The sequence below is a fragment of the Algoriphagus litoralis genome (genome assembly GCF_003259255.1).
Taxonomy (GTDB): Bacteria; Bacteroidota; Bacteroidia; order Cytophagales; family Cyclobacteriaceae; genus Algoriphagus; species Algoriphagus litoralis.
Map to the genome: position 1 here is coordinate 1 of NZ_QGOL01000020.1, position 57,671 is coordinate 57,671.

General features: G+C 43.8%; 37 protein-coding genes and 1 tRNA gene (1 of these 38 running past the window's edge). 14 read left to right on the forward strand and 24 right to left on the reverse strand.

Features of this window, described 5'->3' with window-relative positions; genetic code table 11:
• On the forward strand, positions 1–181 hold a 181-nt coding region (locus DK188_RS21745), incomplete at its 5' end, for a hypothetical protein (protein WP_232825777.1).
• Between the two features lie 143 nt (positions 182–324).
• Here the strand turns inward: DK188_RS21745 and DK188_RS19330 are convergent.
• Together DK188_RS19330 and DK188_RS19335 are read right to left on the reverse strand one after the other, a co-directional pair.
• On the reverse strand, positions 325–975 hold the full coding sequence (locus DK188_RS19330; protein ID WP_111672501.1) for a DUF6266 family protein: 651 nt from the start codon (positions 973–975) through the stop codon (positions 325–327).
• A gap of 188 nt (positions 976–1,163) precedes the next feature.
• Complete coding sequence (locus DK188_RS19335) at positions 1,164–1,388, reverse strand: hypothetical protein (protein ID WP_111672502.1); 225 nt, start codon at positions 1,386–1,388, stop codon at positions 1,164–1,166.
• Positions 1,389–1,851: 463 nt separating this feature from the next.
• Between DK188_RS19335 and DK188_RS19340 the strand changes: the two genes are divergently transcribed.
• Positions 1,852–2,253, forward strand: a complete 402-nt coding sequence (locus tag DK188_RS19340; protein WP_111672503.1) for a helix-turn-helix domain-containing protein — start codon at positions 1,852–1,854, stop codon at positions 2,251–2,253.
• A gap of 288 nt (positions 2,254–2,541) precedes the next feature.
• Here DK188_RS19340 and DK188_RS19345 read toward each other — a convergent pair whose 3' ends face one another.
• From DK188_RS19345 to DK188_RS19425, 14 genes are all read right to left on the reverse strand, one after another.
• Entirely contained in the window at positions 2,542–3,045 is a 504-nt protein-coding gene (locus DK188_RS19345; protein ID WP_111672504.1) for a helix-turn-helix domain-containing protein, read from the reverse strand.
• Between the two features lie 674 nt (positions 3,046–3,719).
• The gene (locus DK188_RS19355) at positions 3,720–6,764 is read right to left on the reverse strand and encodes a type I restriction endonuclease subunit R (protein WP_111672506.1); all 3,045 of its coding nucleotides are present in this window, start codon (positions 6,762–6,764) and stop codon (positions 3,720–3,722) included.
• 2 nt (positions 6,765–6,766) lie between these two features.
• Positions 6,767–8,734 carry a DUF262 domain-containing protein gene (locus DK188_RS19360; protein ID WP_111672507.1) on the reverse strand — a complete coding sequence of 656 codons (1,968 nt, stop codon included), beginning with the start codon at positions 8,732–8,734 and terminating at the stop codon, positions 6,767–6,769.
• Complete coding sequence (locus DK188_RS19365) at positions 8,722–10,155, reverse strand: DUF262 domain-containing protein (RefSeq protein WP_111672508.1); 1,434 nt, start codon at positions 10,153–10,155, stop codon at positions 8,722–8,724. Before DK188_RS19365 ends, DK188_RS19360 begins: the two co-directional genes overlap by 13 nt.
• A complete protein-coding gene (locus DK188_RS19370) occupies positions 10,152–11,558 on the reverse strand; it encodes a restriction endonuclease subunit S (RefSeq protein WP_111672509.1) in 1,407 nt (468 codons plus the stop codon). The genes DK188_RS19365 and DK188_RS19370 overlap by 4 nt, the downstream gene beginning before the upstream one ends.
• Positions 11,558–13,366: a type I restriction-modification system subunit M gene (locus DK188_RS19375; RefSeq protein WP_111672510.1), complete on the reverse strand. Its 1,809-nt coding sequence runs from the start codon at positions 13,364–13,366 to the stop codon at positions 11,558–11,560. Before DK188_RS19375 ends, DK188_RS19370 begins: the two co-directional genes overlap by 1 nt.
• Before the next feature lie 1,012 nt (positions 13,367–14,378).
• Positions 14,379–15,767 (reverse strand): efflux transporter outer membrane subunit, encoded by a 1,389-nt coding sequence (locus DK188_RS19385; protein ID WP_111672512.1) that lies wholly within the window; start codon positions 15,765–15,767, stop codon positions 14,379–14,381.
• Position 15,768: 1 nt separating this feature from the next.
• Positions 15,769–18,933 (reverse strand): efflux RND transporter permease subunit, encoded by a 3,165-nt coding sequence (locus DK188_RS19390; protein ID WP_111672513.1) that lies wholly within the window; start codon positions 18,931–18,933, stop codon positions 15,769–15,771.
• A gap of 36 nt (positions 18,934–18,969) precedes the next feature.
• On the reverse strand, positions 18,970–20,109 hold the full coding sequence (locus tag DK188_RS19395; protein WP_111672514.1) for an efflux RND transporter periplasmic adaptor subunit: 1,140 nt from the start codon (positions 20,107–20,109) through the stop codon (positions 18,970–18,972).
• A 633-nt stretch (positions 20,110–20,742) separates the two neighbouring features.
• Complete coding sequence (locus tag DK188_RS19400) at positions 20,743–21,609, reverse strand: cation diffusion facilitator family transporter (protein WP_111672515.1); 867 nt, start codon at positions 21,607–21,609, stop codon at positions 20,743–20,745.
• A 456-nt stretch (positions 21,610–22,065) separates the two neighbouring features.
• On the reverse strand, positions 22,066–23,373 hold the full coding sequence (locus tag DK188_RS19410) for an APC family permease (protein WP_232825778.1): 1,308 nt from the start codon (positions 23,371–23,373) through the stop codon (positions 22,066–22,068).
• A 352-nt stretch (positions 23,374–23,725) separates the two neighbouring features.
• A complete protein-coding gene (locus DK188_RS19415) occupies positions 23,726–24,103 on the reverse strand; it encodes a GxxExxY protein (RefSeq protein ID WP_111672516.1) in 378 nt (125 codons plus the stop codon).
• Positions 24,104–24,444: 341 nt separating this feature from the next.
• Complete coding sequence (locus DK188_RS19420; protein ID WP_111672517.1) at positions 24,445–27,009, reverse strand: cation-translocating P-type ATPase; 2,565 nt, start codon at positions 27,007–27,009, stop codon at positions 24,445–24,447.
• A gap of 183 nt (positions 27,010–27,192) precedes the next feature.
• Positions 27,193–27,732 (reverse strand): DUF4924 family protein, encoded by a 540-nt coding sequence (locus tag DK188_RS19425; protein WP_111672518.1) that lies wholly within the window; start codon positions 27,730–27,732, stop codon positions 27,193–27,195.
• A 312-nt stretch (positions 27,733–28,044) separates the two neighbouring features.
• Here DK188_RS19425 and lepA point away from each other — a divergent pair, with 312 nt between their 5' ends.
• The 6 genes from lepA (at position 28,045) to DK188_RS19455 (ending at position 34,767) form a co-directional block, all read left to right on the forward strand.
• Entirely contained in the window at positions 28,045–29,832 is a 1,788-nt protein-coding gene (gene lepA / locus DK188_RS19430) for a translation elongation factor 4 (RefSeq protein WP_198673051.1), read from the forward strand.
• A gap of 289 nt (positions 29,833–30,121) precedes the next feature.
• Positions 30,122–30,478 carry a four helix bundle protein gene (locus DK188_RS19435; RefSeq protein ID WP_111672520.1) on the forward strand — a complete coding sequence of 119 codons (357 nt, stop codon included), beginning with the start codon at positions 30,122–30,124 and terminating at the stop codon, positions 30,476–30,478.
• 70 nt (positions 30,479–30,548) lie between these two features.
• Positions 30,549–31,430, forward strand: a complete 882-nt coding sequence (locus DK188_RS19440) for a bifunctional 5,10-methylenetetrahydrofolate dehydrogenase/5,10-methenyltetrahydrofolate cyclohydrolase (RefSeq protein WP_111672521.1) — start codon at positions 30,549–30,551, stop codon at positions 31,428–31,430.
• Positions 31,431–31,508: 78 nt separating this feature from the next.
• Positions 31,509–31,592, forward strand: a tRNA-Leu gene (locus tag DK188_RS19445).
• An 88-nt stretch (positions 31,593–31,680) separates the two neighbouring features.
• Positions 31,681–32,223 carry a DsrE family protein gene (locus DK188_RS19450; RefSeq protein ID WP_111672522.1) on the forward strand — a complete coding sequence of 181 codons (543 nt, stop codon included), beginning with the start codon at positions 31,681–31,683 and terminating at the stop codon, positions 32,221–32,223.
• Positions 32,224–32,271: 48 nt separating this feature from the next.
• Complete coding sequence (locus DK188_RS19455) at positions 32,272–34,767, forward strand: ATP-binding protein (RefSeq protein ID WP_198673052.1); 2,496 nt, start codon at positions 32,272–32,274, stop codon at positions 34,765–34,767.
• Between the two features lies 1 nt (position 34,768).
• Here DK188_RS19455 and DK188_RS19460 read toward each other — a convergent pair whose 3' ends face one another.
• Both DK188_RS19460 and DK188_RS19465 read right to left on the reverse strand, forming a co-directional pair.
• The gene (locus DK188_RS19460) at positions 34,769–36,184 is read right to left on the reverse strand and encodes a sigma-54-dependent transcriptional regulator (RefSeq protein ID WP_111672524.1); all 1,416 of its coding nucleotides are present in this window, start codon (positions 36,182–36,184) and stop codon (positions 34,769–34,771) included.
• A gap of 81 nt (positions 36,185–36,265) precedes the next feature.
• Positions 36,266–36,580 carry a hypothetical protein gene (locus DK188_RS19465; RefSeq protein ID WP_111672525.1) on the reverse strand — a complete coding sequence of 105 codons (315 nt, stop codon included), beginning with the start codon at positions 36,578–36,580 and terminating at the stop codon, positions 36,266–36,268.
• 403 nt (positions 36,581–36,983) lie between these two features.
• On the opposite strand from DK188_RS19465, the gene DK188_RS19470 reads away from it, so the two are divergent.
• From DK188_RS19470 to DK188_RS19485, 4 genes are all read left to right on the forward strand, one after another.
• A complete protein-coding gene (locus tag DK188_RS19470) occupies positions 36,984–38,867 on the forward strand; it encodes an amidophosphoribosyltransferase (protein WP_111672526.1) in 1,884 nt (627 codons plus the stop codon).
• Positions 38,868–38,983: 116 nt separating this feature from the next.
• Entirely contained in the window at positions 38,984–40,036 is a 1,053-nt protein-coding gene (locus DK188_RS19475) for a M42 family metallopeptidase (protein ID WP_111672527.1), read from the forward strand.
• A 167-nt stretch (positions 40,037–40,203) separates the two neighbouring features.
• A complete protein-coding gene (locus tag DK188_RS19480) occupies positions 40,204–40,998 on the forward strand; it encodes a 3-keto-disaccharide hydrolase (RefSeq protein ID WP_111672528.1) in 795 nt (264 codons plus the stop codon).
• Positions 40,999–41,169: 171 nt separating this feature from the next.
• A complete protein-coding gene (locus DK188_RS19485) occupies positions 41,170–41,700 on the forward strand; it encodes a PRC-barrel domain-containing protein (RefSeq protein ID WP_111672529.1) in 531 nt (176 codons plus the stop codon).
• A 154-nt stretch (positions 41,701–41,854) separates the two neighbouring features.
• Here DK188_RS19485 and DK188_RS19490 read toward each other — a convergent pair whose 3' ends face one another.
• From DK188_RS19490 to DK188_RS19515, 6 genes are all read right to left on the reverse strand, one after another.
• The gene (locus DK188_RS19490) at positions 41,855–42,529 is read right to left on the reverse strand and encodes a hypothetical protein (RefSeq protein ID WP_111672530.1); all 675 of its coding nucleotides are present in this window, start codon (positions 42,527–42,529) and stop codon (positions 41,855–41,857) included.
• Positions 42,530–42,696: 167 nt separating this feature from the next.
• Complete coding sequence (locus DK188_RS19495) at positions 42,697–45,330, reverse strand: valine--tRNA ligase (RefSeq protein WP_111672552.1); 2,634 nt, start codon at positions 45,328–45,330, stop codon at positions 42,697–42,699.
• A 161-nt stretch (positions 45,331–45,491) separates the two neighbouring features.
• Positions 45,492–48,017, reverse strand: a complete 2,526-nt coding sequence (locus DK188_RS19500; RefSeq protein ID WP_111672531.1) for a hypothetical protein — start codon at positions 48,015–48,017, stop codon at positions 45,492–45,494.
• A gap of 112 nt (positions 48,018–48,129) precedes the next feature.
• Positions 48,130–49,509 carry a RagB/SusD family nutrient uptake outer membrane protein gene (locus tag DK188_RS19505; protein ID WP_111672532.1) on the reverse strand — a complete coding sequence of 460 codons (1,380 nt, stop codon included), beginning with the start codon at positions 49,507–49,509 and terminating at the stop codon, positions 48,130–48,132.
• Between the two features lie 12 nt (positions 49,510–49,521).
• Entirely contained in the window at positions 49,522–52,500 is a 2,979-nt protein-coding gene (locus DK188_RS19510) for a SusC/RagA family TonB-linked outer membrane protein (RefSeq protein ID WP_111672533.1), read from the reverse strand.
• Between the two features lie 202 nt (positions 52,501–52,702).
• Positions 52,703–54,589 carry a CocE/NonD family hydrolase gene (locus tag DK188_RS19515; protein WP_111672534.1) on the reverse strand — a complete coding sequence of 629 codons (1,887 nt, stop codon included), beginning with the start codon at positions 54,587–54,589 and terminating at the stop codon, positions 52,703–52,705.
• A 170-nt stretch (positions 54,590–54,759) separates the two neighbouring features.
• On the opposite strand from DK188_RS19515, the gene fahA reads away from it, so the two are divergent.
• Both fahA and DK188_RS19525 read left to right on the forward strand, forming a co-directional pair.
• Positions 54,760–56,028: a fumarylacetoacetase gene (gene fahA / locus DK188_RS19520; protein WP_198673053.1), complete on the forward strand. Its 1,269-nt coding sequence runs from the start codon at positions 54,760–54,762 to the stop codon at positions 56,026–56,028.
• A 270-nt stretch (positions 56,029–56,298) separates the two neighbouring features.
• Positions 56,299–57,671, forward strand: the 5' portion of a protein-coding gene (locus DK188_RS19525; RefSeq protein ID WP_111672535.1) for a hypothetical protein. The gene runs 133 nt beyond the window's last position; 1,373 of the gene's 1,506 nt are visible here — the first part of the coding sequence; it begins with the start codon at positions 56,299–56,301; the stop codon falls past the right edge of the window.

The window sequence follows — 57,671 nt, forward strand, 5'->3', positions numbered from 1 at the left end:
TCAGGATGTTAATTTCAAAAGAAAAGTTCATTCCAGCGCAATGGAAATGTGGTATCGGATTACAAATCCTAGGGTAGGACCTCGAAATTACAAATTTCGAGGAGCAGATGCCGATTGCTATCATGGATTGAGGAACCGGCAATCCATCAATAGCCCAGCCTTTCAAGGCTGGGTTAAATAAATAGCACGGATCACCAGCGCTGGAGCAGGATGTTGAATTGAAAAGAAAAGTTCATTCCAGCGCAATGGAAATATGGTGTCTGATTACAAAATCCTAGGGCAGGGCCTCGAAATTACAAATTTCGAAGAGCTGGATACCATTCTTCAAACCCTTCCCAAATACACCGAATCCGAGAGGATGTATTTCTTTTTCCTAAGATTGAGCTGGCTAAAGGCAAGATAGACATGCCAAGAAAGGGTGGAGTGCTGAGTGTCTAATTCGATCGCTCCCATACCGGTTTTCCGACGGAATTTTACCGAGGGCCAGATGTACTTTTTTTCCTCCGGGCAATAGAGGACAATAAAAGTTTCATCAGTAGCCTGGGCCTTTCCCTCTGTCGAGTTGTCAATCCAGGAAAACTCCAGAGAATTCCCATTTCTGGTAAGCTTTGCATTTTCCGGGCCGAGCAGATTACCCTTGCTGACGCGGAGATAAGAAGGATCGATTTTTTGCTCCCGGGTGTGGTTGTATCCCTTGGTATTGATATCGGCAAAGGCCCAATGAATCCCCTTTTTGCTATCGTTTACAAACTCTTGGTAGCCGAAGTTTAAGGCTTCCTTGATGGGTTTCAAAAATGCATTGATGGTTTTGAGTTTCTCCCGCTGAATAAGTTGAAGTGGACTCGGATTGTATTTGTTTTTAGGATTGGAGGCTGGCTTGCTGCGAACTACAGGTTTGCCATTGAGCTCATAGAAGACCAGATTCCCAACCGAACCCTTGGGTATGACTACGCTTGAATGGGATAAAGTTGCCATAGCTAGTGGATTAAAAGGTTAACTGATAGGGAGTTAAAATAAAAATAAGAACTAAAAAATCAAAGTAAATATGGATTTTTATCAGAGGATACCGCATAGTATAAGATTGGGTTAATATACCAATAGAAGGTAAAAAAATCCTATCCAAACCCTAAGGAAAGGGTAAATAAACCCTATAGAAACTACGCTTAAACTCCTTCATTTTTGGAGGTAGCAGTCAGGGTTATTTGCTCGGAAATCAGGTTCCAGAGCAGTTCAAAAAAGAACAGGCGCTCGGCAGGTTCCTCTCCCTCTTGATGCTCGCTTAGGTAGCACATCCAGCCTTTATGCATTTCCCAAAGGTATTTTTGGATGGTTTCGGGATCGTGTAATTCAAAAAGTTCTTTTCCTGGAATATTGGTCAACCGGTTCATAACTATTGGGATTTAGAGAAGAGAAAGAAATGCATTGGTTGCGTTTGATTGTTTCCGGAAAATTGGATGAATCCTGATTTCTATCCCATTCCTGAATCGAATGAAATAGAAAGTGAGGGGAATAATTTATCCTTCCTTTTAAGTGAATATCCCCGAAAATGCAGGTCAACTTCTATAGTAAAGCAATGTAGTTCAAAACGTGGCTACTCCCCCTTTTCCAAAGGGGGGTAGGGGGATTTTGTAAAGATTTTTATGTGTAAAATATTTCACGAGCGATAGTCCAAATACAAATTCTCCTAGGTCAAACTCTACTGCCGGTCATTCCTTAAACCCAAAACCTGTCATTTGCTGTCTCTGAAATTCAGTCAATTCCTAAAATCCCTTGTGGGTGTCCAAGAATTGGAATAATTTAGTTTGAAGGGTTTGGGAAGAAATCCTTATTTTTCTACATCAATTCCAGACTATGAACGAGAAAATCCACCACGGCAGAAATATCAAGCGATTCCGGGAGATGATGGGCATCAAGCAGGAGGCACTTGCCCACGAACTTGGGGCTGACTGGTCCCAAAAGAAAATCAGCCTGCTGGAGCAAAAGGAAGAAGTGGAGGAGGAGCTACTTCGTCAGGTGGGAGAGATTCTTCGGATTCCCGTAGAGGCTTTTCAAAATTTTGACGAAGAGCAGGCGATCACAGTTATCTCAAGTACTTTTAATGATAATTCTGCTGTTGTTAATAACAATCCCATTTTCCATCCCATCGACAAACTGATCCAACTCCACGAAGAAAAAATCGCGCTTTATGAGCGGATGCTGAAGGAAAAGGATGAGATGATGGAGCGTTTGGAGAGGTTGATTAAAGGGAAGTAGTTTTTGGGTTAATGATCGTAAGGTAGGGACTGGGAATTACAAATTGCGAGGAGCTGAGCACAAAGGGGATCAAGGAAATACGAGGTCTTTTCCATTTTTTAAATAGCCACTTCAGGTCTGAAGAATTCTGCAACTTTATCATCCCTCTGGGATGAGGAAGATACCTGAATGATGGGGAATAGATTTTTGCGAATTACAAATTCGTTTAGATAGTAAGGTGGAGTTACAAACTCCACCTAGCAACCCGAATGATTCTACTGCCAGTTGGGGTTGCAAACTCAGCATAGGCTAGGATTCTACTCCCAGTCGGGGCACAACATCAATATGGTGTCCTAAAACAAATGCCAACCTTGAAAGAATATCAAGTCCAACAGAATATTTGCCTTGCTCAATTCTACTGAGATTTGCAGCGTCAATGTTTGCTAACTTTGCTAAATCTTTTGCTTCTATTCCTTTTTCTTCCCGAATTTGTCGAATTCTTTTACCAATTCGAGTTCTTTCTCCTTGTCTGTCTCCGGAACTCATTCCAATAAATGACACACCATTTAGCGATAAATCACGCCAAATATTGTTAGACATTACTTCCTTGTCATCAGAGAAATTTTTGTCAAAAAAATACTCAACTAAGCGTAGTTGATGATTACGGGTTTCATCGTTCGTGTAAATCCCAATTTGAGCCATTATGGTAAAAATCTCTCCATCTGGTGCAATTACCTCGATCATTCTGCCGTCAGTAATTGTTGCTTTTGACCTAAATTCTGTCGCCGATTTTTTTTTAAGTTCGCTGTTCATTTTGTTGAATGCCGTATTTAGGGTGTTGCCGCCACTTTTATAAGTTATAAAGCAAACGTAAAAATATATTTCCTAATTGGCAAATATGCCAATTAGGAAATTTCATAATTTTTATGCTTCCCTTATTTTCGATCGTCATTAATCAATGAGCTTGATATGGGGATGCGTCTTTTGCTGACCGCCATTGGTTTGGCGCTTGCCGAAGTTGAGGGTTGAAAAGGAATTTTGAATTCAAGGGATAAAAAAGCGGAGTTCCAACCTAAGCTTAAAGAATTATTCTACTCCCAGTCGAGTAATTACAAGTTGCGATGAGCTAAGCACAAAGGGGATCTAGGAAGTACGAGGTCTCTTCCATTTTTTAAATTGTCACTTCAGGTCTGTAGAATTCTGCAACTCTATCATCCCTCTGGGATGAAGAAGATACCTTAATGATGGGGAATAGGTTTTTTCGAATTACAAATTCGTTTGGATAGTAAGGTGGAGTTACAAACTCCACCTAGTAAACCGAATGATTCTACTCCCAGTTGGGGAATTAAAGCCAATGCTGAATGAACTTTTGCCAAAACCATTAGGAGCAACTAGAAGATTGGGCTTGTTGGGTAATAAATCCAAAATGAAAGATTTGTTGCCAATGCCTTTTACATTTGTTATTTCAATCGTTTTGATTTTCATTTCTACTTCTGTGCGTTAATTCCTCTATTTATCAATTCTTTTACAACCCCAAACATCATTGCGGAAAAGTCCTCTTTGAATTCTTTATTGTCTGAATAGAGTTTATAAAGGTCAAAATTGGTGGTTATGTGTTTGAGCAATTCTTCTCCTACAACTTTGTCGCTGGTGATTCTTGCGTTTTGGTCGTCTGAATGTTGAATCGAGCTTATTAGTTCTTTGTTTTTAGCTACGTCATTGGCAATATTTTCAGCCATTTGACGCACTTTGTCGGCATCTTCAAATTGAGTTCCGTAACGGTCATTGAAGGTTTGCAGAATGTTTGAAAGCCTGTCAATTTCAGGTTCTGAACTTCCGCCTCTCATATCGGTTGGAATTGGCTTTAAATCTTCGCCTTGTTCCATTACAATATTCGTAGTGGCTTCCAACTGCAAACGGTAGCTGTCCATATCAATGTTGTCTAAAATCCCTTGTGCCAAATCAATAGGCGTATCGCCTCCTAACTTGTTTTGCAAGTGGTTTAGGAAAATGTACAGCCGTTCTAAATATGGATTTTCAAACGGCAGTATTTGAGAAAGGAAAATATAAAGACGGACATAAGTTTTTACTTTGGCTCTAAAGTCCGCTTGTTGTTCTTCGGCAAGGTCGTTTCTGAAAATTTCAGAAGATGTGTCTAACATTGCGTGTAATTGGTCAACTGGTACGTTTGCCAAAATCTTTTCCGAAAATTCAAAAACCTGTTCTTTGGTATAAACCTGAAAATTGTCCAAAGCATCTTGCAAGTCAAACAATTTGTTCGGGTCGGTTGCTTCGCCTAAAATGGTACTTTCAAAATAAGGTTTAAACGCTTTTTCAATGTCTTCAGCTGTGTTGGCAAAATCTAAAACAAAGGTATCTTTCTTTAATGGATGACTTCTATTAAGTCTTGAAAGGGTTTGCACGGCATTTACTCCGCCCAACTTTTTATCTACATACATTGTATGCAAAAGCGGTTGGTCAAAACCTGTTTGATATTTATTGGCTACCAATAAAAAGCGGTATTCATTTTTCTCAAACTCACTTGGAATATTAGCACTCGAAAATCCGTTTAAACTAGCTTCTGTTTGTCCGTCAATTTCTCCTGAAAATGCTACTACCGATAAAAATGGGCTATTGATTTTCAGCAAATAATCGTCAAATGCTTTTTTGTATTTAACGGCATTGGCTCTCGAACTTGTTACCAACATTGCTTTTGCAAAGCCTCCCATTCGCTTTTTACGGATTACATTTTCCATAAAATGCTCAATGATCAAAATCGCTTTCTTTTTAATAGCGTGTTCGTGGCTTTCTACATAATGTTTGAGTTTCTTTTGTGCTTTCAGTTTGTCGTATTCAGGGTCGTCCTCAATCTTTTTCAGTAAGGCATAGTAACTCTGATAAGTGGTGTAATTCTGCAACACGTCCAAAATAAAACCTTCTTCAATGGCCTGTTTCATTGAGTACAAATGAAATGCTCTGAATTTAGTTTTGTCGCCATCTTGAAACGGCACTCCAAAAAGTTCTAAGGTTTTGTTTTTGGGTGTAGCTGTAAATGCAAAGTAGCTGGCATTTGCAAGCAACTTTCTTGACTTTACCAAAACTCGGATTAAATCTTCGCCTGTGATAGTTTCTTCGGCATCTTCTACCTCTATCATACTTAAAATGTCTTCCAAATCTTCTTCCAGTTCGGCTTGTGTGGCTTGGTCAAGGTTGAGTTTTGAAAGTGTTTCGTTCAGTTTTCTTGCCATTTGTCCACTCAAACTGCTGTGGGCTTCATCTATGATGATGGCAAAATTATTCCCTGGCAAATCGCCAATATCTTCAACAATGTGTGGGAATTTCTGAATGGTGGTAATGATGATTTTTTTGCCTTCTTCGAGAGCTTGTTTCAATTGTTTACTGCCTTCGGTAATGGCTTCAACTACACCTTTTACTTGCTGATACTGTTTGATGTTCTCCCTGATTTGAGCATCTAACACCCTGCGGTCTGTTACTACAATTACCGTATCAAAAATGTTGTTTTGTCCTGATTTGTCGTGTAAACCAACCAACTGGTGAGCCAACCAAGAAATGGAGTTGGACTTGCCCGAACCTGCGGAATGTTGAATCAAATATTTTTGTCCTGAACCTTTTTCTTGTGCATCTGCCAATAAATTGCGAACAGCAACCAATTGGTGATAACGTGGGAAAATCAGTTTCTTTTCCTTTCGGGTTCTGACTTTGCCCTTTTCATCTAAGTACTCTTTTTCTTCGGTAATGAGTTGACAAAAATTTTGAATAATGTCTGTCAGACTACTTTTGGTCAAAATCTCTTTCCATAAATAGTCGGTTTTTATACCTCCATTTGGTGGATTACCTGCTCCATTGTTATAGCCTTTATTGAAAGGTAAAAAGTATGATTTCTCTTTTTTGAGTTGTGTACACATCCAAACTTCTTCTGTGTCCACTGCAAAATTCACCATTAACCTGCCTAAGCGAAACAGTTCTTCATTTGGGTCTCGGTCTGTTTTGTATTGTTTGATAGCGTGTTCTACATTTTGCTTGGTCAGTTCGTTTTTCAACTCAAAGGAAATAATCGGAATGCCATTAATAAAAACGACCAAGTCCAATGACTTTTTATTCAGTGGGGAAAAATAAACCTGACGCATCACTGAAAAGCGATTGGCTTGATACAAAGAATTGGCAGAAGCATTGTAATTAGAAACTGGCTTGTCGTAAAACAATTGCAGTTTGGTATCGGTAAAACCGTCTGTGATTCCTTTTCGCAGTACTTCAATTACACCTTTTGCTTGTATTTGGTCATTGATGCGTTTGATGATTTTTTGCTCGTACAGGTCTTTGTGGTAGGTTTTGAGTTTGGCAACTGATTTAGGTTGCGTAGCTTCTAAAAATTCAAACAATAAGACACTATCCAAACAAGCCACATTGTCGTAGGCGTGGTTTTCACGAAGTAAATAGCCGTTTGTATCAACCAAAAGATGGGCAATATGACTTTCTAATCCTTTCTCTGCTGTGTCTGTTTGTTTTGTCATTTCTATAATAATTTGTGTTCTTGAAAGTATGTGTTCAAAAGCTCCATCATTTCTTCAAAGTGCTTCTTTGCTATTTGATCATTCCAATCAGGGTGCACATAAATCAAATCGGATTTTAGGCTATCAATACTTCCTTTACTTTTTTTATCTAAGAACATACTCTTTTTAACTCCGAAAGCTTTATCACTGTATTCTGAATTGATACTTCTTGTTACTAATACCAAGTTACCCATAGTATCAAGCATTCCAGTACATACTTTATCTTGTGAAGATCTGGGATTTTGTGGTCCAATATGTTCAATTGAATTTCTTGCAGTCATCTTATAGTCCTTCCAAGCCTCAGCTTTTCCGAGTTTATTTCTGTAATACCATAAAATAAATTCAATTTTGTAAAACCAATAATGTGGAAATGCCGTCCCATCTTCATTCGGATTATCTACACTGCCGAAAATGGTTTCAGGCGCCGGTTTATAATTTAAGTATTCCTTCATTGATTGGATTGTTCTCTCAGGCAAGGGTATTTCTTCCTTATTTGAACTAAGCAAAGTATTATCTAGGTGTCTCAACCACAAAAAAGCATCATTGAAACTTGGATTCTCGTTAATCATCCAAAATAGAAAAGGTGTGAGCCAATATTGTGTGGTGTTTTGTTGGGAATGGTATAAAATACTTTGAAGTAAGGCTAGACCGTGAAAATCTTCTTTTTTTAGTCTTCTTAAATAAAAAGTTCTCCCACGATGCTTTTCGTTTTGCCTATAGATATCCTTGATGATGTGTTCTTCTTTTTGTTCACCTATCGTTACCCATTTTATTACATAACGGTCAAAGGCGTATCTAACCTTGAAAAGTGTTTCAAAAAAATCGGTAACAGATTTATCTTCTATGAAATGAGACTTAAAGAAGTGTTCGTCAAAGATTTCCAACATCTCCTTTTCGTTGATTCTCTGAATATCTTTTTCCTCTTTTTTAAACAGAAAAATCCTTAACGTATGAAGTAATAGTTGTGGAAAGCTTAATATGCTTCGTACAGGTTCAAATTCATCTTCAGAAGATTGTTTGTGATGGTCAAGCTCCTTTCTGAATGTATCAGATATAGTTGAATATTTTTCAGGTTTTTGAATTACTTCACTCAGCGACAATTCCTTATTCGACTCACGATAGTCAAAAAGGTCTAAGACGTTTTGTATAGAAAATCCATTATGGTATATAGCTGCAATATTTTGAGCAGAACCAATTTCTAAGGCAATCACTCTTTCAATGTAATTATCCATTACACTGCACGCCTGCCAAAGCTTGGCATATTTTTGTCTTTTATTTACATTTTTTATAAAACTTAGTAAACGAGCTTTCAAAATTTCATGATGCTCTAATTGTGCACCTCTGTTGTTTAGTGCTTCAAAAAGTTTGTTCAAATCATTAGAGGGTGGCACTGTGGTTTTCACCATTTTAACCTTTTCAAAAATGAAGTTAGAAAATGCTTGTTTTTCCGCCTCATCCACAAGATGCTTATCCATAAGCTGAATAATCAGATTTCTTGCTTTTCCAACCTGCATTAGATCTGAAAAATCATTACTTGCTTTGTTTACCTTATTTGATATTTGGTCGATGCTTGTGAAAAATTCAGATACATTTTCTCTGATTGAGAATTGCAACCTCAATTTTTTACCATTGTACGTAAAAGGGAGCAGGTCTCTTCGCAATTCATTTGACAATAGCCACAGCGTAGTAAACCGTTGTTGACCATCTACCAAATCATACAAATTTGGCTTTAATGAGTTCTTTACTGTAATAATTCCTCCAATGTAATAAAGGTCTTTTTTGGCTATGTAGGCAGTATGTAAATCTTCAAAAAGCGTTTTGACTTGTTGTTCTGTCCATACGAATAAACGCTGGTAAATAGGGATATTAAATTCCCAACCTTCTTCAACTATAGAAGCAATATTGATTAACTGAGATTTTACCTTATCCATTCCTTTCTGCTTTTAAATTGATTCAGATAGTCACTTTTCTGCGTAGCCACACCATAAAAATCACACACCCTTTTAATGTATCGTTCAATCACGGAGTTTTTTAAATTACCTTTATCGTTCAAAAACTTTTTATTCCAGTAAACGTCATCAATCGGTTTTGCTCCTTTAATGAAGCCAAAAATCTCATTGGGCAAATAGGCATTAATGATTAAATCAATAAGGTTCAGTTCTGCATGTTTTAAACTGTTCTTGATTGCTTCGTGTCTTACATAGTATTTTTCTAACCGCATACTTCCTAAGTAGTAATCAAAATACTGAATGGCTTCAAACAGTTTTTCTTCTCCAAAATTATCATAAAAGGCTACCAAACACATTTGCATGTAATACCGCAAATACTCAGACATGTCGCTTGTATAAATGGCATTGTAGAAATTTACTGAATCTTGTAAAGCCTTTGTTTTCTTGACACTTTCATTAAAGAACAAATCAAAAATAGAGTGGTATTTTTCGGTAAAATCAAAAAAGTTTTGCCCTTTATAAATCGGCTGTCTGATGGCGAAAGGATATTCAATGATGGAAATTGGCTTTTCTCTGGAGATAAAGTTTAGCCCATCATCGTTGACTTCTATTTCCTGAAATCGCATATTGTTTCTGTTGGGAAACAGTCGGAAGTTTTCATCATTGCCAGATTTGTAAGTATTTTTTTGGAACTCTCTTAACACATTTTTTTCATTGGGATATGGAAATGTAGTTTGACCCCTCCATTTTCTCACTTTAAAAAGAATCTCATTAAACAAATGCTTTAAATCGAGTAAATGGTTGTCTTGCTTTTTAGCTTTGAATGTGATGGCTTCCCAATCTTTTGCTCGTTTGGCTTGCAATGGCTCAGGTAATGCTCTTAAATGATAAGCTTTTAAGTAGTCGTCAACCCCCAAACTTACCCCTCGGTTGTTTTGAGAGTCAAAAAAAGAAAAAGCGTGGTCTTGGTTGTCGCTTATAATTATGGAAAAATCCAGTTTACTAAAAATGTCTGCTTCGTTGAATTGTTGCAGTTGTTCTTTTTTACTGTTTAAAAAATTGAAATTATTAGCAATGTTGTAAGCGGAAATCATTTGATTATAAACCAAATCCTGACCGCTTAAAAACTCTTTTTTTATGGTATGATATATTAAAGCTAAGGTTGTTAATCGTTGTTGTCCATCAATAATTTCATAACCCTTTTTTTCTTTATCATAAAAAAGTAGTAAAGTACCCATATAGTAGGAATGGGTTGGTTCTTTTTGCAGATATTCTCCCCAATCAGCAAGTAACTCTTCAACCTTCTCCTTATCCCAGGTATAGGCACGCTGATAATTAGGCACAACCATATTGGGATACTTTTGATAAATATCATAGAAGCCACATGTGCTTACCTCCATCATAAATCCTCACTTTGTATTTCATATTCCTCCCCATCCTCAGCCACCATACTGATTTCTTCTTCTATCTGGTAATAGGGTTCTTCTTCCGATATCTCAGTCACTTCATATCCTCTCACATCAATTTTCCCTGTTACCGCTTCGGCTATCAAAGCAGTTTTGTATTCTTCGGTTAAAGCCAATTCCGTTTCTATTTTGAAAATGGTGGTGTTGATGATGGCGGTTTCTTTTTCGATGAAGGAAACGATTTGTTGTTGTTCATCCTTTTTGGGGTAAACGAAAATGATGTCTTTCGTTTTACTTTGATTAAGTATAGGCAAAGTTGTAAAATCAGCGAGTAAATCAATTTGATACTTCTGTGTCTTTAAAAAATAATATGCATAAAGTGGCTCGATTAAATTATTAAATATCAAGGCGTTTATTTGTTGATTGCAAGAAGATTCATCAAAGCAAATACCTATTTTACCAATTGTACCCCCAATTCCAATCATAAAAACTGTTTTTTCGGGGAAAAGAGAGATTTGAGAATCACTAATTGCTAATTCATTAATTTTTCTATTCGAGTCATTTAAAATCCCATCGTTTCCAAAATCCCCTGGTGTGAACCAGTCAACTGTCCCATTTTCAAAAAAATCAACTAATGAAGATTCAATTTTAGGTGTTTTGCCTGTTTTTACTTTAGCCACATACTTCAACTTCCTAACCGCCCAATGCTCCGGAATTTCACCCAACCACTCAATGCCACTATCTTTCATCTTAGCATTTGGGTCTAAGCCTTTGGTAACGGCTTGGTTGATGATTGCGGCTTTTTGCTCGTTGAGTAGTTTTATCAGTTGCTTTTTCTTTTGGATAAAGCGGTTGATTTTTGCCAGTTTGTAATCTAAAAAGCGGGCAATGAGGGTTTGTTCTTCTTTGGGGGGAATTAAAACTGTTTCTCTTCCAAACTCTTTAAATGCTAATGATTGTCTAACTCCACCGCCTAAATTGTAGAAGTATTTTATTTTGTCTAAAAAATGAAGTTGGTAATAAAAGTACTTAGAATGAATGTCAGCCTTTGGTGCAAGACCTATGTATGCACTCGTGATAATTCCTCTTTCTTCAACATATCCAACACGCAATGATTTTTTGTCATTTTGTAAATCGGTAAATCGCAAAACAATAAAACCTTCATCAATTATTTGATAACCTTCAAATGATGCTGGCACTAATCCAGTGGCGTTATCAATGTCTTTTCGTTTTAATTTTCCGTAACTAAGTGAAAGCAAATTTCTTTCAACAAGACCAATATTTTTGTTCTTATTGTCAGCAAACAACATACGTAATTCAGTTTCCTGCCAATGGCTAGGAATTTCATTTTGCCAAAGTGTTTTTGATGATATGTAGGAAGAATATCTTGAATTTGCCATTACGAAACAATTTCATTTAACAATCCATCTGTTTCTTTTTCCAATTGCATAATATCATTTTCAATATCGGAAAGGTCTCTCAATGGTTCGTGTTTGTAGAAATACTTTGTGAATGAAATTTCATAACCCACTTTCATCTTTGTCTTGTCATACCAAGCATCAGGGGCAAAAGGCAAAACTTCTCTTTTGAAATATTCTGCAATGCTTTCTTTCATTGGTACTTTCTCATAATCTTTCAATTCACTATCGGATTTTGGATTGCCTTTTGAATCCTTAATTATTTTTCCTTTTTCATCTCTTTCAGGTAGGTGTACGGTGATTTGATAAAACCCAAAATCTTCATTTTCAAAGATCATACTGTACTCGTTCTCTTCAAATGCAAAGTATAGTTCTTGGATTTTCAAAATATCTTGAGCTCCAAGTTCTACTCTTTTATCTCCAAGGGGCTTTCTCATATTTTTATAAAATCCTTCTGACGAAGCATTAATCAACTGCACTTTGCCTTTTCTGCGTTCTTCTTTCACATTGGTCAATAGCCAGATGTAGGTGGTGATTCCCGTATTGTAAAACATATCATTGGGCAACTGAATGATGCATTCCAACAAATCATTTTCTAGTATGTATTGGCGAATACCGCTTTCGCTACTGCCTGCATCTCCAGTAAACAAAGCCGAACCATTGTGTACGGAAGCAATACGGCTACCGCCATCCTTGGGGTCTTTCATTTTGGAAAGCATATGGAGCATAAACATCAACTGTCCGTCATTGCTTCGGGAAGTCAGGCACGTTTCTTCCAATTCGCCTTTGAAGTTTTTAATTTTCAGATTAAAACGTCTGTCTTTTATCTCCACTTTCTTGCCTGTGCCTACATTCAGGTTGTCAATGTCCTGCTTCCAAGTTGTTCCATAAGGCGGATTGGTGAGCATAAAGTTGAATTTCAACTCAGGGTCAAAACCGTATTCGCTCAAAGTAGAACCAAACTTAATTTTATCAGGGTCTTCATTTTTGAGCAACATATCCGATTTGCAGGTGGCGTACATTTCGCCTGTATTTTCTTGTCCGTACAAGTGGAAGGTAGCCGTTGATTTGATTTCTCCTTCGGGGTCGGTGGCAAAAAGTTTGGATTGCGTGAGCATAGCACCCGAACCCGCACAAGGGTCATATACCAAGAAAGTACCTTTTTGGATTTTGTCTTTTACAGGCAAATACACCAAATGGGTCATCAACTCAATGATTTCCCTAGGTGTAAAATGTCTCCCTGCGGCTGCATTGGTTTTTTCATTAAACCTGCGAATCAAGTCCTCAAACATATAGCCCATTGCCATTGGCGAAATTTTGTCGGGGCTTAGTTCTACTTTAGGGTTACAGAATTTTTCAATCAATGAAAAAGTAATGCCTGTTTCTTCAAAGGTCTTTAACTGATTTCGGAACTTGAACTTGGTTATGATGTCCTGCACATTTTCTGAAAAGCCGTTGAGATAATCCAGAAAGTTAGTATCAATGTTCTTGGGGTCAGCCAAGAGTTTTTTCATTGTAAAAGGCGAAGTATTGTAAAACGCCAAACCACTTCCGTGCAATTCGCTGGTTAATAGTCCAGAAACATTATCAATCTTGCTTTTAAACTCGTTGTGTGTTTTCAACACCTTGTCTTTGGTCGGTTCCAATGCCAAGTCCAAACGCCTTAAAACCGTCATTGGTAGGATTACATCCTGATACTGATTTTCAAGAAATTTATTGATCAATACATCATCCGCAACTGTCCAAATGAAGTTGATGATAGATTGTAGATTTTGTGTGTTTAAGTTCATTTATCTGTTGTCTGTTCATTAAATATTAGTTGACCAAATTAAGTTTTTTAACCCAATGATTGTCACAGGTGCGTTGGTAAAATTGACTCTTTTGGTTTTTTGATTAGGCTCGGCGTGTTGGCAAAAATCAAATGTGCATGAATGTGCAGTCGGCTTTCTAGAATTGGGCACAACTCATTTATTCATACACCTTATTGTTTACCCATCAGCCTGTTTTGACTGTATTTCTGCACCTTGCTGCCTGATTTTTCTTTTCTCAATAACGGCCTAAATCCTTCTTCTTACAATACCCAGTACTGGGTATTTTTGAGGTTTTTGGAAGAAATACCTGAGTTTTTAGAGATTGAGTTCTGGATGTTTGGTTCTATTTACTCTGGCATTGAGGTTATGAGCTCTGACGTTAGTGTTTTTTGCTCCGATGTTGGGAGTGGTTATTCGGAATTTCCGGACAGCTGAATACATAATCCTCCCGAAACAAGCTCGGGACAGGCTCCTAAGCCTCTTTAAGAAAGGGGGAGTTTGCCCAAGGCGATTGGTAGCCTCCAAGTTGAATTGAAGGCTTGCGCTAATCGGGTTGAATCGTGTTTTTTTAGAGGAATATGGGTTTGGAAAGCAATCCCCCTAACCCCCTTTAGAAAAGGGGGAGTTTGCCCAAGGCGATTGGTAGCCTTCAAGTTAAATTTGAGCGTTTGAGATTCCAGCTCTCTTTTTTCAATAAATCATCTTTAAAGCAAAAAGAGCCGAAGGGGAGATCCTTCGGCTTTATTTGTTATGTTCTATTAGGCTTCGACTTCGCTCAGCCTGACAGTGCTCAGCCTGACACTGTGCTCAGCCTGACAAAAGGCTTTGACTTCAATGATAGGCTTCGTATACGCTACTCCCGTAGCTCCAGTGCTCAGCCTGACAAATCTCCTATCATCCTACATCCCTCATCCCACATCGGACATTCGGCTTCGACTTCGCTCAGCCTGACACTGTGCTCAGCCTGACATAATCCTCAACTTGACAGTGCTTACCATCCACCGCCGAGGGCCTTGTACAGGCGCACGGAGGCGATTAGCTGGTTTTCCAGGGCCAGGGACTTTTCAAATTCGGAGTAATACAGGTTCCGCTCGGCATCCAGCACCTGAAGGAATGAGGTGTATCCGTTGTCATAGAGTGCTTTGGAGAGCAGTAGGGACTTTTCCGTGGCTTTAACCTGTACGGTTCTCGCCTCGTATTCATTGCTGAAGGTTCGGATCTCCGCCAGGGAGTTTTCCACCTCGGCAAAAGCTTCGAGTATTGTCTGCTCATACTGATAGGCAAACTGTTTAGCGCGAGCCCGCTCCACTTCGACCCGCCGCTTATTCTGTCCAAACTGGAATACCGGTGCGACCAGTTGTCCGGTGACCGAACCCAAGACGGCGTTGGGAGAGAAGAGCTTGGAAATATCCGGGCTGGCCACACCCAAAAATCCGGTCAGGCTTAGGCTCGGAAAGCGCAAGGCTACTGCCACGCCGATTCGCTCGGTCTGGGCAATCAGCTGCTGCTCCGCACCGACGATATCGGGTCTTCGCACTAGGAGTTCGGAAGGAAGTCCGCTTGGAATCTCCAGCGGTACCTGCTGCTGATCATTCTGCAATCCCCTGATGATAGGGGAGTAGGGCTTGCCGGAGAGGATGTTGATCGCATTTTCCACGGCGATGATCCCACGCTCCAGACTGAAAAGTTGGGCTTTGGAATCGGCAGCGATCTGCTCAGCCTGCAGCTTGTCCAGTTCGGAGACTTCCCCCATTTCGAATCGCAGATTGATGATCCGCAGGTATTCTTCCCGGGTTTCGTAAGTGCGTTGGGTGATCTGGTAGCGCTCGTCCAGTCCTCTCAGGTTGAAGTAGAGTTCGGCGATCTGCGCGACCAAGCTGATGTAGATGGATTTGCGGTTTTCCTCTGTCGCTAAGAGTTCTGCATAAGCGGCTCTATTGGCATGGCGAAGTTTTCCCCAGATGTCGATCTCCCAGGAGATATTTCCCAAGACGGAATAGGCATTGGCATTGAAGGCTACGCCAGCCTGCTCGGCTTCGGATTTGAATCGTGAGGACTTACCTGCTGCTGCCACACCGAAGGTTGGACCTAGGTTGGCTTTATTGTAGCCCAAGACGGCCTGTGCTTCTTCCACCCGGGCGATGGCCGTGAGGAGGTTCAGGTTGGAGTCAAGGGCATAGCGGATCAGGGACTGCAGTTCCGGATCTTGGTAGACATCCCACCACTTCAGATTGGTGATGGAATCGGGGGAGGTCATCGCAAAGGTGTAGCCTACGGGAGTTTTGGACTCCACCGCTTCAGGACGTGCATACTTGGGTCCTACAGCACAGCCGCTTAGAACCAACAGAAAAACGAATGGCAGGATCAGATTCTTTTCCATATCAATGTGTCGGTTCGGTAGGTGAAACAGCAGAAGAAGCAGGAGGCGTGTGTTTTTTGTTTTTTCCTCCGATGCTTTCGATCAGGACATAAAGTCCGGGAACCACAATCACCCCGATGATGGTTGCGATCAGGGTTCCGCTGAAGACAGCCATTCCCATAACCTTTCGGGCTTCGGCACCTGCACCGGAAGCGGTCAGTAGGGGCACTACGCCAAGCATAAAGGCGAAGGAAGTCATCAGGATCGGTCGAAGGCGAAGTTTGGCCGATTCCATGGCGGCCTCGTAGAGGCTTTTGCCTTGCTCCTCATGCAGCATCTTGGCAAATTCCACGATGAGGATCGCGTTTTTGGCCGTCAGGCCGATGAGCATCACGAGTCCGATCTGCGCAAAGACATTGTTTACATAGCTGGGGCTCCAAAGTCCTCCGAGCCATAGTCCCAGAAATGCACCGAATATCGCGGCTGGCACTCCCAGTAGCACGCTGAAAGGCAGGGTCCAACTTTCATATTGCGCAGCTAGGATCAGGAATACAAAGACCAAAGCCATCAGGAACATGGTGCTTCCGGTACCTTCGGCGGCTTTTTCCTGGTAGGACATGTTGCTCCAAGCATAGCCGATTTCTTTTGGCATAGTTGCGGCCACCTCTTCGAGGGCTTTAAGTGCTTGCGCTGAGCTGTAGCCTTCTTTTGGCGTACCGGAGATTTCCGCGGAGCGGTACATATTGAATCGGTTGGTGTAGGAAGGTCCCACGATATCCTCTACTGAGGTGATCGTATTCAGCGGGATGATTTCCCCGGATTTACTTCGGACATTAAACTTGGCGAGGTCATCCGGTCCGAGTCGGTTTTTGCCTTCCGCCTGGATAAACACCTTGTACTGCCGTCCGAATCGGTTGAAGTCGTTGACATAGGCACTACCGAGATAGGTGGAGATCGTGCTGGTCACCTCACTGAGGTCAATGCCGAGTTTTTCCACTTTGTCGTAGTCGATCAGGATTTTCTTCTGGGGTACATTGGAGCGGAAAAGCGTGAAGACATTGCCGATTTCAGGGCGTTTTCTGGCCTCTGCCATAAAGATCTTGGCCTGCTGATCGAGGTATTCCGGGGTATTGCCGGAGCGATCCTGCAGCTGCATGGTAAAACCTGCCGAGGTGCCGAGACCTTCGATCGGAGGGGGACCAAAAGCCATGGCTGTGGCTTCGGTGACTATGCTGCGAAAGGCAATGTTGGTTTCGAGAATAAGCTGTTTGGCAGTTTTGCTCCGCTCATCCCAAGGTTTCAGGGAAACGAAGACAAAGGCATTGTTGGGAGAAAAGGACTGATTGAGTAAGCTGAAACCCAAAACCAGGGTAGAAAACTCGATTTCCTCATGTCGGCTGAGTACGGCTTCCACTTTTTTGGCAACTTCATCCGATCGCTCGAGTGAGGAAGCATCGGGAAGTTGGATATTGACCATAAAATAGCCCTCGTCCTCTTCGGGTACGAAACCTGCGGGTATGCCGCCATTCAGAATAAAAATCCCGCCTACGACCACGCCGATGATGATCAGGGAGCGGATGGATTTTTTGGCTACTGCTCCGGCGATGCCGGTGTAGCCGAGAGTGAATTTGTCAAAGCCCCGGTTGAAAGCATTGAAAAAGCGCTGAAGCAGGCCATTGGATTCTTTTTTGGGTTTCAAAATGATCGCTGACAAGGCCGGGCTCAGGGTCAAGGCATTGAATGCCGAGAACAATACCGAAATTGCAATCGTGATCGCAAACTGCTGATATAGTCTGCCCGTGATCCCTCCTGCAAAAGCCACGGGCACGAATACCGCTGCCAGAATCAAGGCAATCGCGACTACCGGGCCGCCCACTTCTTTCATGGCTTTCTGTGTGGCTTCCTTCGGCTTCATGCCATGCTCGATGTTGTGCATGACCGCTTCCACCACCACGATCGCATCATCCACGACCAGACCTATGGCGAGGACTAGCCCCAGGAGAGAGAGTACATTCACTGAGAATCCCAACATCGGGAAAATGATAAAGGTACCGATCAAGGATACCGGAACAGTCAACAGTGGGATCAGGGTCGCTCTCCAGTCCTGAAGGAAGAGGAACACGACGATGATCACCAGCGCCACTGCTTCAAATAGGGTATGGATGATCTCCTCAATACCGACAGATACAGCTCGGGTGGTGTTTAGCGCGATGTCATAGCGCAGGTCATCCGGAAAGTATTTCTGCAGATCGGCCACCGTAGTTTCGATGGATTCGGCGACTTCCAGTGCATTGGATCCGGGCATCTGGTACACCACGATGGTGGACGCTGCCTTGGTATTCAATCGGCTGGAGGCATTGTAGTTGTCGAGGCCAAGCTCGATTCGGGCGATGTCTTTCAGTCGGACGATGGATCCTCTTTCGTCTGATTTGACGATGATATTGCCAAATTCCTCCTCAGAAACCAGACGCTCCTGCAGCGTGACGGTGTAGGTGTATTCCACGCCGGGAGGGGATGGAGGCGCACCGAATTTACCACCCGGGGAGATGGCATTCTGTTTTCTCACCGCGTTGGTCACTTCATTGACCGTCATGCCCAGCTTGGTCAACAGATCCGGATCCAGCCAGATTCGCATGGAATAATCGGCCCCACCGAATAGAATCACATCACCGACACCTTTGACCCGCTTGAGCTGATCGACGATGTTGATGTTGGCGTAGTTGTTCAGAAAGGAAGCGTCGTAGGTTTGATTCGGTGACGAAAGAGACACCAGCATCAGCGGGAATACCAAGGACTTTTTGGTGGTGACGCCGAAGTTTTTCACCTCAGTAGGCATCTTGGCACTGGCCTGGGAGACCCGGTTTTGGGTCAACATATTGGCATTGTCCAGATCAGTTCCTACTTCGAAAGATACCTGTAGCGTCAGCGAACCGTCGGCTGAGTTGATGGATCGCATGTAGAGCATTTCCTCCACCCCGTTGACTTGCTGTTCGATTGGTGTGGCGACGGCCTGTTCCACGTTGACCGCATTGGCTCCGGTGAAGTTGGTGGTCACCTGCACCATCGGTGGGGTGATGTCTGGGTATTTCGAAATCGGGATTCCGCGCAGGGTAATCAAACCCATAATGATCATCAAAATGGAGATCACCATGGCGACTATTGGCCTTCTTATAAAAAACTCACTCATATCGCAGGGGAGAAATTTTTGAGGAAATGATTTTGGTTAATTGCCTTTGGGAGTCCAAGCTTGCTCGACCACCTCGACTTTGACATTGGCGGTGAGTCCCGCATTGCCTACGATTGCTACCCGATCACCCGGATTCAATCCGCTTTTGATAATCCAGGCATCTCCTATCTTTTGACCTGCTACCACGGTAGTGGCTTTGAGCGTGCTGGAGTCTGTGAGTGTGAAGACCTGATTCAGGTTTTGTAGCTGGAAGACTGCGCGTTGAGGAACCATAATCGCCGCTTTTTCGGTATTCAAAAGCACTCTTGTTTTCACAAAAAGTCCCGGTCTCAATAGTCCTGTTGGATTGGGAAATGAGGCTTCGATGGTCAGGGTTCCAGTCTTGGGATCAATTTCCCGATTGGCAAAGTCAAGCTCGCCTACTTCAGAATAGATGGAGCCGTCTGCCAAAATCAATTCTACGTTTTTGCGGGCATTGGCCAGTTGTTCTGGACTCAGTTGGGCGATTCTCAGGTATTCCTTTTCACTGATCTCAAAGCGTACTCTGACTCCATCCAAACTTGAAATCGTGGATAAAACAGAGGTGCTGCCCATTCGGCTGACATAGTCGCCTTCTCTTACATTAGAGATGCCGATGACTCCGTCAAAAGGAGCTGTCACCCGGGTGTAACTCAGTTCGATTTTGGCATTTTCCAGCGTAGAGCGGACTGCATCCACATTTGCCTTGGCAGCTTCGTATTGGGCTACCGCATTTTCCAGATCCCGCTGGCTCAGGGCATTGAGTTCGGTCAAAGGACGGACCCGGTTGAGTTCGCTTTGTGCCCGTACCAATTCGGTCTGGGCACGGGTCACTTCACTGGCCTGTCGATCCAGTTTGTTTTTGTATTCGATATCATCGATGGTGTAGAGCAAGTCGCCTTTTTTCACCACTGATCCTTCTTTGAAATTCACTGAAGTAACCCAGCCTTCCACACGTGCACGGATATCTACATCCGATTTGCCATAGACTTGGGCGACAAATTCCTCATAGAGGGGAACATCACTTTGGACAGCCTTCACCACGTTTACTTGAATCGGGGGTAATTGGGTCACAGCTTCTTCTTTACAGGAAGTGTGGAGAAAGCAAAGGGTGATAAAACCTAGGCATAGGTTTCTCGCAGCAAAGGGTGATTTCATGAGACGTTTGATTTGGCTGATAAAAAAGTAAGATTACTATTTAAGTTTGCTTTTTCCTATTATCATAAAATTAAATTTGGTTTTTCAGGTAAGTATAAATGGTTTTTATAGACAGAATGATTAAACCGTAAAAACTTACTATGTCTATTCCTCTGGAAAAAATGCTGAAATAATCAGTTTAGGTAGTAGCGGACTGGTGTGTTAGAGAAGTTTTGCTGGGAAAAAGTTGGGGATCCGCAAAGCATAAAAGGGAAACATGAATATCCGAAATCACAGCAGTCGAAGAATTTAATCAATGAATTTGCCAGGAAGATTAATTTTATTTTGACCAAGATCCGAAGGATTGAAACAATTCAAACCTGTCCGCCGAGGCGGAACCCCCGGTAAAACCGGGAGTAAAATAAAAAAATAGTAAAGAGGAGCCCTGGAAGGGTGGGACTTTAGTGTTTCACCCTTTCAGGGCTCTTGGCCATTCAATTCCTTATTTTCCCTGCACTCCGTACAGGGTCATGAATGGTTTGGCTCCTTCAGAGCCGCTTCCGAGATAGACTGGAATTTGGTTCCTTGAGGATAATCAGAGAGGGGAAAAATTGAAAGGGAAAAAGTTAAAACCCTTTCAGGAATTTGGGTTGATCAGGACGGTTCGATGTGAATGAGCACATTGCCCAACTCTGGGATTTTATTGATCAGGGCGTCCTTCAATTGGTGTGAAATATGGTGGCCTTCGGTGACGGTCAAGTCACCCCTTACATGAGCATGCAGATCTACATGGTATTTCATGCCGGCCTTTCGGATATAGCATTTTTCAGTTCCTTCCACACCTGGGACTTGAAGTGAAATTACCCGGATCTCCTCTGTCAATTCCTCAAAGTTGTTTTCATCCATCACTTCCCCGAGTGCCGGTCTGAATATGCCGTAGCAGTTGTAGAGAATAAATGCACAGGCGATCATGGCCGCATAGTCATCGGCAACCTCAAATCCCTCCCCTCCAAAAAGAGCGATAGAAATCCCCACGAATGCTGCCACCGAAGTGATGGCATCAGAGCGGTGATGCCATGCCTCCGCTTTGAGTGAAGAGCTTTTGAGCTTTTTGCTTCGGTTCATGACCACTTGGTAGGAGACTTCCTTCCAGATAATGATCCCTCCTAAGACCATCAGCGTCCAGGATTCTGGTAATTCATGGGGAGTCTGGATATTGACTACAGCCTGCCAAGCAATGGTAAATGCCGATATGATCAGAAAAGTGACCACCAAGAATGTAATCAGCGGTTCGGCTTTGCCATGTCCATAGGGGTGATTGTCATCAGCAGGTCGGGCGGCATATTTCAGCCCTAGGAGAACCAAAACGGAAGAGAAAATATCCACTGTGGACTCGATCCCGTCGGCGATCAGTGCATACGAATTGCCAAAAATCCCAGCCAAGAACTTAATCGCTGCCAAGGCGACATTGCCCAACATGCTGAAAATGACCGTCCGGATGGCAAGATTAGGTTTTGGCATGGTTCAAAAGTAGAAAATCTAAGGTCTAAAAGATGATGCGAAAATTGAAGCACCTTAATTTTCAATTTGCTTATGAATAATCACAAGTTAAAAAGAGAAATAAAGGTTTGAAGTTGGCCTTTGGCAAATCCCCCTTCTAAAGGGGGTAGGGGGATTGTAATATTGGAAGATCAGATTTTAAAATTCCTGTAATTATGAATTTCGAACATCGAATTTCGAATGATGAATATTAAATACCGAACATCATATGATGAATATCGAATTTCGAATCTTGAATATCGAATGCTGAATATCGAATTTCGAACATCGAATGATGAATATCGAATGGCGAACCTCGAATATCAAATATCAAATACCGAACATCGAATGATGAATATCGAATGCCGAACCTTGAATATCAAATGATGAATATCGAATGTCGAATGATGAAGATCGAAGTAGGGCAATCTCAAATCCTTACTTATTTTTTCCTTTTCTTCCCAACCAATACAAACCCGAACCAATCGCGATAAACAAAGCCGTCATCCAGATTGACCGGGCACTGACCTGCATCATCAGCCAAAGGCAGGCCAAAATGCCCAAGATAGGGACGGTATATCCGCCTTTCAGGATGAATCGTCCACTTCCCTGAAATTGGGAGCGGAGCTTGGGAATTGCCGCACAGCTCATGATGTAGAGAAAGAGTCTGGACAAAACGGTCATGGCTGCCAAAACCGTAAATGAGCCAAAGGCAGAAAGCAAAAAGGCCGAAATGCCAAAGAATACCACCGAATTGGCAGGGGTCAGGTATTTCGGGTGGACTTTCCCAAACCAGCCAGGAAGTGAATTGTCCAAAGAAAGCGCATACGTCAATCGCGTGGATGAAAACATGGAGCCCAACAGATTGGCGATAACGGAGGCTCCCACACCGATCATCAGAATCACTGCTCCCACACTTCCAAAAAGCGAAGCAGAAGCATCCAACAGCGGAGTTTTGGAATCTGCCAGATTCGGAACAGCCGCCTGCGTAACCAGCTGGATCAGCATGTACAGTACCGCTACGACCGCAAGTCCCAGCAGTAAACCCAAAGGCATATCCCGCTCAGGCCGCTTGGCTTCCCCCGCCGGAACTACCGCTCCTTCAAATCCTACAAATGCATAGATCAGCAGCAAAGCAGCACTGCCCAAGTCGGAAAAAGGGGGGACTGTGGACTCAAAACTTGGTATCACCTCAGCGCCCAATAGGATAAATCCGCCTAGAGGCAGCAGAATTAACACCGTGAATTTGATGATGGTGAAAACGGTCATCGTTCGGATGGATTCTACTGATCCGAGCACATTGATCAGGCTGAGGAGAAGGCAGGTCAAAGCTATGGAAATCAGTCTTCCCGTGGGTTCTCCGGCAATTGGGAGGAAATAGGCGATGCTGTCGGTAAGCAAAACGGTATTTGCAGAAAAGGAGATCAAGCGTGCCAGGTAATACAGCCAGCCACCCTGAAAACCGATAAACGGACCAAATGCCAGGGTTCCGTAGCGAACAGGTCCTCCTGTGCCGCGGAAATAGCTTCCCAGCTCCGCAAAACTCAAGATCACCGGTAAAATCAACAGCGCGCAAAAGGCGTAGATCAGGATGCTGTATTCTCCTGCCAGCGCAGCAGCTCCGCTTGGAAGTCCAAAAATTCCCGCACCGATCAGGCCATTGACTACCAGCATCCAAATGCCCCAAAGTCCTAAATTTCTGGGGAGTTTTTCTTGGGTTTGGTCAGTGGATGGATGTGAATTCAAGGTGGTGGAATAAAGGGGAGAAAGGATTAAGCTTGGAAAATATGAAAATTAGGCCAAGGCAAAAGCGAAAATCTGATTATAGCGATAGATTTTCTTTGAATCATGAGATTTCTCACAGATGACACAGATGACCACAGATTCAAAAAAACAACCCATCTGTGACCATCCGTGAAATCTGTGAGCAAAAAAAAGAGTTTCTCACAGATGACACAGATTACCACAGATAAACATCACTAACCATCTGTGTCCATCCGTGAAATCTGTGAGCTAAAAAAAATGAGTTTCTCACAGATGGCGCAGATTTCCACAGATAAAATCTAGAAAAATCATGGGTGGAATCTATAAGATCTGATTAATTAACAATTCGAATTATTGTCTCTTTTTCAACAAGTTTCATTGAGTTGAAATTTATTAAGAGTCCGACCTTCTTCTTGGATAGCCTTAAATAGGTAAGCAGTTGTTTTTTGTGAACGTCATGGATTAAGTCAACTGATTTTATTTCTACAATGACAGATTCTTCAACCAATAAGTCAATTCTAAAACCTAGCTCTAGCTTAATTTCTTTATAAATAACAGGAAGAGGAACCTGAGTTCTCACTTTTAAGCCAGATCTAATCAGTTCATAAGCCATTGAGGATTCGTAAACGCTTTCAAGCAAACCTGGTCCTAGTTCATTATGAACAGAAAACGCTGCTCCTCTTATTTCAAAAGTAATGTCATTTAAGTCCATAAAGTAGCTGTATAAAAATGGATTGAAAAATGGAAATTATCTAGGTAAAAATATGATAACCAGTTCATTTGTCCAATGATGGATAAAAAAAGGAGTTTCTCACAGATGACACAGATTACCACAGATAAATATCACTAACCATCTGTGTCCTTCCGTGCTATTTGTGAGCTAAAAAAAAGAAGGCTCTCACAGATGACTCAGAATTTTACAGATAGATAATGCTAACCATCTGTGTCCATCCGTGAAATCTGTGAGCAAAAAAAAGGAGTTTCTCACAGAAGACACAGATTTTCACAGATAAATATTACTTAGCATCTGTGTCCTTCCGTGAAACCTTTGAGCTATTTTTTCGAAAGTAACTTTCTGACAAATTTCTCCAGCTCTACTGCATGGAATACAATCAGAGCCATAGCAACAGCGAATCCCAATTCTTTCCAGCTCAAAGGAACCGTTCTGAAAATATCATTCATAAAAGGCAGGTATACCACCCCAAACTGCAGGACCAAGGTGCCCCCAACCGCCATGAGCAATGGTTTATTGCTCAGAAGCCCTTGTTTGAAAAGGAAGGTCCGATCACTCCTGACAGCCATTACATGTCCCAGCTGAGAAAAAGCCAACACGGTAAACACCATGGTCTGCGAGTGCCATCCTTTGCTGATTGCCCAGTATTGCGTAAACAGCGTCACCGCCGCCATCAACATTCCCACCCAAACGATATGATAGCCCACACCTTCGGCAAATAGACTTTGCTTTGGTGGGCGAGGAGGTCGTTTCATCAGGTCTTTTTCAGGTTTTTCTCCGGCCAAAGCCAAAGCGGGAAGTCCATCCGTCACCAGATTGATCCAAAGAATATGAATCGGCAAAAGTGGATTGGGTAAACCAAGGAAAGGAGCAAGGCCAATGACCCAAATCTCCGCCCCATTGCAAGTCATGATGTACTTGATGAATTTGCGGATGTTGTCATAGATTCTTCTCCCTTCCTTTACGGCACGGACGATAGTCGAGAAGTTGTCATCGAGAAGTATCAGGTGAGCGGCTTCCTTGCTTACATCAGTTCCCGCGATTCCCATGGCAATACCGATGGTTGCCGCCTTGAGGGAAGGTGCATCATTGACTCCGTCTCCGGTCATGGCGACATAGTGGCCTTTCTGCTGCAATGCCTGCACGATTCGCAACTTTTGCTCGGGTGCCACGCGGGCATATACGCTGACCCGCTCCACCTGAGCGGTAAAAGCTTCGTCGCTGAGATTTGCCAGTTCTGCCCCGGAAAGCACCTTGTCCCCCGATTTCCAAATGCCAACTTCCCTTGCGATTGCTTTGGCTGTGGCTGGATGATCTCCGGTAATCATCACTGGCTTAATTCCAGCATTGATACATTCCCGAATCGAATGCTTGACTTCTTCCCTCGGAGGATCGATCATTCCTGCTTTTCCGAAGTATTCCAAATCTTTTTCCAGTTCACTCCATAGTGCTTCTTCAGGGAGTTTTGGGATAATTTTTCCTGCAAAAGCCAACACGCGTTCCCCTTTTTCAGCCCATGTATCAGAAGTGGAAGTAAGCTCTTCTGCCTTTTGGGGTTCCTCCAAAATCTCTGCGATGGATTCCGAGGCACCTTTGCAGAGCACCAAGACCTGATCCCCGAATCGGTGGAGGGTACTCATCCGTTTCCGGCTGGAGTCAAAGGGGATTTCTCCAATTCTGGGAAATTCAGTTGCCAGTCCTTCGAATTGTTCTTGCGAAATGTCCCTGAGCAGGCGTTCTACCAAAGCAAGTTCGGTGGCCTCTCCGCTTGGTTTGCCATCTTTATCCAAGCGCACATCATGAGAGAGCCCCATGGCAAGTTGGAGATTGGAGAATTTCGTGGAAAAGCTTTGCTGATGATTGACTTCGAGATTGACCACAGACATTTTGTTTTGGGTCAGGGTTCCTGTCTTGTCGGTACAGATGTAAGTCACCGAACCCAGGCTTTCCACTGCGGGGAGTTTGCGTACCAGTGCTTTCTTTTTGGCCAATCGGCCTGCGCCAAGCGACAATGCAATGGTAATCAGCGCTGGCAAAGCTTCAGGAATGGCTGCCACTGCCAAACTCACCGATAGTAACAACACGGGCAGCATCTCTTCACCCCGGGCGAGTCCACCTAGAAAAAGTAGGGCACAGATCCCCAAAATGATAAAGGAAATCACCTTGGCAAACCGCTGCATGCGCTGTTGCAAAGGGGTGGAGGGAGAATCCGCTTGAAGGAGATCGGCGATTTTTCCGATTTCGGTTTTCATCCCTGTGCCCACGACGAGTCCAGTGGCCCGGCCATTGGTGACTAGGGTTCCTTTGAACCCCATGTTTAATTGATCCCCGGGGGAGAGTTCGGGTTTGGCGATGGGTTCGGCAATCTTGTCGATGGACACAGATTCCCCAGTTAGGGAAGATTCGTCCACTTTTAGGGAAAAAGTCTCCAGCAGTCGGATATCGGCAGGCACCATATTTCCCGCTTCCAAAATCACTACATCACCTGGAACCAGTTCGGTGGAAGGGATAGTAACTGTTTGGGAATCTCTGATGACGGCCGTTTGGGTTTCGGTCAGCTTCTTCAGGGATTCCATGGCCTTTTCGGCTCGATACTCCTGTACAAAGCCCAAAACTGCATTGAGGACGATGATGACCAAGATGATGATCGTATCCGTGAGGTCACCGACAATGCCCGAAATGACAGCTGCTGCCGCCAAAATCAGGATCATGAAATCCTTAAACTGGGACAGAAAAAGTATCCAAGCAGGTTTTTTCTTCTTTTCCTGAAGAACGTTGGGACCGTGTTTTTCGATTCTCTCCTTGGCTTCAGAAGCTGAAATCCCTTCCTTTTGAGAGGAAAAGTCAGCAAAAAGTTCAGAAATCTCTTGTTGATAAAAAGCCATGATAGTCGAAAATCGGTTCCTATCAATTTACACAAGAATCAGGCATTAATCGGCCATGAATTTAAAAATCATAAATCATTTTAAACAGAAGTATGATTTACGATTTGCGGCGGAGAGGTGAATTTGGCGCTCTTGTAAAGATTGGTGCTCAGAAATCTTTCAATTTTCCAATCTTTCAATTCTTTAATTCGGTGACATGAAAATTCGCTGTTGGTAATTGAAGTTTAGCAGGCTCAGTACCTCCCCGAAAGCCTCGGCAGCTTTGATTTGCTGATCATCTACCTTTTTACCCAAAAGCCGACAAAGCAAAAGACCATAAATCCCATTGATACAAATCTGGATTTCGTTGCCTGGATTTTCGCCATCTGAAGCTAGAATTGCCTCTAGGATATGCGGCTTTGCCTTATTGTAAGTTTCAAAGTAGGTTTTGTCTGTTTTGAGCAGTTTCCAGTGGAGGTTTGCGAGATTTTCTACGAGGTCCCGGAGTTCTCTAAGGTGATCTTTTTCCATGATTTCTTGACTCATCATGTTGTCTCGAAGCTCCTCAAACCAGCGGGTGATTTCGGCTTTTTCTTGCTCCGAAACGGGATAGTGGGAAACCACATATTGCTGGATTTCCTCCATATTTCCCTGATAGGACCGGATGAGATCCTCCATTTGGTACATGTAGACAAGGTATTCTCCGATGTTTTGGGATTTTTTCTTTTCAGCGATGGATTGCATGGAATAGCGGTGATTTGGGTGTAAAGGTAAAAAACAATGGAAATACCGTTGAAATACAGTAGAAATAAACCTCGCTGCGCTCGGTGAAATAGGCTACGTGAAATAGCATCCTAAATCCGTTTGGGTCACTTTATTTTGCCGCAGGCGTATTTCTTTTTTGCGGAGCAAAATCTATTTCAACAGTATTTCACTTCAACCTATCTCGGTTACCTTTTTCCAACAAATTATTTCAACAAAGTGTATTTAGCGCAAACACAGGAAGGGATAGACTAATCATCCTTCTTTTTTCCTACTTTTGCGGCACGAATAGCTATGAAAAACATTAGAAATTTCTGTATCATCGCCCATATCGATCATGGGAAGAGTACATTGGCGGATAGGTTATTGCAAACGACCGACACGGTTGCGGACCGGGATATGCAAAACCAGTTGTTGGATAATATGGATCTGGAGCGTGAGCGCGGCATCACGATCAAGTCTCATGCGATCCAAATGAAGTACACCCATGAAGGCGAAGAATACATTCTCAACCTAATTGACACCCCTGGTCACGTCGATTTTTCCTATGAAGTATCCCGATCTATTGCTGCCTGTGAAGGTGCATTGCTCATCGTGGATGCTTCTCAGGGCGTGGAGGCGCAGACGATTTCCAACCTTTATTTGGCGTTGAATCATGACCTGGAAATCATCCCGGTTTTGAACAAAATCGATTTGCCGGGTGCAGATCCTGAGGCTGTGGCGGATGAGGTGATTGACCTGTTGGGCTGTCGGCGTGAGGAGATAATTTTAGCCTCAGGCAAAGCTGGAATTGGAATTGAGGACATTCTCAAAGCCGTAGTGACCCGAATTCCTGCACCAAAAGGGGATCCCGAAGCGCCGCTTCAGGCCATGATTTTTGATTCCGTATACAATTCCTTCCGAGGAGTTGAGATTATTTTTAGAATTTTCAACGGGACAATAAACAAAGGCGACAAAATCAAATTTGTCAACACAGGACGTGAATACGAAGCAGATGAAATCGGGATTTTGGGACTCAACCAGATCCCTCAGCAGACGATGTATGCCGGCAATGTGGGCTACCTGATCTCCGGTGTGAAAGTCGCCAAGGAAATCAAAGTAGGGGATACGATTACTCACGTAAAGCGACCTTGCGAAGCGGCAATTCAAGGGTTTGAAAACGTCAAGCCAATGGTTTTTGCGGGGATTTATCCGGTAGAGACTACAGACTACGAAGAGCTGCGCTACTCGATGGAGAAACTCCAGCTGAATGATGCCTCATTGGTTTGGGAACCGGAGACCTCCATGGCTTTGGGCTTTGGATTCCGCTGCGGATTCCTGGGCATGCTGCACATGGAGATCATCCAGGAGCGATTGGAGCGGGAGTTTGACATGACCGTGATCACGACTGTGCCTTCGGTGCAGTTTAAGGCGCTCATGACCGACGATACCGTCCAATTGATCAATGCACCTTCTGATATGCCCGAACCAACCCGGATGAAGCATATCGAGGAGCCGTATGTCAAAGCTTCGATCATTACTGCTGCGGAATACGTCGGTGCGGTAATTACTCTCTGTATGGACAAGCGAGGGCAGATTAAAAATCAGGTTTACCTCACAGCGGAGCGGGTTGAGTTGACCTTTGACATGCCGCTGGCGGAGATTGTATTTGACTTTTTTGATAAGCTGAAAACGATCTCCAGAGGGTATGCTTCACTGGATTACGAACTGATCGGCTATCAGGTATCCCAAATGGTGCGATTGGATGTGATGCTGAATGGGGAGCCCGTAGATGCACTCTCGGCGATTGTGCACCGGGAGAAAGCCTATGACTGGGGCAAGAGACTCTGCGAAAAACTGAAGGAACTTGTACCTCGACAAATGTTTGAAATCGCCATTCAGGCAGCAATTGGACAAAAGATCATTGCGCGTGAAACGGTAAAAGCATTGCGTAAAAACGTATTGGCCAAGTGCTATGGCGGTGATATTTCGCGTAAGCGTAAACTCCTCGAGAAGCAGAAAAAAGGCAAGAAGCGAATGAGACAAGTCGGCAACGTCGAGATCCCTCAGGAGGCGTTTATGGCGGTGCTAAAATTAGATTAAAGGGAATAGGCGATTCTCCTTCTTCATTATTCGTGGTTAAATTAAATTACGATTTACGATTTACGAATTACGACATACGAGTTGCGGAGGTCTTACTTCATCATTCGTGGTTAAATTAAATTACGATTTACGATTTACGAATTACGAACTCGTCTAGAACTTCAATCATCCTTTTCTACCCTTTTTGGAGTGAAATCTAAAGAGTGGTTGAAGTTCAGTTTTTAAGGTAATCAGCAGTTGAATCTTGAGTAATTTAAAATTTATCAGGTACTCGTAAGAATCTTTAGTCATGGATAAATACCAAATGCAACGAAAAACGAAGCAGTTTGCGATTGATGTTTGGAGATTTTGCCAAAAACTTCCGCATTCACGGGAATACAATGGAATCGTAAATCAATTGATACGATCTTCCACATCAGTTCCAGCAAATTATAGAGCAGCATGTCGCGCGAAATCAACGGCAGATTTTATCAACAAGCTAAAGATTGTTGAGGAAGAGGCTGATGAAAGCCAATTTTTCTTGGAGTTTATCTTGGAAATCAATGAAAATATTGATTTAATGCCTGAATTGAATCGACAGATCAAAGAAGCAGATGAAATTCTTGCAATTGTAGTCTCCAGCATCAAATCCTCAAGAGAGCGCTGAATCCAGGAGAGAGCTCGTATATCGTAATTCGTAAACCGTACTTCAAACCAAAAACTTCAGATACCAAGAGATGATATTAATTGACGGAAAAAAAACCTCCCAAGACATCAAAAATGAAATTGCGTCGCGCGTAGCGGAAATCAAAGCTGAGGGAGGAAAAGTCCCCCACCTCGCTGCGGTACTGGTAGGTAATGACGGTGCAAGTCAAACCTATGTGGGAGCAAAAGTAAAATCCTGCGAAGAAGTGGGGTTTGTGTCCACACTTGTTCGACTTGAGGCGGACATAACTGAGGAAGAACTCCTCAAAGTGGTGGAAGATATCAACACAAATCCCGACATCGACGGATTGATCGTGCAACTTCCCCTGCCAAAACATATCTCTGTCGATAAAGTCACCAATAAAATCAAACCTGAAAAAGACGTAGACGGATTTACTCCTGCCAATGTCGGTCGGATGACGCTCAACTGGCCAGCTTATGTGGCCGCAACTCCCTATGGAATTGTTGAATTGCTGAAGCGCTATCAGATTGAGACGGCAGGCAAGCACTGTGTGGTAATCGGACGCAGCCATATCGTAGGAAGCCCAATGAGCATACTGATGGCCAGAAATGGCTATCCGGGCAATGCCACCGTGACATTGACTCACAGCAAAACCCAAAATCTGGCTGAAATCTGCCGTTCCGCGGACATTTTGATTGTAGCTATCGGTAAGCCTGAGTTTGTGACGGCTGATATGGTAAAGCGGGGAGCCGTAGTCATCGATGTGGGAATTCACCGAATCGAGGATGCCAGCAAAAAGTCAGGATTCCGCTTGATCGGTGACGTGAAGTTTGATGAAGTGGCTGAAAAAGCTGCCGCTATCACACCCGTACCTGGAGGAGTAGGTCCGATGACCATCGCAGCTTTGCTGTACAATACGCTTCAATCCGCCGAAAAGAAGGTTTTTGGATAAAAATTGAAAAAAGTAAAGAAATCACTGATTGACGTTTGGTTCAATTGACTTGGATTTCTACTTTTGCAGACCCTAACCGCGCACGTGGTGAAACTGGTAGACACGCCACTTTGAGGGGGTGGTGCCCTTACGGGTGTGGAAGTTCGAATCTTCTCGTGCGCACAAAGCCTGACCCAATTGGTCGGGCTTTTTTTATTAATGGACTTTCTGGATTCTTATTTTTCCTTACTTTTCATTCAAATTTCCCACTATGAAGAAAATCCTCCTTTCCGCCTTTTTTGGTCTTTCACTCTTTTTTGCCATTCAGGCAAATGCTCAGACCCCGCAATTTCCCATAGTCAAAGGTTATGGAGGAATTTATGAAATAGCCGATGCCACAGAGCGCCCTGACCCAAGTTTGGAGTATAAAATCATCGTAGATCTGGCCTCAGGTGCAGAAGATAACAAGCAGATTTCTAGGTGGGTAGACAATGTTGCCCGGTTGATGAACTTACATGGGCTGGCTGGTGTCCCAAAAGAGAAAATCAAGGTTAAAGTGATCATTCATGGAGGCGCTATTTTTTCCCTGCTCAATGACGAGAATTATCAAGAGAGATTTGAGGTTGCCAATCCCAATTTGAAAGTATTTGAAGCCCTGAAGGAGGCTGGAGCAGAAGTCTATGTCTGCGGCCAGTCTATGATAGCCCGGAATTTGAAAACTGCTGACCTGTGGCCAGGAGTCACTATCGCTCACTCTGCCTTGACTACCATTACCACATACGTGCCACAGGGGTATGTATTATTGAGGTTTTGATCAGCTTGGAATAATTGTTGAATAGCTATGGGCCTCCAAAGAACTCAAATGAAGCCCTTCAAATCAATATTATCTACGGGTAAAAAAGTAGCCGCTGGGTTTTCGTTGGCGACTTTTATTCTGATCAGCGTAGCCGGACTGACCTATTTTTCACTCAATCAATTGGAGGATTCGGTCAGAAAGCTGGCCCAGCCTAACCAAAAACTTGAATTGCTGAATGATCTCCAGTCTGATATTTTTAGGATCACAAGGCTGGGAGTAGACAGCCTTAGTCTCGATGGTAGAGTTAATGACACGACGATTTCTCAGCTTCAGGGGAAACTTGATGAGCTGGATACTTTGGCCTCCGATTCTTTGGAAAGAAGGAGTGTTCAGACTATCCGGGATAACCTTGCAGTCTTGATAAATGGGTATGTGGACCTGTATGAGGTAAAGAAAAATCTTACTTCGAGAAATTTTTCACAGGAAGCACTGAACAAAGTAGAAGTGGGAATAAGGCGCCGTGCCCAGAATCTGGAGTATCGGCCCCTAAGAGAACTTAACCCGAAAAATTTCATCTATAATGAACTCCAAGAAGAGGCCATTAGCAGACAGGAGCAGCGCTCCGGGGTGATCAAACGGGATGAAGATCAGCTGATCGCCTACCTGAGGAAGCTGCGGGATGAAAACTCCCCAGATACCGAACCTTCCCAATCGCTAAGTCTGGACAGTGTGCTGTACTCGCTTCGAGGTGTGATTAATCAGATCTATAAAGAAGAGAGTTCCCAACGACAAAAATTGGCGATGCTGGAAACTTCACTTTCCCAAAAACAGAATGAAATCGGTATCACCGTTCAGAATCTGATCAGAGACCTGCAATCCAAAGCCATTCTTGCCTCAAATGAGCAGAGTGCACAAGCTTCGGGTTTGGTGTTTGATGTATCATTTTTTCTCCTGATCGTAGTGGTGATTGCCATAGTGGGGACCGGATTTTTGGTATACTCTGTCCTGAAAGAAATCCGTCTAAATAAATCCTATCAGGAAGATCTTGAAACCTCCAGAAGGAAGTCTGATCAGCTGGCCAAGTCCAAGCAGGAATTCCTGGCCAACATGAGTCATGAGATTCGTAACCCACTCCATGTCATTCAGGGATACCGGGCTATTCTCGATAAATCAGACCTGGAGGCCAATCAAAAATCTCATCTTAAAATGATCGGGTTTGCTTCAGATACGCTGATGGAGATCGTCAACGATATTTTGGATTTTTCCAGATTGGAAGCGGGCAAACTCAGTTTGGATAAAGAACCATTCGATCCTTTTCGTCTTTTTGGTGCAATTCAAAGCTTCTTCGAACTGACAGCCAAAGAGAAAAAGCTCGAGTTTAGGTGGGATTTGGATCTTCCGGAGGGACAATGGCTGGTAGGCGATGAATTGCGGATCAAGCAAGTGATGAACAATCTCCTGGGAAATGCATTCAAGTTTACTCAGGATGGCAGTGTAAATGTCTCAGTCTCCTGGACTGGTGGTCAGTTGGAATTAGTAATCCGGGATACCGGCATCGGGATGACAGCCGAAGAGTTGTCAAAAGTCTTTCAGGAATTTGATCAGGCTGATGCCTCTGTTTCACGAAAATTTGGGGGGACTGGACTTGGGCTGGCAATTGTGCAGCGACTGGTGAATCTGATGAAAGGGTCGCTTTTTGCATCAAGTGAAAAAGGAAAAGGAACTACCATGCGTGTGGTCATTCCTACCGCCTTGTCTCCTGCAGAGACTGAAGAAAGAACCGAAGAAACTGAAAAATCCATAGATCTCAGTGGGTTGCGAATTCTGTTAATCGATGATGATCGCGTCGGCTTAAAATATCTGGAAACGGTCCTGACGTATTTTGGTGCTGAGGTGGTATCCTATCCAGGAGGCAAATTTTTCCGGGATGAATTTCAAAGTATGGAATTGGACTTGGCGATGATTGACATCCAAATGCCCGAATTCTCTGGTTTTGATGTGGCAAAATCGATTAGAAACTTTCCTGAATTCAAGGATCTGCCGCTGTTGGCGATGACTGCAAATGTTTTTGTGGAGGAAAAGGAGCGGATGTTTCAGGAAGGATTTAATGAATTGATTCTGAAGCCCTTCCAAGAAGAAAAGTTGATTGCAACGCTGGGGGGGATTTTTCCTGAGCGAGTGGAGTCAAAAAGTCTTTCAGATGGAAATGAAGCGCTCAACAGTGAGTTGTTTAGCCTGACTGATATGGATAAGTTTTGCATGGGTGACCAAGAGCTGCTTGCAGATATAGTGCGGGATCTCATCCGGGATACTGAGGCTGATCTGCAAAAAATCACCAGAGCGCGACTCAACAATCGCTGGCAGGAAATCTTGGAGATTTGCCACCAGTTGGGAAGTAGACTGGGGCAAATCAAAAGCCCTGCCGGACCAATTGCAAGAAGAGTCGAGAATAACCTAAAGCTAAATCACCAACAGGGAATCCAGGAGACCTTGAATTCATTGGACATGGAGACAAAGAAAACTTTAGCAGCCCTCAAGGAAAAGGTGGCCGAAATAGTCTAATCTATTCCAGCCCGTATTTTTCAATTTTGCTGTAGAGTGTTTTTCTGTCCATGTTTAAAATTCTGGCAGTTTTTGATTTGTTAAATCGGGTATCCAGCAGCACTTTTTGAATCAGTTCTTTTTCCTGCTCCTGCCATTGCGATTTGTAATCCGTGCCTACAGGAAGGTTATTTGCCGCGGTTGGAGCGGTGTTTTGACCGATGAATGCAGGATTGGGTTTGGATTCCTGAAGGATAGAATTGTCGTAGAGTTCCAGAGGTAGGGCGTCTTTTTCGATTTTATTGCCTGAAGAGAGCAACACTGCGCGCTTGATGATATTGCGCAATTCCCGGAGATTTCCTGGCCAGTCATAGCCATAAAAAATGTCCCAGACTTCCTGACTGAGCCCGCTGATGGATTTATTGAGCCGTGCGTTGCTTGACTGAAGAAACTCGCCTACGAAAAATTCCAAATCGGCTTTGCGCTGTCGAAGCGGTATCGCATTCAGCGTAAACTCATTTAACCTATGGTACAGGTCTTCACGGAATCCGCCTTCACCGGAATTGGAGCTGAGCATTTCGTTGGTTGCAGCGATGATCCGTACATTGATTTCGATTTCTTTATTGCCACCGATTTTCCGGATTTTTCGCTCTTGAATGGCCCTGAGTAATTGGATCTGTACATCATAGCTCAGGTTGCCGATTTCATCCAAAAAGATAGTTCCTCCATTTGCCGATTCGAAGTGCCCAGTCTTATTGTCATGGGCTCCGGTAAAAGCACCTTTTACGTGACCAAATAGTTCACTTCCGGCAAGTTCCTTTGGCAAAGCACCGCAGTCTATGGCTACAAAAGGCCCATCCTTTCGCTTGGAGAATTCATGAATCCGTTTGGAGATCAACTCTTTCCCTGTTCCTGTCTCCCCTAAGACCAAAACACTTAAGTCTGTCGGCGCTACAAGCTGGATGTGTTTTTCCAGCTTTTCAGCTTCTTGAGAGGCTCCGATGACATAGGATGCGCCTTGGTTGGGACTGGCAGTTTCTGCTGATTTTTCTCTGGGGATGGAATTTTTTACCTCTGCTTTTTGAGCGAGTGATTCCTTGACGGTGGCGAGTAGTTCATCCGGATTGATGGGTTTGGTGATGTACTCAAAAGCCCCCAGTTTCATGGCTTTGATAGCAATCCGGATATCTGAATAATGTGTGATAAGAATGACCTGGAGATGGGGAAAGTTAGCCTTCGCCCACTGCAATAATTCCATGCCTGTGCCATCCGGCAATCTAAAATCGGCAATGATCAAATCGTATTTCCCGGAATTCAGCATGTTTTGAGCTTCTTTCACCTTGGTGGTGGTAGAGACATCAAAAGAATTTTTTTTCAAAAAATTCATTACAATTCGGGAATAGGTCAAATCGTCCTCTACTAAAAGTATATGCGCCATCGTTTTTGTTTTTTAATGTGATTTAAACAAAAAAAGCACCAGACAAGAGTCCGGTGCTTAAATATTTGATGAATTAGCCTCTTACTCTTTAATTTCTTTGCCTTGGGCATCGTAAGTTTTCCAAAGTTTATCTGCGGAGCCATTGTCAAATCCTACTTTGTAATGGACCATACCATCTACTTTGGTGACCTGCCAAGCTTCTGCTATGGTCAGGTTTTGCAAAGTATCGTCGCCTGCGATGGTTTGCTTGACCGGTGTAGGCATGGCATCAGGTACGATTTTTACTTTCTCTTCCTGTTGTACGATTTCCAACAAATTAGAACTTGCAGCAATTGTCGGCGTGGTGAACGCAGCACCCGCAGCCAACATGGCGGACATTAAAATGATCTTTTTCATAATCTTAGTTGTCTAAATTGGTCACAGATCTCACCCCTGAAACATTTTAATTTTCAGGAATATGCGTGATTGCCTGTGGATTAGTTGGTTAAGGTTTAGGTTTTTTTTCAGAGTCCGGATTCTGAATTCGGAAACGTTTTTTCCGTAGATGTATGGTATATTGCTAAGGGTGTGCCATGTGCTCTATTGGCTCAATAGGGCAGATTTTGTTGGATTGGAGAATGAAATTTGGGTAGAATTTACACTTGTTGGGGAGATTTGGGTCTGCTATTTGGTTTCTAATCGAGGGAGAAGGCAAGCTTCCCATGCCATATTTTATTCCTTCAAAGAGAACTTTTAATCGGGAATAATTCTTTTGAAAACACTTACCTTTGTCTAATCAAAAGAACATTCGCCCTTCTCCATGAGTGACGCTATCAAACACGAGTGCGGTATTGCCATGATTCGGCTCCGTAAGGATCCTCAATATTACATCGATAAGTATGGCACCAACGCTTTTGCAGCCAAGCGGATGTATGTCCTGATGCAAAAACAAATCAATAGAGGGCAGGACGGTGCGGGGGTTGCCAATGTAAAAATCAACACCAAGCCGGGAACCCGATACATCAGCAGGTATCGTTCTATTGAAGCATCTGCAGTCAATTTCATTTTTGATAAAATCAATTCCAAGTACAAGAAAGCCAAGAAAATCGGGGGCAAAAAAATGCTTCAGGATGCCGACTGGCTTAAAAACAACATTGCCTTTACAGGAGAAGTCTGGTTGGGACACCTGAGATACGGCACCCATGGTGAAAACAGCATTGAGACTTGTCACCCGTTCCTAAAGCAGAATAACTGGAGAAGCCGAAACCTTGTCATGGCCGGTAACTTCAACATGACTAACAACGAGGAGCTTTTCAGTAAGCTTGTTCAACTTGGACAGCACCCGAAGGAAAAAACCGACACTGTTACTGTCATGGAAAAAGTCGGACACTTTTTGGACGAAGAGAATCAGCGGATTTTTGACAAATACAAGCATCAATACAGCAACGAGCAGATCACGCACTTGATCGAAAATGAATTGGATGTAGTCCGGATTCTGAAGAGATCCTGCCGCGATTTTGACGGAGGCTACGCCATGGCCGGCATGATCGGTAACGGTTCATCTTTTGTGGTGAGAGATCCCTCCGGTATTCGTCCCGCTTTCTATTACGCAGATGATGAAATTGTAGTCGTAGCTTCTGAGAAGCCCGCGATTAAGTCAGCCTTCAATATTGATTTTAAGGAAATCAAAGAGATCCAGCCCGGTCATGCGATAGTGATCAATAAGGACGGATCCTATTCCGAATCAGAGATCCTTCCTGCCAGAGAGAAGAAGTCCTGCTCATTTGAGCGAATCTATTTCTCCAGAGGCACTGATCCGGATATCTATCAGGAGCGCAAGAATCTTGGTAAAGCCTTGATCCCCCAGATCCTCAAGGCGATCGATTTTGATCTGAAAAATACGGTGTTTTCATACATCCCGAATACGGCCGAAACAGCCTTTTTGGGAATGATCGAGGGACTGGAAGATTACCTGAGTGCAAAAAGGAGAGAGGTATTTTTGGAAGGAAAGCCTCATGTGGGCGACTTGGACGATTTGTTGAACTTCAGACCTCGGGTCGAAAAATTGGTCAGCAAAGATGTCAAGCTTCGAACCTTCATCACCAATGATTCCGACAGGGATGCTATGGTGGCTAATGTGTACGATACTACCTATGAAGTGATTAAGCCTGGAGTCGATACCTTGGTCGTCATCGACGATAGCATTGTACGTGGGACGACTTTGGAAAAAAGCATTCTGACCACGCTGGATAAACTCAATCCTAAACGGATCATCATCGTCTCTTCTGCTCCTCAAATCCGTTTCCCGGACTGCTACGGAATAGATATGTCACGAATGCGTGAATTCATTGCTTTCCGGGCAGCGATCGAGCTTTTGAAGGATCGAAAAATTGACAATGTTCTTGATCGGATATATGATTCCTGTATCGAAAATCCCATATCCTCAGAGAATTTTGTAAAAGAAGTCTACAGCCTCTTCTCAGATGAGGAGATATCGGAAAAAATCGCCGAGATCGTCACCACTCCTGAGATCAATGCGGAGGTGAAAGTGATTTTCCAGACAGTAGATAATCTTCATAAATGCATTCCTAAGCACCTTGGTGATTGGTATTTCACCGGGGATTATCCTACGACTGGAGGAACTAGAGTCGTCAACAGAGCTTTTGTCAACTACATGGAAGGCAAAACTGTCAGAGCATACTAAACGGGTTAACTACAGGAAAAGGGCGCAGGAATTGATTTCTTGCGCCTTTTTTATTTTTGGGGAGGTTTTATGCCCGCAAAAGTTATATTTTCAAGCAAAATTGAAATCAGCATAAAATGGAAATAAACGTTGCCCTTCTTAAGCAAATCTGTGAAATCGCCGGAGCCCCCGGTTTTGAAAAAAGAGTAAGAGATCTGGTCATTGACCTTGTCACTCCACTCGTGGATGAGGTGAAAACTGATAATCTCGGAAGTGTCATTGCCATCAAAAGGGGAAAACGAAATCCTGACGGAAAGCGGGTCATGGTGGCTGCGCATTTGGATGAAATCGGCTTCATTGTCACGCATATCGATGATCAGGGATTCTTGAGGTTTCATACACTGGGAGGTTTTGATCCAAAGACTTTAACTGCTCAGCGAGTCATTGTGCATGGCAAGAAGGATCTGGTAGGCGTGATGGGGAGTAAACCAATTCATGTGATGTCTCCGGAAGAGCGAAACAAACTACCCAAGACCACTGATTTTTTTATCGATCTGGGAATGTCCAAAGAGGAGGTTGAAAAATACATCTCGATCGGTGATCCGGTGACCCGGGATCGGGAACTCATCGAAATGGGCGACTGTGTCAATTGCAAATCAATCGATAATCGGGTGGCGGTATTCATTCTGATTGAGACGCTGAAGCAACTGGAAAATCCAGCCTACGACGTGTATGCCACTTTTACTGTACAAGAAGAAGTGGGGATCCGAGGAGCTAATGTGGCAGCACACAGCATCAATCCAGACTTTGGAATTGCCTTAGATACGACCATTGCCTTTGATGTACCCGGTGCTGCACCGCATGAGAAAATTACCGAACTGGGCAAAGGAACAGCCATCAAAATCATGGATGCTATGACGATTTGTGACTATCGCATGGTGGAGTTTATGAAGCAAACTGCTGCAAAAGAAGCGATCTCCTGGCAGCCGGAGATCCTGACTGCCGGTGGTACAGATACAGCCGGAGTTCAGCGGATGGGCAAGCAGGGGGCGATTGCCGGAGCGATTTCTATTCCAACCCGTCACCTGCATCAAGTCATCGAGATGGCTCATAAGAAGGATATCGCGGATTCGATTGCTCTACTCAGAGCCTGTCTGGAGCAAATGGATGGGTATGATTGGAAGCATTGAGTAACCTTAACTTCAATATGGACCATTCAGCGTTCGATATTCGATATATTAAGTTTTTGACTAGTGAATACCGAAAGATGAACATCAAATAACGAAGGCAGGGGATCAAAGCCTTGGGCTAGTAAACTCACAGACAAATAATTCTTCAAACCCAATCCCAAAACGATATGAAACCCGTTCTTTTTCTTTTTCCCATCCTTCTTTTCTTTTCCTGCCAAAAAACTGAAAAAGTGGAAGTCAACATTCAGTCTGAAGAACCCGAATGGCAAGTGCTTTTCAACGGGAATAATCTAAGTGGTTGGACTCCGAAAATCCACCACCATGAAGTAGGAGATAATTATGCGAATACTTTTCGGGTAGTAGATGGTGCGATTGAGGTGAATTACGATGGATATGGGGATTTTGAAGATCGATTTGGCCATTTGTTTTATGAAAAGCCTTTTTCCAGCTTCCATCTCAGTTGGGAGTATAGGTTTACCGATCAGTTTCTGGAGACTGCTCCAAGTTATACCTACCGCAATTCAGGGGTGATGTTTCATTCCCAAGCCCCGGAGACGATTTTGAAAGAGCAGGATTGGCCGATCTCTGTGGAGTATCAGATGTATGCTGAGGAGGAGGAAGGGGTAGCCCGGCCTACAGGGAACATGTGCAGCCCCGGAACCGATGTGGTTTTTGAAGGTAAAATCGATGAGCGGCATTGTATCAATTCCTCGGGGCCTACTTTCAAATGGGATCAATGGGTCAAAGCTGAACTGATTGTATATGGAGACTCTATTGTCCATCATTTGGTCAATGGAGATACCGTATTGACGTACACCAAACCTCAAATCGGAGGAGGAGTAGCCAATCGATTCGATCCAACAATTAAAGTCGATGGTACCCCGCTCAAGTCCGGCTATATCGGACTGCAAAGTGAAGGGCAGGGCGTGATTTTCAAGGAGATTAAGATTCGGGAGCTTTAGGATTTAGGTTTTAAAGAGGGGTAAAGGGTATTTTTTACCACATTATGTGGAGGGTTTCTACTCGTGAATTTTCTAGACCCCATCCTATTTGGTTTATCTGTAGGATTCCTTGCTTGGCACGCATATGGGAGTAAATGAATCAAATAAATTGTTCATTTAACCCACACCAAAATGACTATCGCACATCAATCCCAGATCAGCTGTTCTTCTGCAACATCCTGCTCTGTAAAGACACCAAGTGATGAATCCGTAGGATCCATTAAGGAATTTATGATCAACACCACATCCGGAGCTGTTGATTATGTTGTTCTCAAAGTCGATGACGGCTTTTTAAATTTAGGTTCAAAACTTCTCGCGCTGCCTTTTGAATCCTTTATGTTCAATACTGCCCAAGACGATGTCATCATTGTCAAGGAGACTAAGGCGACTTTGGAAAATGCTCCCGGCTTTGACACGGATAACTGGCCAACCGGTCCTCAAGCTGAATTTTTGCATACAATGCGTACATACTATAGTCAAGAGTCACGCAGTCTCTATGGTCGCTACGACCACGAAAACAGCACATTCTTTGACGAAGGAGATCGATTTGATCTCGATGCCGATTCCATTGGTGGAAGGCAAAGAGGTGATGGTTTTCTAGAGACAGATCACCGTGGAGATCGACAGTCTGAGCGAAGAAGGGGCGGAGATCCAATCCTGTAAAATAGAATTCCACTGACAAAAAAGGGCTATTCCAATTCGGATTAGCCCTTTTTTTCTTTTAAGCTGGTTACGGATTAACCTCAATACCTGTGATTTTTTACTGCTTTTCTGGAGACTAATGGAGAATATAGACTCCTGATTCTTTCAGATGAGCCTAGTTATTTATCGCATCCAGTTTGTCTGGAGCCAGTTGGAGGGTATAGTTTTTTAAATTGCTTTCAAACCTTCGAATTGCTGCTGAATTGCAGGGATTGAGGTTAAAAAAGATGGCCATGTCATCGACCAGCCCTTTGGCCTTATGAAAAAGGTCCGGAGAATTTTCTATGGAATCGGGGTCTGTGATCATGCGTAAGGCTGTTTGAAGCAGGGCTGCACTTTGCTTGTTTTCCAGTTGGAGTAGCGCGTCATAGAGATCGGGATCTGCAAAAATCCCAGATCCTTTTTGGTCATAGTCGATGCAGACTCTGCTTGTCTCCAGTCCGTTTTGGGAACTTATCTCCTCTTTGGCACAATACCAGTCCAGGATTTCTACTGTATTCTCGGGTAAAAATGCCGAGCAATTGACGCCATAGGTCCTGAGATATTTCGACAAAATCATCATCAGAACCTGATCTTCCCTCGATATCCGCACCTCCTCAAAATGACCCCGATAGATGTATTCATAAAATTCCGCAAAATAGAGCCCTTCGGTGACCAATTCAGGTTCAATCGAAGTGTTCTTGGGTATTGTGGATTGAGTTTCAAATTTTCCGGTGATTCCTGTTGGCAAGCCGACATTCAAATAATCAGTATGGAGAAAAATGAAGTGTAAAAATGCTAACAGTTTCATCTCTAATGAGTTTAAGACTAATTTTTAATTTATTAAGGCAGGGCAAAATACTGCCCCAATGTACCTGACTTGCTTTTTTTGAGTAAAGGATACTGAATAATAAAGAAAAAAATCCAGAGCCTTTTGACTCTGGATTTTAGGTAAAACTCATTAATCAGTAACTTTTATTAGCTCAGCTTCTCCAGACTTTCCTCCAAGGCTTTAATCTTAGCCTCAGCATCAGCCTGTTTTTTTCGCTCCATTTCGATCACTTGAGCAGGAGCTCCGGCTACAAATCGCTCATTGCTTAGCTTTTTCATCACTGAAGCTAAGAAGCCTTGCGTGTATTCGATCTCCTTTTTCAGGTTGGCTTTTTCTTCTTCTACATTGATCGAGTCACCCATCGGCACAAAGCATTCATCGGCTTTGACGACGAAACTCATCGCATTGTCCACCTTTGCGCCAAAGTTCAACGAAGAAAGGTTGGCCAGCTTAATCAATACAGATTCGAAACCAGCATAGACTTCCGGGTTCTTGGTATTGATGCTCAAATCCAGCGCTTCTTTTGGGGACATTCCTTTGGAAGCTCTCAAGTTTCTCACCTGCGAAACCACCTCAAAAACCTGTGCTGCTTCGTCGATGATCTTGGAGTCAAATGGCCCTGCTTCTGGCCAAGAGGCCAAAATCAATGATTCAGCAACTGTACGTTCTTTGATCTGGTGCCAAAGTTCTTCCGTAATGAAGGGCATGAAAGGATGCAAGATCTTAAGGATTTTCTCAAAAATCTGAATCGTCCGGTCATAGGTTTCTTGATCAATCGGATGCTGATAGGCTGGCTTGATCATCTCCAGATACCAGGAGCAGAAGTCATCCCATACCAGCTTGTAAGTCGCCATCAAGGCATCGGACATCCTGAATTTCTCGAAATGCTCATTGATCTCTTTTAGACCTTGATTGAATCGGTTTTCAAACCATTCGATGCTAGAGGCGTTTGCCGATCCATCCAAGTTTGGATCGATTTCCCAGCCTTTTACCAAGCGGAAAGCATTCCAGATCTTATTGGAGAAGTTTCGTCCTTGCTCTACGAGCTTGTCATCGTATGGTAAATCATTTCCCGCAGGGGAGGAGAAAAGCATCCCTGTTCGCACTCCATCCGCACCATATTGTGCGATGAGTTCGAGCGGGTCAGGGGAATTGCCCAAAGATTTGGACATTTTCCGGCCGAGCTTGTCCCTAACGATACCGGTGAGGTAGACGTTTTTGAATGGCTTTTCACCCAAATATTCATACCCTGCAATGATCATCCGGGCTACCCAGAAGAATAGAATCTCTGGAGCAGTGACCAAATCATTGGTTGGGTAGTAGTATTTCAATTCTTCATTTGGCTTGCCTGTAGTGAAGACTTCGGTGTCAAAAACCGATATCGGCCACAACCAAGAACTAAACCAAGTATCCAACACGTCTTCGTCCTGCTTCAGATCTGAGAGGGTGTAGCTTGTGCCAAACTGGGCATTGGCTTGCGCCAAAGCTTCTTCGGCTGTTTTCGCTACGACATATTCCCCATTCGGAAGGTAGAAGGCAGGAATACGATGTCCCCACCAGAGTTGACGGGAGATACACCAATCACGTACATTTTCCATCCAAGAGCGGTACATGTTCTTGAACTTTGGTGGATAGAGCTGGATCACATCGTCCATCACTGAGCTCAAAGCTGGCTTGGTGATGTCTTCCATTTTCAGGAACCACTGCAGCGAAAGCTTGGGTTCGATCACCGCATCACTTCGCTCGGAGTGCCCAACGTTGGATTTGTAGTCCTCAATTTTTTCAAGTAGATCGGCTTCTTTGAGTCGCTTTCCGATCATTTTCCGAGCGACGAAGCGATCCTCTCCGACAAGGATTTGGGCTTTTTCATTTAGCGTTCCATTGTCATTCAGAATGTCGATGACTTCCAATTTATGCTTGATTCCCAGTTCATAGTCATTGATGTCGTGGGCAGGAGTCACTTTCAGACATCCCGTACCAAATTCCATGTCCACATACTCGTCCTCGATGATCGGGATCGCCCGATTGATCAATGGAATGATTGCCCGCTTGCCTTTGAGGTGTGTGAATCTAGGGTCATTTGGATTAATACAGATCGCGACGTCAGCCATGATGGTTTCAGGGCGAGTCGTGGCTACGGTCAGGAATTGATCCTCGGTTCCTTCGATTTTGTATTTGATGTAATACAGCTTCGAGGCGATTTCTTTCATGATCACTTCGTCATCCGAAAGCGCCGTTTGGCCTTTTGGATCCCAATTGACCATGCGAATGCCACGGTAGATTTTGCCCTTTTTATGCAGATCTACGAAAACAGAAATCACGGCATCGCTCAATCCCGGATCCATCGTGAATGCAGTTCTGTCCCAATCGCAGGAAGCGCCGAGTTTCTTTAGTTGCTCGAGGATGATTCCTCCGTATTTTTCTTTCCATTCCCAAGCGTACTTCAGGAATTCCTCACGGGAAATGGACTTTTTGTCGATGCCCATGTCCTTGAGCATATTGACTACTTTCGTTTCTGTAGCAATGGAAGCGTGATCCGTTCCAGGTACCCAAAGCGCATTTTTGCCCTGCATTCTGGCCCGTCGGATGAGTACATCCTGAATCGTATTGTTCAGCATATGGCCCATGTGGAGCACGCCGGTGACGTTTGGCGGAGGAATGACGATGGTGTACGGTTCCTTGCTGTGGTCAATTTTGGAGGAGAAAAGCTTGTGCTCCATCCAGTAGGCGTACCATTTGGCTTCGGCTTGAGCCGGTTCGTATTTGCTGGCAATAGACATACTCAGATTTTTTTTCGAAGCTGCAAAAATAGGGGAAAAAGGCCAAAAGGCGGTGATGGAATCCAACAGGGAAAAGAAAAAGGGAGCATTGAGCTCCCTTTTTATTGAAATGGATTTCAGAATATATAGATTCTTCGAATACTAAATCTGTGTTGGTCAATTTAGTCGGTGATTTCGATTACGATGTTGGCTCTACCTCCATAGGCTTTATATTCTTCGTGGTAACCTGCTAGTTGGGATCCACAGGAACTGGATCCAGGACCTGAACCCCACCTTCTTCCTATCGTGAAGTAATAATTGTCTCCTACAATCTGATTGGGTCCGGCTCCCGGGAAGCCATAAGTAACGGGTGGGGTCTGTCCAGGCACCCAAGAGCTGGTTCTATTTTCCCAAGTGGAGCTCTTCTTGAATCCATAGAATTTCACCGTGTATCGGATTGCTTTGGGATGTACAGGTACCAAGGCCATCATGTTTACACCCAAATTGCACTTGGTTGCATCACTGAGATTCCATTCTTTGGTTACCAATGCTACGTCCAAGACAATCTTGTTGGGGTCGTTGACTACTTTTACTTTGCCGGTGACTTCTTCTCTGAGGGTCCAGTCACTATCTGGAGATTTGAAGTACACTCTTGCGGTGATGGTCTCTATTCCTTCTTTTATTTTGTCATCAAGCGCCTGGTAGTTGATGCTGTTTCCACGGGTCGTTGCGTTCTTGTTTTGTCCGTCAAATTTGCCATAAGCTCCTGAAGTAGACCATTCTACTTTGTATTCAAGATTTGGAGTGCTGATGATGTCATTGACGTAATCGGTTCGCTCGAGGTAGAGTCTGACGGATTGTTTCTTTTTGCCATCTAAGGTAATGTCGTTAGGCTTCATGACTAGCTTGAGTTTTTTGACATTGATGACTGATTTTCCTTCTCCGACAAAAGTCATGGACGTGCCCTGCTTGATGTAAACCTCGACAGTGACCGTCTCATAATTATTCTCACCGAGATCTGCAGGTTTTTTCTCGCTTCTGAAATTCACAGTTTTGGAGCTGGTTTCAATTTCAGGGGCTTTTTGGTTTCCAGATGAGATGATGCCGTAGGTGCCGGTTGTTTTCCACTTGTAAACAAAGGATTGGCCTGCTGACAGTTCCGTTTTGGATTCTGCGGTAAGAGCAAAATTAGTGAATGGTACTACACTACCTGAGGCAGGGTTGATTTTTACATCGCTTCGGATGGCTTTGGCTGTGAATACGTCAATTTTATTGGAAATGGCAATTTCGGTAGTCAGTTTTGCCATGTCTAGCAATTTCACGGTCAGCTCAACTGCTTTTATGATTTTGACATATTTAGCAGAGGCGGAGGCATTGTTGTAGTCTCTATCCAAATCTATCCATGTAGGACTGTTGAGGTTTTTATATTTGTCTACTACTTTTTCGATGAATTTCTTCTGAAACTCTTGGCCAGCTTTATCTACCACTAGGTATTTGATTGTTTCCTGTGTTGCTTTTTTCCAATCCCCTTTTTCTACCAAGTCCCAAATTAAGGGTGCTTGGCTCAAGAAAAATTCAAAGGCTTCCAATCCAAAAGTTGCATCCTGAGCGCCTTTTACTTCAGAGAACATTTCAGTGAGAATCGGCGCTACAAAATCAAGGTAGAGTTGTTTTGCCATTAGTTTTTCCCACATTTTCAGTTCATCCTCAGTCATGCCAGTAGTAGAACTGTTGCTCAATGAGGTGCCAATTACCCTTACTTTATAGATGGCTTCATCTTCATCATCTTTTAGTGGAAGTGGAATAGGGTCTGTTTCTTTGCGTGCGTATTCAATTCCTTTGCCCATGATCTGATCCACGATCGTCCCCAAAGTACTGCTAAAGGCAGCCGTAGGCTCAATTTCCTGGGTCATGCCCGTTTTTTCTCCAAAAGATATGGTAGGTTTCAGGATGATCTCTTCCTTGCTTCCTTTGGCTTTGTAGCCGGTTTTGTAGAAAAATGCGTGAGCTCTTCTTCGGTAGGTATTTGCAATTTTTAGGGTTTGGGCATCATTTTCAAAAATCTGAATACCGCTTTGGAATCCAGCCGGATCTACATTGATCTGTCGAGATCGGATATCAAGGATTTCCGGGGCTTTTTGGTATTCATCCAGTAGCGTTTTTAGGTCCTGCTCGAAGGCTAGGTTTTCCAGATACAGCGTGTTTTGTTTTAAGCCTTGGCTAACTTTTGTTTTAAAATCAGCATATCCCGGCAGCTCCATTCCCGGGTTTAAAAACATGTCGACCACTTCCTTAGGATAGAAATATATCCCTGAGCCCAAGTAAAAAAGGGCCTGAGCGGTGCTTTCTGCATCAATAGTTTTGCTACCCGCGTGAATTAACCCCATCAAAACAAGGTTGTTTGCCTCGTCAAAGAGATAGGCTACCCGTGTGACACTGTCAGGCAGAACGATTTTTGATTTACCATCTGCTGTCACTGGGAATGTCATGAGGCCTGAAGAAAGCGTGGATTTGGAAAGGTCAAATGCAGCACCTTCTGGTAGAGTAATGAATACCTCAGCAGTATTAGCTAAAGCTACCGGCTGACCCGGGGTGGGATTTCCAGACCCAGGATCTGTGGGTGGTGTGGTAGGATCTTCAGGATCACTACAGGAGAATACCAGGATTGCCATCAATAGGCTGAGGAACTTGAATTTAAAAGTTTTCATGGTTGAGAAAGTTTATACCCTCCCATCGACCCCGTTTTAGAAAGTCATCAAAAAAAAAATAAAAAAAAGACCGACGAATCCGTCGGTCTTTGAAAATTAACTGAAATCAAGATTAATCACCCTTGTATTCATCCCAGCTGAGTTCTGCTTGTGGGTGAGGAAACTGGGTGAAAATAGACCCTCCATCAAAAGAAGTTGGGATTTCGTTTAATCTGTCATACCTACGGGCATCAATCCATCGGTGACCCCATGGCTCAGCCCAAAGCGAGTATCTTCTTTGGTAGAGAATCTCATCGATCAATTCTCCCTGGGAAGTTCCTCCGGTATAGGGTCCAATACCTGCAGCGTTTCTGATGATGTTGATTGCTTCGACTGCAGGACCGGTTTGATTGAGATTGGCATGTGCCTCTGCTTTCAACAGGATCAGCTCTTCATTTCTTATGAATGGAATTGAGGCAGTGTTTGAAGGCCAACGGGCATCTTGGTGCGTACCTACCAAGGCTCCCGCGTCGGTGGTGACCGTCACTGGGTTATCCCTTTCGAAGAATTTATTCCTTACCCGCAAGTCACCAGCGGTAGTGTCCTGAAGGACCGACGGATGAACCACAATGATCGTATTCACTGCTGCGTTGGGTAGGTAGAAAAGCGGGTTAAACACGTCGGGTGAAGCTCCGTAAGGATGCGAAGGTCCCCTGTTTAAATCTCCATTCAAATCCATAAATGAATCCTCCAAGGCTGTCAATACACCATCCCAATCTTCCCGATAGGCATTCAATCGTGCCGTTATGGCCCGGTTGACCTGGCTTAGTCCTTGGAATGTATTAAATCCATTAAACCCTCTGGTCAGCGTGAATGGAAAGTTGCCAGAGCCAGCAGCTACCAGTTCTGTGTTTCCTTCATCAAGGATGGCCTTAATCGCATCCAAAGCTTGGTCATAGGGGACGAATGGTCCAGGGTTTAGTGGGTCTGCTACATCGATTCTGATTCCGTTTTCATAGACAAAATTTGCCGGAATCATGAATTGATACCCTTGGATAGTCTTCGCAAATCCTCTGACTGCACTTTTTGAAGTCTCAGGAATCAAGTCTGTATTGGCTGCAGCTGTGATCAATACATCTGCCTGCTTGATGGCTTGATACGGGGCAGCCCATGAGCCGCCGCCTGTATTTCCAAATCCAAAATAAGATCGGTCAGGCACGCGACCATTTTGTCCCAGCCAGTCAGTTTGGAAGCGAGGATCAGAAGCATTGAGGTACCAGATCTCACGGCCAAAAGTATTCCAGGCCTGAGAAATATTGGTGACGTAACCTCTGTGTCTGGATTCCAGTCCGGTAATTAAGAATTGGATTTGCTGTGGTGTGGCATTGTTGGATACAGACCCTACGGATGGGTTGTTGGGATCCTGTACCTCATCGAGTTGCAGCGGATTACAGCTAGTCAAAACTGCGGCGGTAATCAACGCTGAAGCGAAATAATTTTTTATATTTTTCATGATTAGGCCGGTTTAGAAGTCAACAGTCAAGTGGAAAAACACACGTCTCGGTGTTGGATATGGGGCAATATCCACATTGTTGGCAACGGCTTGTGCGCCAAATGTGGAGGTCTCGGGATCATATCCTTTGTAGTCCGTGAAAAGGAAGGCGTTGTTTACTGAGGTTCCAACACGAACATTGGACACTGTGGTGCCAAACCATTCTGAGAGTGTGGTTTTTGGCAGGGTATAGTACAAGCCAATTTCTCTGATTTTCACGAAGCTCGCATCCTGAACCCATCTGCCGGCATTGTTAAATGGTGCAGGTGGTCTTTGGCGTCCATTTGGAATTCCGTCCCCATCATCATCGTCAAACCAACCGTTGGTGGTACCACCGCCGTCGGTAAGGAAGGAAGTCAGGTTGATATTATCTCCACCTTTTTTCCAATCAATCAAGAATGAAAGCTCTAGTCCCTTCAATAAGCTGACGGTATTGTAGAATGACATATTGAAATCAGGTTGTGCATCGCCCCAGATGGTAAATCCACCTGGATTGTCTGCATTTGCGGGACTTCCTACGATTGTGGTAGGAGAGTAACCTTCTGCATACAGAAAGGTGCCTAGCCCTGATCCAAATGCTCCGGAGATATAGGTAGGAATACCCAGTCTAGTCATCAGCAAGTCATTTTTCCAAAACATCACCCGGCTAAACCATCTGAAATTCGCGGATTCGATCGGAGTACCTGAAATTGACAATTCGATCCCTTTGTTTTCCAATTCTGCTTCATTGCTCGGAGTGGTATTCACACCTGTGGAAGGAGCCAAGTTCAGATTTTGAATATTGTTTTGAGTGGATTTGATGTAATAGGTAGCCTCCAATGATAATCTGTTATTGAAGAAACCCGCGTCTACTCCAAACTCAAGTTCTCTGGCAGTTTCCGGTAAAATCTGCGTATTTCCGATCTGGGTACTGACCACAGAACCGAGTAGCCCACCGATGTTCGTACCGCCCAGTGGAGTGAATGTGGCACCAAAGTTTACAGGCCCAGCAGTTTCTCCATAGGCAATTCTTGGCTTCAGTTGATTCATAAAGCCTACATTCCAGAACCCAAAATTTGCGATGTTGAATGCAACTGAGGCTCTAGGGAAGGCATAGAATTCGCTGGGGTCCCCATTGAGTGTTGACTTATCCCATCGAATACCGACTGTACCGATAATTTTGTCCTCCCAGTTGGCCTCTTGCTGTAGAAAAATACCCGCGTCTTGGACCTTGCTGTTGAATTCCTGATTGATCTCCTGAATTGCTGCCTGACCTAGGTTCGTCTGACCGGGTACAAGACCTCTCCCTCTATTGAATAGCGCGTTGTCTTCAAAATCAAGTCTGACTAAGCCAGCAGAGGAATTCATGTTGACTGAACCAAGGTTCCAATTGTAGACCAAGGCAGCCTGGAAATTCGTATTGAAGCTTTCCTGTTTCCCTTTCAGCACATCCCCAGGATTGGCCTGAGCTCGCTGAAACTGAAGGAATTCAGGCAGATAAATCAGCGAAGTGTTTTGCAGATAATCCAATCCTCCTGAGAATTGTGCTTTCAGGAAGCTGTTATCAGTTTTCAAAAGATCTATATCCAATGTAAATGCCTGAATAAATCGATTGACAAGCGAATTGTTGATTCCATTGTCAGTCACGGCTACAGGATTTTCTGAGAAGTAAGGATTGACAGGATAGCTTCCGTCTTCATTTCTCCTTAGGTCAAAGTAATTGGGGACATAAGCGATGGAATAACCAATGGAGGCTCCAGAGTTATTTTGGTTGCCGGTGAATCCTCGATTGGTATTTGATCGGATGTAGTTGGAAGAAATACCAAGCCTGATTCCATTGGTGATTTTATGGTCAATATTGGCTCGTAAGGAGTAGCGGTCGAATCCGGTGTTTTTCACCGTACCTTCTTCGTCAGTGATATTTCCAGAGACAAAGAACTTGGTTTTATCCGATCCACCACTGACGTTGATTCGGGTATTGAGAAGCGTTGCCTGATTGTTGTAGAAATAGTCCTCGTAGTCTATGAACGTATTGCTGGCCTGTGCTGCTCTGAATCGTTCCAGTTCGATGGGTCTTCTGGACTCAGGAAAAAAGAAGTTGATTTTTTCCTCACTCCAATCGTCCACTCCCAGAAGTCTCAGCGGTTGGGCAAATCCGATGTCCTGAGATAACGAGACGGTAGTTTTTCCCTCCTGTCCTCTTTTGGTGGTGATGATGATCACACCTGCATTGGCCCGGGTACCATAAATAGCAGCTGCAGATGGACCTTTGAGAATTTCAATCGTTTCGATATCTGCAGGATTGATGTCTGCCAATCTATTGGAGCCATCATCTTGACTGCTTGCTCCTGCGCCAGATACTGTAGCTCGCCCCGTCCTTTGTGAGGCGTTGCTGATGTAAACTCCATCTACAATGATCAGGGGCTGAGAGGCTCCTGTCAAGCTCGAAATCCCTCTCAACTGGATAGAAATTCCACCTCCAGGGGCTCCACCATTTGAACGGATAGTGGCACCTGGTACTTTACCATAGAGCGCACCATCTGTGGTCTGAATAGTAGTGGTTCCAGTGAGGTCTCTGGAGGACACAGAAGACACGGCATTGGCCAGATTACTTCTCTTGACTGAAGTGGCCAGACCCGTCACGACTACTTCCTCGAGATTGGTGGCGTCCTGCTTTAATTTGATGTTTAGGACGCTTACGCCGGGGCCGACCTCTACATTTTGGGTCAGAAAACCGATCGATGAGATAATCAGCGTTGCCGGATCGTTAGTCGGCAAAGTGATCGAAAATCCACCATCTAGGTCTGTAATGGTACCTGTGGTAGTCCCTTTTAGCAAAATACTGGCGCCGATTAAGGCTTCGCCAGTCCGCTCATCTGTTACCGTTCCGGATACTGTATATTGAGCATAAGCCCAACCAACAGTCCCCCAGAGTAACGCGAGAGTGAGGATTGTTTTGTAAAGTTTGAACATAGGATAAAGAATATTTGGTTTAAGACTAATTTCTTAAAAAAAATGAAACGAACTTGTCTTTATATTAAAAAGAATAAAAAAATATTTTAAACGGTGTACTAAACCTATAAATTGGGTTTATATCAGATATAAAATAATATTTCCAATAAAAAAAGGGAGCGGATGATTCCGCTCCCTTTTTTTATGCCTGATTGGATTCAGGTTACTTCTTGATTATCGGCAGTACAATGCGGCTTTGCATTTTACCTCCATGATGGATTGAGTTGGTGGCGATTTTACCTTCAGTCTCATCGTAGTTATTGCCTCCGGTATTCATATTGCGATCAAATCTTGGAAAGTTGGAGCTGGTGACTTCGATGCGGATTCTGTGCCCTTTTTCGAAAAAGTTGGAGGTACTCATGGGTGTCATTTTGATTTCGTAGACCTTTCCGTTTTCCATCCAGACTTCTTTGTCATAGCCTTCCCGGTAGCGCACGCGCTGTATGGTTTCGTCGAGATTATAGGCTTTTCCGTCAGGATATACATCTATCAATTTGATCGTGACATCGGTGTCTTTGACATCGGAGGAGAGATAGAGGTAGCTTTCGATAAATCCGGAAACTTCGACCCCTTCTTCCAGTGGCTCAGAAGTATAGACCAATATATCGTCGCGGAGCTCCATTTCGCTTTGATCGAAGGAACCGCCGACTACTGCATTGCCGGTACAGCAGACATTTCCTCCGTAGGAATTGACCGGATTCATCGGATCGTATTTGAAAGTATCCTGATTTGCTTTTTTTGGTGCTTTTGCCACCAATTTTCCATCACCGTTTCGGGTATTAGCTTTTCCCTCTGAATCCAAAAAGAAGGGTGTCATTACTGCTTCGGCTGGGGGCCAAACATCCGATGATTGCCATTGGTTCCTTCCCATGGTGTAGTACGTCACTTTGGGCATCTTTGCGATGATTCCACTTTCATCTTTACCTTTCAGCCAGAGGTCAAACCAAGCCGTGATGACCTCATCGTAGTTCCATCTGGCATCTCCTACGCTTCGCTCGCCGATTAGGGTGTTTTCAGTGGCTCGGGTATACGAGCAGTGGAGCACAGGTGCAATGATCAAGTATTGATTATCCCTCGCCATTTGGCTGACAGCATTCTGTCTGGCATGATTGTACAGTGCAATATTGGGTGAGGATGAGACGTCATACCAAGAGACAAACCACATGGAGGGCTTATCGAACGGCATATCGTCATGGTATAGACCTCCTTGATACCATTTCGGATCGTTTGGCTTTCGGGTGATCATTTCTTCATAGATTCCCATTGGGCCATTGGCAGCTTTGATGATATCCTGTACAGGCAGATGCGCAAGACCTTCTTTCCAATCCACTCTTGGGTATTCGGGTGCCATGTCATAGAAGCGCTGCAGTCTCAGCAGATCCTTTTGCTCAATTCCTTTTGGCAGTTTGGGAGCCATCGGATCATGCTGGGTGCTGTAGAGCCAGGCTGTGAAAAGCATCTGTCCTGCTCCGCCACGATACCAGTTGCCCTGTTCATAAAAATCCCCGATGCGACCCACTCCGGCACCATATCCCTGTGGGACCAAAGCAGCCAAAGCTGGATGCTCCAGTGAGGCCGCTGCCATTTGCCATTCTGCGGTGGAGGAACAACCCAACAAACCGATCTTTCCATTACTCCAGGGCTGCTTGGACATCCATTCAAAGGCATCGTAGCTGTCCGTAACCGGAGTTCCCAGAATATCCCAATCCCCCTCTGAAAAAAACCTTCCGCGTTCATTTTGGACTACATATGCATATCCTTTTTTCACCCAATCCATTGCAGTTTGCAGTGTTCTGGTGTTCATTTCGCCGTTTCCATAGGTGTTGAAGTTGTAGGGAGTCCGTGAAAAAACAACCGGGACAGGCTTATCGCCTTTTGGCCGATAGATGTCTGTCGCCAGACGGACACCGTCACGCATAGGCATCATGACCTTTTGGTCGACAATGGCTACTTCTTCTAGCTGGACAAGAATTGGTTTTTCTTGTGCGAAACCTTTGGGAGCACTTCCCAAAAGCGAAAAAACGAGTAAAATTTTTAAATAGGTCTTCATTTTCCTTGGATTTAGAATTTCAAGTTAAGAAGTCCAACTTAGTTTAGCATTTGTTTTTTACAAATGGTCTGAAGGAAAAGATCATTTGTCTTCCAAACCTCCCGAATTCCAGATTGGATTTTTGATTTCCCTCAATCGGGTTAAATTTGCACTCTCAACAATTTTTAAACATGAGCGACAGCCCAATTCCCACCCTGAGTACCTGGGTGGAAGTACCCAAGAATTCCGATTTCACGATTTACAATCTCCCGTTCGGCATTTTCAAAAATAAAAAACTAAGTCCCAGAATTGGGATGGCTATCGGAGACAAAATCGTCGATCTGAGTGTGTTGGATCAGGAAGGTTTTTTTGCGAACATGTTTCTGCCGGAAGGGATTTTCATCAAAGATTCACTCAATGAACTGATTGCTCTGGGGAAAGTGCAGACCAAAAAAATCCGTGAACGGGTCCAAAGTCTCCTTTTATCCGAAAACGAAGAGCTGCGCGACCATTCTGCGCGTGGCAAAGTGATGGTCACCAGAAAGGAAGCCGAAATGCTCCTTCCCGTCAAAATTGGAGACTATACCGATTTCTACAGCAGTATCGAGCATGCCACCAACGTGGGAAAAATGTTTCGCGATCCAGAGAATGCTTTGCTTCCCAACTGGCGACATCTGCCGGTAGGCTACCACGGGAGAGCGTCCTCTATTGTCGTTTCCGGAACACCTATCCACCGGCCTAAAGGTCAATTCAAGGATCCTGATATGGAAATGCCAGCATTTGGACCAAGCCGACGGTTGGATTTTGAGTTGGAGCTAGCTTTCATCACGGGTAAGCAGACCAAGCTTGGAGATTCGATCAGCACCGAGGATGCTGAGGATTATATTTTTGGCTTTGTGCTTTTCAATGACTGGTCCGCCCGTGACATTCAGGCTTGGGAGTATGTACCATTGGGTCCTTTTTTAGGGAAAAGTTTTGGCTCATCCATTTCCCCTTGGGTGGTGACCTTGGAAGCTTTGGAATACTTCAGGACGCCTAACCCGGTTCAGGAACCGGAGGTATTACCTTACCTGAAGTGCGAAAAGGATCACAATTTTGATATCAATCTCGAAGTGCTGATCCAGCCTGATGGGAAAAAACCAAGCAAAGTCTGCTCCTCCAACTTCAAACACATGTATTGGAATGTAGCCCAGCAATTGGCACATCATACCTCTAATGGATGCAACATCAATGTTGGGGACATGATGGCTTCCGGGACAATCTCCGGTCCTTCTGATGATTCGTTGGGGTCAATGCTGGAGTTAAGCTGGAAGGGGACGCGTGCGGTTAAGCTGGAAGAAGGAGAGGAGCGAAAATTTATTGAAGATGGAGATACAGTGATCATGAGAGGCTATGCAGAGCGAGACGGCGTTCGTGTTGGATTCGGAGAGGTAAGCTCCCAGATATTGCCAGCCAAGTAGGCGTTTTGTTTGAAAAGTCATATTGAGCCACGAATAGATTCTATTCGTGGCTTTTTTGTTTCTTTTTTTAGCTTTTTATCTTTTTTAATGCTTACTTTATGTAAGATGCTGAAAAGCAGTAATTTGTGATTTAGTTATCACAGGTGTATTCCGGTTCCCGAAGAGTTTAGCTTCCGAATTCTTAACGGGATTGTTGTTTTCCGAGAGGCTCAGGTTCCATCATCCTGAGCAAAATTTATTTCAACTTATTTTTCAAAACTCAAAAAAATCATGGCAAAAATCAGAAGCCTATCCATTACCACGCCCATAGTATTTGCTTTACCTTTCAAAAGCGAATGGGCACAGATTCCCATCGACATCAATGCGCCCCTGAGCTCAGGCGGCTGGGAGGATTCAGGAAAGCTCAAGTTTTCCAGAGGATTTGTCCTGGCAAAAAACGACGCCAATTTCCTGTATCTGGCACTGGATCTCACCTCAGACAAAGGAAATGATACCGGTACTAATGATTACTTCTGGCTCAGTTTTGATAAAAACCGGGATCGTGCCATTACTTCCAATCAGGATGTGAACTATGGCCTCTATCCTGGTCAGCCGAATAAGCTGGGTAAGCAGTTTTATCTTGGTCCTGGTTCCTGGACAGGACTTCAGCCTGATCCTTCCCTGAGTGAGGTCAGACAGGAATTTGGTTCGAGCGAAAACTCCTCCGATTCCCATCGAATCTGGAAGTTCCGGATTGATCTAAAGGAAATCAATGTGGCGCTTTCATGGCCGCTGAGCACTCCCTTTACTTATTTCGGATTTCGGGTCAAGTCTTCCAATCCAGCCTTTACTACTGATTTCCCAACCAACTTTTTCAAGGATTTCAGTAAACTGAGGCAGTTGATCTTTTCCAGAAAGCCGGTTATTTCCCCGTCACTTCTAGGTCCATTGATTGGAAGTGTAGGATTGATTCCTACTACGCTTATTGACGATTCAGGAAGGGTGACGACAGATCCCAGCTATTTTGTAAAGGTACAAAATGCAGCTTTTGGAGGGACTTTGAATCTGATCGGTAACCGTACCAAGATTCAGCAATTGTGGAATGATGGGATCAAAAAGTATAAAGTCGAGATTACTCCTCCTGGCGGAATTGCTCAAAAATTGATTTCCAACTGGTCCAATTACCGCTGGACAGGAAGCACATATGCTTTGGAGTCATTTGCGCCATCATCGTTGGGTTTCTATGAATTATCCGATCCAAGTGTTGATTACTCCATAGACGATCTGCTGATACAGTTTCCAACTTCGGCTTTGTTGCCGGGTTTGTACCAGATCAAAGTGACCTTCTATAGACGTGTAGGGTTTTTGGATGTTCCGGCAGATAATCAGACAATTGGCCTCTTTATCGATAATCATGTGCCGGCAGTGAATATTGACAACATCAAACATGGTGCAAGTGAAGTCTCAGCTTGTGCGATCGAGACTATCGGTGCCGCGCCTGACGGATTGAAATTTAAAATCACAGCTCACGATCCGGATGGAAATTTACTAGGGGTCAGCTTCTCTGCAACCTATGGGGCTGGATTGTCTGTGGGTATTCACAATGAAAGTTATGATCCCAGCATGGGACTTTGGCAGGGATTCACAGCGAAGACAATTCCTGC

What these genes read in the sequence shown, in the direction of transcription:
- DK188_RS19330 (WP_111672501.1), bottom strand. Translation starts at nt 975, where the DNA reads ATGGCAACTTTATCCCATTCAAGCGTAGTCATACCCAAGGGTTCGGTT.
- DK188_RS19335 (WP_111672502.1), bottom strand. Translation starts at nt 1,388, where the DNA reads ATGAACCGGTTGACCAATATTCCAGGAAAAGAACTTTTTGAATTACAC.
- DK188_RS19340 (WP_111672503.1), top strand. Translation starts at nt 1,852, where the DNA reads ATGAACGAGAAAATCCACCACGGCAGAAATATCAAGCGATTCCGGGAG.
- DK188_RS19345 (WP_111672504.1), bottom strand. Translation starts at nt 3,045, where the DNA reads ATGAACAGCGAACTTAAAAAAAAATCGGCGACAGAATTTAGGTCAAAA.
- DK188_RS19355 (WP_111672506.1), bottom strand. Translation starts at nt 6,764, where the DNA reads ATGACAAAACAAACAGACACAGCAGAGAAAGGATTAGAAAGTCATATT.
- DK188_RS19360 (WP_111672507.1), bottom strand. Translation starts at nt 8,734, where the DNA reads ATGGATAAGGTAAAATCTCAGTTAATCAATATTGCTTCTATAGTTGAA.
- DK188_RS19365 (WP_111672508.1), bottom strand. Translation starts at nt 10,155, where the DNA reads ATGATGGAGGTAAGCACATGTGGCTTCTATGATATTTATCAAAAGTAT.
- DK188_RS19370 (WP_111672509.1), bottom strand. Translation starts at nt 11,558, where the DNA reads ATGGCAAATTCAAGATATTCTTCCTACATATCATCAAAAACACTTTGG.
- DK188_RS19375 (WP_111672510.1), bottom strand. Translation starts at nt 13,366, where the DNA reads ATGAACTTAAACACACAAAATCTACAATCTATCATCAACTTCATTTGG.
- DK188_RS19385 (WP_111672512.1), bottom strand. Translation starts at nt 15,767, where the DNA reads ATGGAAAAGAATCTGATCCTGCCATTCGTTTTTCTGTTGGTTCTAAGC.
- DK188_RS19390 (WP_111672513.1), bottom strand. Translation starts at nt 18,933, where the DNA reads ATGAGTGAGTTTTTTATAAGAAGGCCAATAGTCGCCATGGTGATCTCC.
- DK188_RS19395 (WP_111672514.1), bottom strand. Translation starts at nt 20,109, where the DNA reads ATGAAATCACCCTTTGCTGCGAGAAACCTATGCCTAGGTTTTATCACC.
- DK188_RS19400 (WP_111672515.1), bottom strand. Translation starts at nt 21,609, where the DNA reads ATGCCAAAACCTAATCTTGCCATCCGGACGGTCATTTTCAGCATGTTG.
- DK188_RS19415 (WP_111672516.1), bottom strand. Translation starts at nt 24,103, where the DNA reads ATGGACTTAAATGACATTACTTTTGAAATAAGAGGAGCAGCGTTTTCT.
- DK188_RS19420 (WP_111672517.1), bottom strand. Translation starts at nt 27,009, where the DNA reads ATGGCTTTTTATCAACAAGAGATTTCTGAACTTTTTGCTGACTTTTCC.
- DK188_RS19425 (WP_111672518.1), bottom strand. Translation starts at nt 27,732, where the DNA reads ATGCAATCCATCGCTGAAAAGAAAAAATCCCAAAACATCGGAGAATAC.
- lepA (WP_198673051.1), top strand. Translation starts at nt 28,045, where the DNA reads ATGAAAAACATTAGAAATTTCTGTATCATCGCCCATATCGATCATGGG.
- DK188_RS19435 (WP_111672520.1), top strand. Translation starts at nt 30,122, where the DNA reads ATGGATAAATACCAAATGCAACGAAAAACGAAGCAGTTTGCGATTGAT.
- DK188_RS19440 (WP_111672521.1), top strand. Translation starts at nt 30,549, where the DNA reads ATGATATTAATTGACGGAAAAAAAACCTCCCAAGACATCAAAAATGAA.
- DK188_RS19450 (WP_111672522.1), top strand. Translation starts at nt 31,681, where the DNA reads ATGAAGAAAATCCTCCTTTCCGCCTTTTTTGGTCTTTCACTCTTTTTT.
- DK188_RS19455 (WP_198673052.1), top strand. Translation starts at nt 32,272, where the DNA reads ATGAAGCCCTTCAAATCAATATTATCTACGGGTAAAAAAGTAGCCGCT.
- DK188_RS19460 (WP_111672524.1), bottom strand. Translation starts at nt 36,184, where the DNA reads ATGGCGCATATACTTTTAGTAGAGGACGATTTGACCTATTCCCGAATT.
- DK188_RS19465 (WP_111672525.1), bottom strand. Translation starts at nt 36,580, where the DNA reads ATGAAAAAGATCATTTTAATGTCCGCCATGTTGGCTGCGGGTGCTGCG.
- DK188_RS19470 (WP_111672526.1), top strand. Translation starts at nt 36,984, where the DNA reads ATGAGTGACGCTATCAAACACGAGTGCGGTATTGCCATGATTCGGCTC.
- DK188_RS19475 (WP_111672527.1), top strand. Translation starts at nt 38,984, where the DNA reads ATGGAAATAAACGTTGCCCTTCTTAAGCAAATCTGTGAAATCGCCGGA.
- DK188_RS19480 (WP_111672528.1), top strand. Translation starts at nt 40,204, where the DNA reads ATGAAACCCGTTCTTTTTCTTTTTCCCATCCTTCTTTTCTTTTCCTGC.
- DK188_RS19485 (WP_111672529.1), top strand. Translation starts at nt 41,170, where the DNA reads ATGACTATCGCACATCAATCCCAGATCAGCTGTTCTTCTGCAACATCC.
- DK188_RS19490 (WP_111672530.1), bottom strand. Translation starts at nt 42,529, where the DNA reads ATGAAACTGTTAGCATTTTTACACTTCATTTTTCTCCATACTGATTAT.
- DK188_RS19495 (WP_111672552.1), bottom strand. Translation starts at nt 45,330, where the DNA reads ATGTCTATTGCCAGCAAATACGAACCGGCTCAAGCCGAAGCCAAATGG.
- DK188_RS19500 (WP_111672531.1), bottom strand. Translation starts at nt 48,017, where the DNA reads ATGAAAACTTTTAAATTCAAGTTCCTCAGCCTATTGATGGCAATCCTG.
- DK188_RS19505 (WP_111672532.1), bottom strand. Translation starts at nt 49,509, where the DNA reads ATGAAAAATATAAAAAATTATTTCGCTTCAGCGTTGATTACCGCCGCA.
- DK188_RS19510 (WP_111672533.1), bottom strand. Translation starts at nt 52,500, where the DNA reads ATGTTCAAACTTTACAAAACAATCCTCACTCTCGCGTTACTCTGGGGG.
- DK188_RS19515 (WP_111672534.1), bottom strand. Translation starts at nt 54,589, where the DNA reads ATGAAGACCTATTTAAAAATTTTACTCGTTTTTTCGCTTTTGGGAAGT.
- fahA (WP_198673053.1), top strand. Translation starts at nt 54,760, where the DNA reads ATGAGCGACAGCCCAATTCCCACCCTGAGTACCTGGGTGGAAGTACCC.